Genomic DNA, 57,671 nt, shown 5'->3' with positions numbered 1-57,671 from the left:
CAAAAACAGCAGCGGCATCACGCGGTGGCATCTGTTCATAAACCCGTGCAAGACGATCCATTTCAAACTCAGCCGCTTTTCGCTTCGACTCTTCATGCGCTGAAAGCTCTGATGCACTATGGGTCAATGCTTGAATTTGCTGATCCAAATCAGCACGCTCTTTTTCTAAGGCTTTTTTTTGCTGATCCTCCTGTTTTGTCTTCGCACTGTCTTGTGCCTGATGTTCTGCCAAGTCAGTCGTCAGCTCTTTTTCCGCAGACAAAACGCGCGGATCACTCGGCGTCGTCTCTTCTCCCATCACATGGGACATATTATTTTGTTCAGCGTCGTCTTTCTCTGCAGCTTTTTTAGAAACTTCGTCATCAGAAAAGTCCTTAACCGCTTTCCAACCAAGCATCTTATTAATCTCGGCTCGCGTTTCCCGAGACACCTCAACGATATGGGCCTGCCCTTGACTCACAGATGGTGTGTTCTGTGCAATCAAAGCAGAGGTAGACGCTACCGTGGAGTGATCACTCAGCCGAGCCGCCAACGAGTGCAAATTCAACGCGAGCAAAACCGTCATCAAAACTGATGAAATGTTCATAATTTTACTCAAAGAAAAACTCGCGATGCTCACGCTTTAAACTATTCCCCAAATCGGACGCTCAAAAGTCCTTACATAAATGGCACACTCCGCCGAGCGATAGCGTTTTACTCCCCATGACACAAATAGTATGATGATCAACCCTTCATCAAATTGACCGTCCGCGTCAGCATTGAACGCGTAATCTGCATGGTATTAAGGTTCGCCTCATAAGAATGCTGGGCATCATGTGAATCCATAATTTCCATTAACGGATCCACATTGGGCATTTTAACATATCCCTTCTCGTTCGCAGCAGGATGAGAAGGATCATATTTAAGCTGAAAATCAGACTGATCACGCCCAATTTCTCGCACTTTTACCGAGGATGCACCGCTGGCATGATCAAGCTCATCGCGAAACGTGATCGTTTTACGGCGATAAGGGTCTGCCCCTGGGGAAGAACCAGTTGTCTCCGCATTCGCCAAGTTCTCAGCCGCAACCCTCAGACGGTCAGACTGCACACGCATTCCCGCAGCCGAGACACCTATCGTATCAGAAAAGTCCATCTCTCTTACTCCTGCCTCTATGACGATGAGCCTGAACCGCCACCAAGGGCCATGCTATACATCCCCATATAGCGTCCATAAACAGTCGTCGCGAAACGATGCTGATCATTCGTATCCGCAATTTTAGCAAGCTCGTCCTCAAGCACGACACGATTGCCATCAATAGAGGATACATGCCCCGTATTATGTGCGTATGTTCCACCTCCCGGCCCTGTCATATGGCCCGGTTGCGTGCGCATCAATGTGACTGCTTGAGCAGAATTGAGCACACCTTGGAACGGTGACACATCTTTAGGACTATATTTAGGCGTGTTCGCATTCGCCACATTCCCTGCCAAAACGGTCTCGCGGTTTTGCAACCACTCCATCCGCCTTTCAGCAAGGTTCAGAAGGTCAACACCACCCACAGCATGCGGGGAAAAGCCTGTTATATCTGCCATCAATTTTGCTCTGCTACGGAAGAGACGACATGGACATGACGCTTTATCATGGCGAAACGAGCAGCTTAAACATCCGCCCCGTATCACCGTCAAAAGACCGATCACCAACTTTATGAACAACCCAGCGCAATGTTTCAGCATCACCAGCACGCGAAGCATCGGATGCCAAACGCAGTGCGAGAAGCTGCTGATCCATACTAAGAGGCCCCTGATCGGGAATTAAGCTTTCCGCCATCTTGCGCACTTCTATGATGGCTGCGGCCCAATTTTCCTGACCCTCATAGATCTTAGCCTTCATATCTGAAGCTGCGGCGCTATTATCACCATTCAGAAGATAAAAAGCAACCTCTGGCTTCCCTGAAGACAAAGCAATACGCGCAACGAGACGATTTCGTTTAGCGATCTCACTTTTCGGCAAGGCTGTACTTCCCGTCGCGGCCAACGCACGCGATGCATCGGGCAGCATTCCGCGTTTTAAATACGAATCTGCTAAGGCCTCTCCAGCCATTGCCTTCTGAGTAGGGTCTTCAAACATAGGTACAGCCGACGAGAAAGCCTGCGATGCTTCATCATATAACCCAAGAGAGTTAAGCATTCTCCCATAAGACGTCAGTACATCAGCCTTTTCAGGCCCCGGTGGCAGGTCAGGAAGATGAGCGCGCACCATGGCCGCACCATGCAAGAGTGATCCCCCCGCCTTCGATGCGCCCCCCTGCTGACTTTCCTGCGCCACGCCTTTTAAAGCTTGCTGAAGCATTGGAGCCAGCTCGGGCTCCTCCCGCATGGGCGCTTTTTTGGCTTGATCCATCGCCGTCAACGCATCATTCCAGCGCTTGACCCGCATATACGCATCCGCCTGCAAAATGCGTACCCACCCATCACGACCAGACAAACGCGCGTCTGGTAGAAGAGACGAAAACTGACGCGCTGCTTCCATAGGACTCAAACGCCCTTCTCTTAACTGAAGAGCAATTCTCTCTTCCATTGCTTTTTCAGCAATCGTCGCGTCACGATCACTTTCCAGCCCCTTTAAGAGTTCCTCACCGATTTTCGATCGCCCACTACGAATATCACGGAAAGCACGCGCAAGACGGTACGGCGCTCCTTTCGGCATGTCGTCGAGAGCGCGCATATCTTCCTGCGTGCCATAGCGCGCAATATGCTCCGTCGCGAGAGGTAGCACGACATCTCGCAACGTCTCTGGGTAATTCAAAAGCCTTGGAAAGTCCGTCGCTAAATAATGCGCTGCCTCTTGGTCATGTCCACCTTTAGCCGCGTAATAAAGGCCTTTCCAAACCTGGATTGCCCGCTGCTGGCTTTCAGGCCACTCATCATCTAGAAGCTGTGCCCCCTGCGGATTACCATTAAGCAACTCTGTCGCCCCTAGGAAAAAACGCACATCAGGACGGAATGCCTCCTCAGGGTCATCCTCCAAAGCAACATTTGCAATTGAACGCGCCTCTGGGAAAGAGCCAATATTAAACGCCGCCTTAGCCGCCTCTAACCGTTTCGCAAAGCGATCTTTGGGCTCAGCATCTGCGGCATCAATCAACGCTTGGCGATAGCGCGCATTCGCTTGTTGGTAAGAAAGATGCTTCAGCCCCAACCATTTCAAATCGACATCACTAGCGTAAACAGCTTGATCCAAATCAGGCGGTTTCCCACCGCTGATGGTCATTAAGTCCCCCACCGGTGTGCGCTTAAGCTCAACTTTTGGTGGAGCGTGATCTGCAATAACAACCCCTTCAAGAGACGGCCACACATCGTACCCATTCCCTTTCCGCAATGACAAAATGCCACCGTTATCAAAGGCTGACGTCCCCACAACGAGAGTTTCTCCAGATGTCGGATCTTTCAAAGACAACACACGCCCAGGGCGCTTCATGGGGAACAAAAGCCCGGCCGGCGTTTCTTGCGGAGTAATAACCTGACGCGTGTCATATCCACCACCGGGCGGAGGTACGTCTCCTAACACCCAGCCATTACTTTGCTGCGATAAAAACAACTGGCGCGTGTCAGGCAGTGGCACAGCGATCACCGTCGTTTTAGGTAATGTTTGCACGCTAAGATTGGAGAAAATACCATCGCCACGCAGTGATGATGTATCTAGCGGCTCTTCACCATCAATAACCAGAACAAAATTCCGACCGCTTTGGTAGGCCGCAATTCCCATTTCTGTCGGGATCGGTATCAAAACGCGATTGACTGAAGCAGGATAAGAAGGAACTTTTCGGGGGGTGGTTGAATGCTCCAGAGCATCCCCCGGCTTTACCCCATTTTGTGCTGCTTCTTCTTTCGTAAAAATAGGCGATAATGCTGCTTTTGAATGACCATCTTTAGCACCAGAAGCGCTCTTAGATTCCGGATTATCGTCAGTTTTCTTTTGAGAAACACCCGCGCCAATCACATGCGCCCGCCACCCTGCTGGAACGCCCTTCAGCAACACGTCCCCACCATCGGGGGAGGTCTGGCCCTCCTGCCCTCCTGACGATGCCGCGCCACTCTGAGAGGGAGGAGCCGCGGCCGTAGCTGCGCGATGATGATGCCCTTTATGACCGTGCGTCTGGTGATGGTGTGGAGCCGTAGCATGGCTATCTCCACCCCATACAAGCCCAACCACACAGGACAAAAGAAGAACCCTTTTAAAAGAAAGGGTATCTCCATACCTACTCCACCCGCGCGCGTGGCCCATAGGGCCTGTCAAAACCTCGTGACGAGTGAGCAGCATTAAACGGTTTTCTCCAAGTCTGGTTCGGCAGCAAAGCACGCCCGTCCTCTTACAGGAGGCACCCCCTATGAGCTCAGGCACCCCCTACAATAAAGCATCGTGCAGACGGATCAGGCCAGAAGGTTAAGAATCGAGTTAGATGAAGCCCCTTTATCATCACTCTTCGCAGAAGGGGAGATCTGCCCCGTTGCATCAAAAGGTGACGTTGATTTCGCGTTCCCACCGCCTGTTGCCGAAAGCTTAAGGGAATCAGCCATACGCTCTGGCTGGACAGCCTCACGCACAGAGCGGGCTTGATGCGATGTGGCTGAGCGCATCACAGATGCGAGCTGAGAAGCAGCAGAAGCTTCTGACATGACAATCCTCTTTGCTAATGAGAGCCGAACACCGGACGTTCGATCCCTCTCGAGATACCCTATCGCTACATGTACTCCAAGAGTTTTTTAGTAATAATGTGGAAATCTACGCTTACTTGTTCTTTTGTACTATGAAAAACAGCGCTAACATGGGATAAGCCTTTCTGGACATCATGCCCTCTAGGGCTTGTCACGCTAGCTTCTCTAATACATCACACATGACATACCTTGAGAGGATTTTGGGCCATGTCGATCAGCGGAACATCTCTCGCTTCTGCTCAAAATATCGATGCCAGCACGGCTTATAGCAACGCGCAAAAACTGACCCAATCAACATCATCCAATGCTCTGGGATCGGACCAAGACAGCACCACAAATGGCGCGACTAACAATGCCGTCACGAGCTTTAGCGCTGTACTGAACAATGCTCTCCAAGGCGCTGTTGACACAGGGAAAGCAGCTGAAGTTCAAACAGCTAAGGCACTTTCTGGCAAAGGTAATATGTCTGACGTCGCAGCCTCTGTTGAAGAAGCAAAACTGACCTTACAAACCGTTACAACGTTACGAGATCGTTTTGTCAGTGCATACCAAGAAGTTATGAGAATGTCCGTTTAGGATACATTTTTCATGAACGGCACAGTCGATGTTCAAGAAATCCTTCGCCAAACTCTGATGGTCGCCGTCAAGTTGGGAGCTCCCTCCCTCTTGGCGTCTCTTTTGGCTGGGCTTATTGTGTCGCTCTTCCAAGCCATGACCCAAGTCAGCGAAGCGACTTTGTCCTTCGTTCCAAAGTTCGTCGCGACAATGGCCGTTTTAGTGCTTACGGCATCTTTTATGTATTCTACCATTCACGCCTACACCCAAATGATCTTTGATCAAATTATTCGGGTTGGAGGCTCTTGACGTGAATGGACTGGCTGGCTTCTTTGGCTCACCCAATATCGGGGACCCCAATGGGTCAATCGCCATTCTCGCTGGCACCTTTGTCATTATTTTATGCCGTGTCAGCGCAGTTATCATCGCCGCCCCCGCTCTTGGGGAAACCACCATTCCCACACGGATCCGAGCAGGGATCGCCCTCGCCGTTACCATTGCCCTTCTTCCCGTTATTCAAGACCGCCTTACCGCCGTTTCTGGTGAAGCACTCCGTATGCCGGCTATGGCGCTGCTTATCGTGGGGGAAGAACTTCTCTGCGGCTTCTTCATCGGCACGTTAGCACGTCTTATTGCTCTATCGCTCACGATTTCCGCTCAAATTATCTCTGTCTTTACAGGGATGACCAGCATCATCCAGCCTGACCCCCAATTAGGCGCGTCGAGCACAGCAATAAGCCATATGGCGAACTCTCTCATCCCGGTCATATTGATGACTACCGGGCTCTACGCCCTCCCCTTACACGCCATATCGGGTTCTTACAGTCTTTTCCCAGCTGGGCATATCACGAGCCTTCTTATGGGTGATATGACTGTCAGCGTCATACGCACGGCGTCTGAAACTATGCAAATTTCCATGCAGCTCGCCGCACCTTTTATTCTCATCGGGGCCTTATGGCCTGCAATGTTAGGGGTTCTTAACCGCCTTATGCCGTCTATTCAGGTGTATTCTACGGTTATTCCAGCCCAAATTATTGGTGGCATCCTTCTGCTGGCTATGCTTATTCAAGTCATCAGCGGGACATGGACCGAACGTGTTCAGGGGATTTTATCCAATCTCCCAGGCATCGGCTTTCCCCCTCATCCATAAAGCACAATGGTAGGAGCATATGGCTGAAGAAGGCGGTGGAGGCGGTGGCGAAAAGTCACAAGATCCGACAGATAAGCGGCTCGAAAAAGCACGCGAAGAAGGTAATGTTGCTCAATCTAAAGAGCTTCTTTTGCTGGTTTCCTTGGGCACATTTGTCTTGGTATTCTCACTCACAATCGTCAAATCTGCCTCTGTCTTTCTGACGACGATGAAAGGCATTTTCACCAATATCGGTCTTTTATCAAGCGACCCAGCTATCCTCTACACCGTCATGCAACAAGCCGCGAGAGGCGGCCTTCAACTTGCACTTCCTATTATGATTACAGGGGCTTGTGCTGTTCTTGCTTGCGGGCTGCTACAAACACGCTTTCTTTTCCGCCCGCAAGCACTCAAGCCCGACCCTAGCCGCTTGTCTCCTATAAAAGGAATCAAACGCGTTTTTGGGCTTAACAATCTGATCGAAATGCTCAAAACACTTGCAAAATTCGCTGTTTTTGGGCTTATTTTATACATCGTCGCCTGTGAAACACTCCGTATCGCTCCCCAAACTGAGCGTTGGGCTCCCCCGCACCTTATGTCGGAGCTCAAGAACTGGTTTCTCTACGCAACCCTTCTCGTTATTATCGTTCAGTGCATCATTACTGTAATGGACGAATTATGGTCACGTTACCATCGTTTTTCCAAACTAAAAATGAGCTTCCAAGACATCAAAGATGAAACGAAGCAAACGGATGGTGACCCGCAAATCAAAGCAAAAATTCGGCAAATTCGTACCAGCCGCTCCAGGCGACGCATGATGAGCTCTGTGAAAGAATCCACCGTTGTTGTTACCAACCCGACCCATTATGCTGTAGCGATTTATTACGACCAGAATGCAGGTTCTGCTCCCAAAATTGTAGCCAAAGGCGTCGATGAGCTCGCCTTCCGCATTCGCGATACAGCCCGTGGTGCAAAAGTCCCCGTTGTTTCAAATCCACCCTTGGCCCGCGCTCTCCACACACTACCCTTAGATACTGAGATCCCAGAAGAATTTTGGAAGCCAGTCGCTGCTATTATTGCCTATGTTGTTAAACTCAAAACCCCCGGCGCACGTGTTGGAGGGCGTTAGAAACAGCATGTTTATCCATTGCACTGTTGATTAATAATCTTTATCTTGAAAGAACGTATGAGAGTGGCTCACCGATAGAGAGAAGCATGAGTACGCGGTATCCTCTCTCATTATTCCGTTGCACCCGTTTTCTTGCTCGCGTAAAATAACCGAAACAGCGTGAAATTGACGCGGCACGCCTCAACAGCAGGGACTCTTATCATATGGCTGGTGTTTTTAATGCACTCACCACGGCTGTCAGTGGCATTAACGCCCAGGCAGACGCCTTCACAAACCTGAGTAACAACATCGCAAACAGCCAAACTGTTGGTTATAAAGCAAGCACAACTGCTTTCGCCGATTACGTTTCTGGCAATCTGCGACTGAATTCTGCTTCTCAGGCGGAGTCAAATACCGTCCAAGCTGTCACTGTGCAGCATGTTGATAACTCCGGAACAGCCACGAAAAGCACAAATAGCTTGGCGATGCACGTCTCTGGTGCCGGAATGTTTACGGTTTCCAAACCATCTGGGGTGAGCTCATCGGCATCAAACACCACTTCCTTCCAAGCACAGCAATATTACACACGAAACGGCGATTTTTATCAGGATAAAAAAGGCTATCTCGTGAATACGTCCGGATATTACCTCAATGGGTACATGGTGGACAATACGGGGGCTCTAAGTAACCAACTCTCGCAAGTCAATGTCGCTAATATCGGCTTTAAGCCAACGACGACGACGACATTAAAGATGAATGCGGAGATCGGAAAACTCCCCGCACAAAGCACGAATTATACTCCGCAAAGCTATACCTCTCCAACGACGACGACATATGATTCCTCGTCCAATCCTCACAAGATTGCGACACAATGGCAGGAAAGCTCAACAAACCCTCTCGTTTGGGACATGTCCGTTTATGATGCTGATGGAACAGGCACGATCGCACCAAACGACTATCAAGTCACATTTGATAATTCTGGAAACCTTGCTTCTGTCGTTGATAAATCCACAAATCAGCAAGTAGGCTCGAGTACACCGGGCTCCACAGTCAGCATCCCTATTAGCGCAAAATATGCTCAGAATGATTCACAACACATGAATTTTCTTTTGGGCACGATCGGTGGGAAGACAGGGACGACTATGGTGGCCCCTAATGCTATACCGTCCACCACAAGCCAAGCTGCCCCCCTCAGCGCATCTGGCACCACATTGACTATGGGCAAAACACTCCTCGGCACAGCCACGGGCAGTAATCAGAGTTACATGACAACCCCGATGGAGGTGAACGGCACGCAGGTCGCTGCGAAATGGACACAGAGCTCAGCGTCACCACCAACATGGACGGTGCAGGCTGTAAATCCTTATGATTCATCCTCTTCATCTTCCGTTCAGGGGGCAAGTCATACAGTCGTCTTTAATCCTGATGGCACGATGAAAACAGTCGATGGCGGTGACCCTTCAGCCGCAAAAACAGCCATTACTGCCTCCATCAAAGGTCAAAATTACACGTTAGATATGAGTGGTGGGTCGTTAACAACGAGCCCAACCCTCAATGCGGATACAAGTGCTTTGACAAATGATAGTGTGGTGAGTGGAACCTATACTGGACCAAGCATTCAAAGTGACGGCTCTATCATGGCGCAATTTGATAACGGTTACTCGCAACTTATCGGTAAGGTTTCTCTGACGAACTTTAACAACTTCAACGGACTACGTGCTGTTGATGGTCAGGCCTATCTCGCAACATCTGACTCTGGCACACCACAAACAGGTGTTGTTGGTACTAATGGTACCGGGTCACTCGCTGTTGGCTATACTGAGTCATCCACAACAGATCTGACCGGTGATTTGTCTGCACTCATCGTGGCTCAAGAAGCCTATACGGCCAATACAAAAACCGTCACAACAGCAGATCAAATGCTGCAATCAACCATCGCGATGAAGCAGTAATTCATCCATAATGTGAGGTCTTCCTTTTGGGGAACGCCTCACATGACACAAAAAGGGAGATATTTCCTTACCTGTTGGTATAATCACATAAATATCTTCCTTTTCTACCTACAGACCGAGCGAGGTAAATGTTTATGGTGTCTCCTCTTTTGTCTCCATATCGTGTAATCCGCTTGGTCTCGCTTGCTAGCCTCTGCCTGCTTCCTACAATTGGGCAAGCCCAAGTATCCTTTCATGGGGAGCGACCTTATTTCCCTCCGCCTCCACCACCCAATAGGGGGCCTATTGGGCCACCACCGCCTCCCCCTCCTCCGGCAGCACCAGGCCCTCAAGGGCCTTACTATGGTACACCATACGGGCCTAATCCGTATGGTGCAGCCCCGAACCCGGGCTATGCGCCACCACCTCCCCCTCCGCCACCTCCTCAACAACCATATTATTACGGCGATTCTTATTATAGTAATGACTATTATGGTGGAGGTGTCCCTTATGTATCCTCTCCAGGCACTGCTTATCCATCAGCGCCTCCCAGCCGCTCCTGTGTTGATAATGTTTGCACAGGGCAGTAAGTTTCCTCTTTAAAGAAAAGAGGAAATAGCTTCCTCTTCATACAATATAAAGTGTTGGGGTTTTATGAAATTTTGTATTGTCGGCGCGGGTTTTAGTGGAGCCGTCATTGCTCGGCACCTTGCAAAGCAAGGCCATACTGTCACCCTCGCTGAAGAACGCTCCCATATAGGTGGCAATTGCCATACATCGCGTGACCCCGATACACATGTGATGCTTCATCACTACGGGCCTCATATTTTCCATACAGCCCATCAACATGTATGGGAATATGTACAGAAATTCGCTACTTTTCAGCCTTATATTAACCGCGTCAAAGCCATTTCTGGTGGTCGTGTATATTCTCTGCCCATCAACCTCTTCACGATTAATCAGTTCTTTGGGAAAACATTAAGACCTGAAGAGGCCCAAGAATTTCTTAAAGAAAAATCCGACGCATCTATCAAAAACCCTCAAAACTTTGAGGAACAAGCTCTTTCCATGATTGGCCCGGAACTCTACCAAGCCTTTTTCCGCGGCTACACACTCAAACAATGGGGCGTAGACCCAACTTCATTGCCCGCATCTATTCTCAAGCGCTTACCTGTGCGTTTTAACTATGACGATAATTACTTCAATCATCCCTATCAGGGAATTCCTAAAGAGGGATATACGGCCCTTATTGAGAATATTCTTGATCATCCGAATATTCATCTCCACCTCAATACAGAATTTGAGGCTCTCACGGCTGCAGAAACTTATGATCACGTCTTTTACACAGGCCCGATTGATCGGTACTTCAAGTATTGCCATGGACGCCTTGGCTACCGCACATTAGACTTTGAGCGCTTCGATGCGGATGGAGATTATCAGGGAACGGCCGTCATGAATTACTGTGATGAAGACGTGCCCTACACGCGTATTTCAGAACATAAGCATTTCGCACCATGGGAGGCCGCTCACCTCAAGAAAACGACATGCTTCCGCGAATATAGTCGCTTAGCTACCCCAGAAGATGCACCTTACTATCCCATCCGCCTGACAACAGAAATGTCACGCTTGGAGCGCTATCTGAACCAAGCAGAAACAACAGAAGGCGTATCTTTTCTCGGACGGTTAGGGACATATCGTTATCTTGATATGGATCGCACTATCGCAGAAGCTCTTTCAGCATGCGCCGTGATTGACCAAAAACTGGCACAATCTTCTCCGATCCCATCCTTTTTTACGGACCCTCATAGCGCATAAAAAAAAGCCCGCTCTCTCAAAAAAGAAAGCGGGCTTTTATCGAACGATCACACAACACAACAACCGGTTAGGGAGTTCCGGCTCCCTCATCGGTCATCGTCTGCGTCAATCCATCTAGAACATTCTGCGCAATATCAATCAAAGGGCCAATCGGTCTTTCGGGATAGAGAAGCGCTTTAATTCCGTATTTCTGGGCTGCATCTGCCATCCGTAAAAATAGAAGCCGATCCTCATTGTCCACAACAGACAGATCAACAGCGTTTGCTTTTTGAATAAGCGACCAAAGACGCTGATTCTTGGAAATAGCTTCGTTGCGTACCAAGATATCGTCCGTATGTTCTGCCAATTTTAATTCCGTAATGAGCTTACGGAAACACATCGCATCGGCCTCTCGGTCAGACAAAGACGCACTCACCGTATTCCGATACGCCCTCATCCCATCATTCTGATACATCGTCTATGATCCCTCCTTCACAACGCTCTATACGCCTTCTTACGAAGAAATAGACTGTACATTCGACATCGGGATAACAGCACCCCCCATCTGAACACTCACGCCAGAATCACCCTTGGTAATCCCTGTGATCTTACCATTGACAGAGAATGGAACATCCGTCGTTGTCCCATTGCCATCAACCGTTTTGACCGAGACACTGTAAGGCCCGTCAGAGAGCTGCGTGCCGTCATTACTCTTACCATCCCAGCGCCATGCATTGCTGCCACCAGAGCTTTCCAATACATCACTCTTGACCACTTGCCCTGCGGCATTCGCGACTGAAATCCCGATAATCTGACCAGGTGATGTATTCCCGACAGACAGAGAAGCAGCACCGGACTGAAGAGGAAGTGTCGAGGTCTGAGCTGAAGCCGTTTGCCCCACCATTGAACGATTCTGAGTGAGCTGAGAACTCTCATTAAGAGAAATCAACGCACTCAGATTTTTATTCGTCTGCACCTGCTGTTCCACAGCGGAGAACTGAGCAAGCTGCGAAGCGAGCTGATCATTCTTCATCGGGCTCGTCGGGTCTTGGTGCTGTAGCTGCGTCGTTAACAGTTTGAGAAAATTATTCTCATTCCCTGCCATAGAGGCAAAAGCCCCCGATGCCTGATTGGATGCACCGGAAGCCGACGTCGAACCACTATTGCTTGTTGAAAGCGTTGAAGCCCCTGAGCTCGCGGCATAATCCGTCGCTTGCTTCAGCGAACTTATAGCTGATGAAACGGACACTGGCATGGATACTTCCCCTTCAGGTCAGACCGAAATGTTCAAACTACTGCTCGACGCAGCGGGTAACGTTCTACGATGAGACGCGATGTTTTCAGCCTCCGCAACAGGCCCAACATCCTCATCTCTGGATGCTAAAACAGAGCTCACACCGTCATAATTCTGGCGTTGCCCTTCTTGTGAGGCGCCTCCCCCTTGGCCAAACTGGCCACCAAAAGAAGGATTCTGTCCCAAATGATCTTGAGCTTGATCACCGTTCATACCACCTAATTCAGCCGGGAGCACCTCAATTTTCACAGAAGTTGAGTGAATTCCCGCAGCATTAAGCTGCTCAAGAAGTTCATGATGGCTTTTGGTCAACGCTTTCGTCGTCGCGTCATCCGCTCCCTGAAGCGCAACCTCCGCCACGCCATCGGGCAAACGCGTCACCTGCACCCGAACAGACGCCGCATCCGCCGTTTTTACCGTCATCTCAAGCTTAGACGACGAATGAGACACCTGCTTCTGTGCTAAAGCGGCAATCGATGAATGCGTATCAGCCCCCGTATCTCCTTCATCAGCACGGGTTGCTAAACCTGCCGTATCAGCCTTTTGGGCCGTCACGTCCCCGCTATGATGGGCATTCCCTGCATTTATCATCGTTTGGAAGGTTGTCGATATTCCTGAAGACGACGCACTATCCGCCTTAGCCTGCCCCTCTTGCTCTGCCCCACCAGACGCTAAAAGACTGTCCTGATTATTTTGACCCCCATGCCCTCCATCATCAGACAAGGCCCCTTGAGATGGCGCATTTTGCAACGCATTAACAGGATTTGAGCGTGCTGTATCAATCGTTGCAAGTCCCAGCCCTTCCTGATCCCCTTTCTCCGCGGCCCCATTCTCACTGCCTTGGCGCATCGTGTCCGACGACTTAGCAAGATTTTGTTCGGCCGTAGCAGAGGCTTGAGTAGATGGCGTTGTATAGAGCGTTTCTGCCTTCACATTGAGGTATGACTCCCCATCCACACTCATCTCTTGATGGTGTGCTGCGTCCGAGTGTTCTGACGAAGCAGAGGAGGGCCCCCGTGTCACCGAAATATCAGAAATCTGCACATTCCCAGGCAGAGCAACAGAAGAAACACTGCCAGCTTGCATCACAGAAGGCGACGAAGCTGCTATAGGATGAGCATCATTGGGTGATTGTGCCTGCGCTGCTGCTGAAACTGACTGAGATCCTGCTGCCATAGTCGCGGTAGAAACCGCAGACGCCCCCGTGCCTTTTTGCTCTTCTGGCGACGATGCTATTTTCACCATAGATGCAAGGGCTTTATCTCCCTCCATAGGTTGCTGAGGTGCTTTTCCCATCGCATCAGGAAGCTCCATCTTGCCCCCCGCCTGCATTGACGTCTTTGCCGACAACCCGGCCTCTCCATCTTGAGACGAACGTGCTTGCAGCATCTGCGCCATCTCAGGCTGATTGAGTATGGAGGATAAAAGCCCCCATGCTTGGTCGCTTTGCGCATCGTCGCCATCTTCAGCTTTTTTGGCTGTAGTATCTTTGTCCGATGTGGAAGAGGCTTTTTCTTCTTTCTTCGGCGTATTCTGTATCTCTGCTGTATCATGTGCTTCTTGCTGAGCAGCAGAAGCGTCCTTCACGCTTGCAGACATGCCATCTGACTGATCTGCGTCTTGGGCTTTATCCTGCTTCGAGTCTTGCGACGAAGATACAACCTTGGGTTTTGAGGACGTCTCGTGCTGCTGCGACGCATTGACGCGGTCAGCCCCCTCTCGAGCCTGACGCTTATACTCATCTAAGAGCACCGAAAAGGTCGATTTCGTCGGTGGGGTTACAGTTGTTGCTGAGGGGAGCCCTTTTCGGCCACGTCCCTCGACCACAGGTGCCCCCTCGCGACGACCGACCGCCTTAAGAAGAGAGATCGAGATCATTGTACCAAGTCCTTCTTGGCATAACCATCACTCTGACGTCCCATGACTACCCTCTCAGAAGTCTTAGCGCGTAAGATCTGCAACCATTGCATCCACTTCGGAAAAGCCAGGCATAAATTCTTCTGGGATTTCCTTACGGCCTAGCTCAACACAAACCTGCGGTGGCTGTCCCTGTACAAAAGCCACCAACACTGTTCGGATGATATCATAATACTTACTATCCGTTGTGACCACTGTTTTCATCTTTGCTGAAAGCGGAGCCACCACACCATAGGCAAGCAACACACCCAAGAAAGTTCCCACAAGGGCGCCACCAATCATCTCACCCAGCACAGCAGGTGGCTTGCTAATGGCAGCCATGGTTTTGATCACCCCCAACACGGCCGCAACAATTCCCAGAGCAGGAAGTGCATCGGAAAGGCTTTGCAAGCTTTCAGCCATATGAAGCTCTTCATGCAAACGCTTCTTCAACTCACGGGTCATCACCTCATCAAGTTGATAGCCTTCATCCAAATTCATACTGATAAGACGCAAATAGTCACAAATCAGATCACGCGTATGCGCGTCATTTTGAACCGTTGGGGTTTCCGCAAAGATAGTGCTTTCCATAGGGGTTTCAAAGTCATTCTCGAGCGAAACCATCCCCTTGGTATTAGCTTGCCGTAAAAGACGATAGAGTAAAGCCAGAAGATCAAGATAGTTTTGTTTACTATAGCGTGTTCCTTTTAGAACAAGCTTCAGGTTCTTAGGGAGCTCTTTTAACGCTGCAATACTATTGGACATGATGAAAACGCCAATAGCTGCCCCAAGAATGGTTAACAACTCAAATGGCATTGACGCAAACAAGGGAGCCAAGGCCCCCCCTGATGCTGCAAAGGAGCCAAAAACACATAAAAGCGCAAAAACAAGGCCACCGATAAACAGCATCTCGATACCATCCCTTTCAAAGCACGCGCTCAAGCGCTCACTCTCATTAGTGCACAACCGCGTTATGCACCGTCAATCATTTATGCGCAGCACCCTGTGTCGCTCCATCACCGCTTGGCTGTGGAGATGCTGACGCAAAGGAGGCCGGCAGCGGATAACGCCGATGAATAACCAAAACAATCCTGCGGTTTTCCGCCGCTTCAGGCTGTGATGGCACCGTTAAATTCCTATCGGCTTGCCCCGTAACACTTTCAATCTTACGGTCTGGGTAGCCTGCTCGCACGAGCACTTCCCGAGCTTTATCAGCGCGCATAGCTGATAATGTCCAGTTTGATAAGGCTCCATTGCTTGCAGATTTACGCGTATGATAGGGAACCCCATCCGTTTTGCCAATAATAGAAATATTTTCAGGCAATGTAGAAAGCCATTTCGCGATCTCTGTCAGCATCGCTACGCCGGCTTTATTAGGTGCAATGGCTCCCGTATTAAACATAGACTGATGCTCAGTATCCTGCATCTCAATACGGATTTCGTCTGACCCCACCTTAAACGATAGATTCTTTTGATGGTCAGTAAGAGAATCGTTTTTCTTCACTTCTTCTTGCAGCTGTTGAACCATCTCTTGCAGCTTACGATTTTCATCGGCCGTTTGCTCAACACGGTCTGCATTTCCCTGCCCCACTTGTCCCTCTTTCTGCGACGCTCCACTTTGCGGGCCGCCTAAAGGGATGACTGCGGGAGGCTGTGGTGGGACATCAGCTTTAATCCCTTGGGAAAAACTGTTCGTCGCCGACGGTAAAATACTCATCCCCATAGAGGTTGAGTTCTCTACACCATGTTGTTCATGCTCCGTCGCTTTGGTCTCTTCTTTCCCCTCTGCCTTGCTCTCTTCCTTGCCTTGCTCATCATTCGGCTCATGATCGGAATCCTTCACGGCAGAGGATGGCGACGATACCGGAGAGGTTTTCTGAATCGACTGTGCAAAACTGGCTGTACCGGACTTATCAGCCATCGGATTGAAGAACAGCGCAATCCCGCGCCGTTGTTCATCAGTCGTCACATTCAGAAGCCACATCAGCAAAAAGAACGCCATCATTGCCGTCATAAAGTCCGCATAAGCGACCTTCCATGCACCACCATGATGGCCACCCCCACCCCCTTCTTCCCGCTTGATAATGATTGGGGAGTTGTTTTTATCAGCCATATTTGCGGTATCGTTCCATCAACAGTCTCTGGCACATTGCCCCGAGGGCCATTAAGTCTTCAGGCGGTTATGAGCAATGCCAAGACGAACCGAAGGCGTCCCCGTAAAGGACGCACGCCCGGCATGGGTCAACTCGAGCGAAGTATCCAGCCAGACCTCACCCCCTATATCACGCCAACGCTTACAGAACGTGTAGTCCTCGCTTAAATACGTGCCTGTTTCAGGGTCAATACTCCCATCAAACAGGGCAAAACTCCGAATACCACTGCCATCATTAGGCGCATCAATACGCTTATACTCCGTTTCTGGATACGCTTTGATCATGCGTTCCACAGCTTTCCGGCTCACCATAAGAAAACCGGTTCCCGCATAGTTACTTTCTACAAGCGGGCCCTTTTCTAGGCTCGTATGCATTTGGGCTGTTTCACCCACATAGCGCAAAGACGCTGTCTGCTGCCGTTCCCCAGCAAGGATGTTCTCTTTGGTTTTGGCGTCCCAAAAACGGTCACGCAACGGGTAAAGCCCCCCGACTACGTCCTTGCCTGATTCAAAGAGCCGAGTTGGGGCATCCGCATGAAAACCAATATCGGCATCAACAAAAAGAATATGCGTACAATCTGATTTAAAGAAAAAATTCGCGAGTAATGTATTCCGTGCACGCGTGATCATCGCATCATCACCAATATGCATAATCGTCATGGGAATACTTTGCCCACCCGACGCATATCCAATAACGGAAAGCATATACTCCGTCGTGACCATACCGCCAAAGCATGGAGTAGCAAGAAGTATCTTGCCCGGAGGCGTATTGACTGTCTGTTCCATGACGTTCCTTGGCTAAAGCTGTTGTAAAAATTGATGGTAGGGACGCGCAACCATCTGCTTAATGAGCATCACGCCCTCGATACCGGTCATAGAGCGCTTTCTCAAGAGCTCACATCGAAACCTTAAGATATTATCTCTGCTCGCTCTATTAAATACCTTTAGGCGCAGAGAGGTAAAAAATCAAAAAAACGTCTGCTCCAAATGCCGTCGAATGAAGGTTGTACGCGCAATATCATCAATATCCGCTTGTTCTTTGCGTTGGCGTTCCATGTCGAGTTCTGCATTGATCTCTTTTATCAATTTTCCTGTCGCCTCAAGCGCGGTATTGGTTTTCACCATCGCTTCACGCGCCATTTCTGTGTGACGATGCGCTTCTTGTAGGGCGTTATTTTTCTCTTCAATCTGCCGACGCGCTAGCGGGAGCCACTCTCTATAAGAGCGTTGTAAGTCCAATTTTCGATTTTCATCGCTTTCTCCCTCAAAAGCGAAAAGCTTATTAGACACAATGTCTTTTTCAATCCGTTCAATAGCCGCTTCAATAAGCTCCTCATCCTGCACGCATCGCGCAAGATGGGCTCTCGCTTCATCGGCTTCTAAGTCTTGCAGCTTTTCGAGTGAATGAAGGGCCTTCAAACGTGCAGCACTCACGGTCTATTCTCCTCGCTTATGAAGCCTGCGGCACAACCTCGCCACTCTCGCCAGTTTCCAGCACATGCTTTAACGCCTGGAAGCAATCTTCCAAACCCATCGTTTCCCCTTTTCGCTGGGTGATAAGCTGCTCAATCGCAGGCCCAAGCTGCACAGCCTCATCAGCACTGGGGTCTGCTCCCTGTTTATACGCCCCTAAACGCACCAGATCTTTGACATCACCCCATGTGGCCAGAATACGCCGCGCCTTTTGAACAAGCGCATTCTCATCAGAAGATAAACATCCCGGCACAGAACGCGATAAAGATTTGAGCACATCAATCGCAGGATAACGTCCAGCTTCCGCGATATCACGCGCCATAACGATATGACCATCTAAAATGCCGCGCACCGCATCGGCCACGGGCTCATTTTGGTCATCTCCCTCCACAAGAACGGAGAACACAGCCGTGATCTGCCCAGCTTGGCCATTTTTTTGCAAAGGCCCCGGCCCCGCGCGCTCTAGCAAACGTGGCAATGTTGAAAAAACGCTAGGAGGATACCCGCGCGTCGCAGGAGGTTCCCCTGCAGAAAGACCAATCTCGCGCAAAGCTTGGCAAAAACGCGTCACACTATCCATCAGAAGCAGCACAGACTTCCCTTGGTCGCGAAAATACTCCGCAGCAGCCAAGGCCGAATAAGCCGCCTCTCGCCGCATAAGTGCCGACGTATCCGACGTTGCCACCACCACGACAGACTTCGCCATACCGTCTGGGCCCAGATCATCCTCGATGAACTCACGCACCTCACGGCCTCGTTCCCCGACCAGTGAGATCACCGCTACATCGCACTCGGTACTGCGTACCAGCATGCCCAAGAGGGTGGACTTCCCCACACCAGACCCTGCAAAAAGCCCTAATCGTTGCCCCTCACGGCATGTTGTGAAGAGATTCATCGCTTTAACACCAAGGTCAATCCGTGGGCCAAGGCGCGCCCTTGTCGCCGCTTCTGGTGGCGATGCATGCAGCTTTTGCACCTCTCCACCCGGCAAAAGAGACCCTTTCCCGTCTATCGGTCGGCCTGTTGGGTCTATAACCCGCCCCACCCAAGACGCATTAACCTGCAACACACCGCCGGATAACTTCTGGCGTTGCTGGCGGTCATAAAGTGAGAACGATACCTTGCAGCCCGCACCGATACCTTCCATCGACCCGTAGGGCATCACAATCGCGCAATGCTGCTTAAAGGCAACGACCTCAGCCATAATATCGCGACCATCAAGGGCCTTAATGACGACACGATCCCCAATACCCGTGAAGTCCCGCATCCCGCTGACAGAAGCAGAAAGCCCGGAAATATCCAACACTTCCCCTTCTAACACACCAATAGGTACGCTCTCACGGGACGGCGCTATCAAAGAAGACATGGAGCGCCACGCCTCTTGAGCACGACCACTATAGGCAGCCGCCTCCTCCCGTGCTGCCTGCACAGCGTGCTTAACCTCTTCCAGCGAAGGAGAAGGGGACGTGGGGGGAGTCTGCACCTGAACTCTTCCTTTACAATCGATCCGTTAAAAGGCCCTTGCTTGGGCCCATACCATTCTTTAACGGCTCGACGGGAGACCTCTTTTAAAAAAGACTGGCGAGCTGAGAGCCATAATCACTGTTACCGGACGTATCGCCAAAGAGCGAAAGCACGCTATCACCATCATCGCTGCCACCAAACAGATCCATCATCGTCGCAGGTTTGTCCTGTTTGTTATATTCAGGATGGATCTGAAGTTGCGCCAAGTAACGCTGCGCATAGCGATTGATCTGATCCGGCGTCTGCAGTTTGGAGAGGTCAACCTTGTTCGTGATGATACGCTTCTGCTGAGAGAAGTCGAGCGCACCGAACTGGTCTGGCTCATAACCGCTGACAACCTCAGCAACTTTTAACAAGGTTTTATCAGACATCAGCTGGTCAACAGTTTTAATCTTCCCACCCTGCATTTTGCGTGAGAAATACAGCGCATCCCCCACGCCATTCTTCTGCAGAGAATCACTCGTTTCATATTGCTGAAGCTGATAAGCCTTTGTCGTCAAATCGACCGACTCACTGGTAAAAGGCGTCGCATCAGCTGTGCCCTTCCCCTTACCAAGGGTAGAAAATGCATCAGCGAAAGAAAGCCAACTTGCATTGCCAGACTTCCCCGCAACAGATGTTTTATCCGCCGGGTCTTGAGACAGAAGATCACGCTCCAATGCCGTCTGGTTCGCCATAGAGCTTAGATTATACGCCCCAAGCACAACTTGGTTGGACGCATAGTCCCCCATAAGCTGTTTGGTCGTTGTGATGTTGGGGGCATTTTTCTGGAACGTATCAACGTTACGCTGGAGCGTTCTATTTTCTTTGAAATAGGTTTGCGCCGACGAAAGCTCGTTTTTCTGAGCATAGATAAACTGACCAACGGGAGAAAGACCACTGAGACTCATATCATTGCTCCAATACGTAACGACATATGCCGACCATCATGATGTATGGCCACCACTCAAAGCACTCTCCACCTCAACACACATCATGGGAAGAATAACCTTAGCCATTGAACATCGCTAGAGACACATAGTACACTATAAATAGTAACAAAAACATTGCAACGTCGCTTGCAAAAGTCAGTGCGGGAATGCCAATGCAGAAATATGTGATTAGCCTAGCGCGTACACCAGAACGTCTTGAACGCTTCCGCCGGGTGAATGCGCATGTACCCGACATTCTGCATGCTCCTGGCATTGATGGGTCAACATTAGACCTCACCCAGGCTGCCGAGCAAGGTTTTGTGGATCATCATTGCCAGTTCACCAAAGGCGCTATTGGCTCAGGCATGACTCATGTTTCACTATGGGGCGCCACGGCTAAATACGGCCATCCCTCTCATATTTTTGAAGATGATGCCTTCCTCTGCCATAATTTTGAGGAAGAAAGTGATCGCGTTATCCGCTCTCTTCCAGAGGATTGGGACATCATTTTATGGGGCAATAACTCCGACACCATTCTACATTACGACCTTTTGCCCGGCATTACAGATTGCGTTGCGCGTTTTTCAGAAGAAAAAGTCCGCCGCGCTATTGAGACGTTTCGCCATATGGACGTGGCCACACTGCCTTTCCGCCTGCGCCAAACCTTTGGTATTTGTGGCTACTCAGTCTCTCCCAAAGGAGCCGTAGAGCTGATTAAACGGTGCCTGCCTTTTACCTCACCGCTCGTGACCTATCCGAGCATGGGGGGCAAAGTCCTTCAGGCAAGCAGCGTGGATCATCTCATGAACCAACATTATGCTGATCTTAAAGCCTATACCTGCATGCCACCTCTCGTACTGACAGATAACGTCCAAGCACGTAGCCTCAATCTAGCCTCTGGAGCGTCTTCATGAACGCTTCACGCGTCCGGTCTTTTTGGGCAGCCATCGGGAGCCTAGGCGCAGCCACACTCGCGAGCTGCACCTCTCCTGCAGAGACTTATTTTGACAATGGGCAAGAGCTCGCCCGCGCGGGGTTCATCGCCCATGCAGCCGATACAACCGCACGCTATACGATGCTCAACCAGCTTCCACCCTCTTTATTGACGTTCCGCCCTATCCCTGACGGGGGAAAGATTTACCTCTTTGCCGACCCTATTAGCTGCACCTGCGTCTATATGGGCAATGAAAGCTCGTATCAGAGGCTCATCCATACATCAAAGCTCAACCGTCGTTTAACACGCACCATTCTCACCCCCGCTGAGATGGCGACTGAAAACCGGCAAAACAGCGCTTCATGGGACTGGACAGCGTGGGCACCCAGTGCTGATCCAGGCGCCAACCAGCCCAAACACGTTACCGGAGCTTCGTGGTAAATAACGAAGCGCCTCTTTTAACAGTGTAAAGCCGCTCCTGCCCCTCTCCGAGGCAATATGGCTTTACACTTTATTGTCGAGAGAGAAACTTGACCGAGATGAATCGCGTCCCGCTTCACCCGTTTGGCCATAGCCATGCTGGCTCTCTTCAAGAGCGCTTTCAATTAAAATACGCATGACGGTATTTTGTGTCTCTAGAGCATGACGCAACAACGCTTGGTTGCGCTCTGCAACGTCATCAAAATGCTGCTGAAGTTCCCGTAACGGCTCCGCGGCTCCTTCAGGAAGCTGCCCATTTTCTTTCACAGCCTCAATCAGCTGACCAAGCCGATTTATCGAGGCTGTTTTCTCTGGCAATAGCGCCATGGCCTCAGCCATAGCATCATCCGATAGAAGGGCATTTTCGCGCTCCATAAACGCAATAGCCTGCGAAAAAGCCTCTACAAGAGCATCACGGGAGAGCTCTTCCTCTGCCCCATCCGCACCAACAGGCATTTGAGAGGTGGCCTCCTGATGCTCTGCTGCAAAATGCTGCGTTGCACGCTTAACCACATCTCCTAAGCGAGGCATTTTCATCGCCTAATCCTATCGTGAGCCGTTGCCGGAATGGCTCTGCATCTTCTGCATGGTCTGATAGACTTGGTGGGCAATCCCCACACCGCCGTTCCGAGCGATCTGCTTCCCAAGCTCAAGCACTTGCAAAGAGCGGAATTGCTTTTCGGCTGACCCTCCCCCAAAAGGTTTGCCAGAGGTATCAACCGTTTCAAACATCGGCTGCATCATTTCCCCCAACGCCACAGCCTCAAAACCCTCCGCTCCTTGCTGGATTTTTTTATCCACTTGAGAGGCAGAAGGCGTCGTCGCACGCATTTGATGTGGAGCCGCTAAGGGAGCCGTCAGATGTGGAAACGAAACCAAAACACTACCCTATCTTGTCGAGATAATTTGGACATTACATTACCACTCAGCACCCGCACCTGTCACGCTTTATCTCTTAAGCGCACATGCCTTTACCGCACTTCAAGCTCTGCCTGAAGTGCCCCGTCCGCCTTAATCGCTTGGAGGATACTAATCATATCACGCGGCCCAACGCCCAACGCATTCATCCCCGTGACAAGGCTTGATAAAGAAGGCCCTTCTGGAAGTAGCGCCATCTTATTATTACGATCTGTGTTAACATTTACCTGCGTTTGCTGCACCACAGCTGTTTGCCCACCCGCCAACGGGTTCGGCTGTACCACTTGAGGGGTCGATGCAATCTGAATGGTCAGATTACCTTGGGCAACAGCCACGGTCGTGATCCGCACATTGTCGCCCATCACGATTGTTCCTGCCGCTTCATCCACAATGACTTTCGCCATCGTATCAGGAACCACTCTGAGATCCCCAATTTCATACAAAGCTTGCGCTGCATTACGACGGGCAAGACGCACCGTTACCGTACGTGGATCTTCCACCGTTGCTGTGCCACGACCAAGGCGGCGGTTAATTACATCTGCAATACGGTTCGCTGTCGTAAAGTTCGGGTTTTTAAGAGCGAGGTGAATAATGCCCCCCGCTCCCAATACGACTGGCACTTCTCGTTCCACAACAGCGCCGTTAGCAATATGGCCGCTCGTTGGCACGTTACGCACAGCCTCAGCAGCAGGCCCACGTGCAGAAAAGGCGTTTGTCACGAGAGAGCCCTGCGCCACCGCGTAAACTTCACCATCCGCTGCCTGCAACGGCGTTACGATCAGCGTCCCACCCGTTAAGCTTTGCGCATCACCAATCGCAGAAACCGTTACATCAATCCGGTTCCCACCATGAGCAAAAGGCGGCAACGTTGCCGTGACCATCACTGCTGCTGTATTATGTGTTTGAAGCTGAACAGCCTTGTCACGAATATTCACGCCAAGACGATTGAGCATGCCAATCAGCGTTTCTCGAGTGAACAAGGTATTTGTCAAGCGATCTCCCGTCCCGTTCAAGCCTGCAACGAGACCGTACCCGACGAGTTGGTTGTCACGAATCCCTTCGTAATCAACAATATCTTTAATACGCACCGTTTCGGCATGTGCAGGGAAAGGCCATGTCATCACAGTTAACACAAGCCCAACCAACATAAGAATCACGCTAAGCCCCCGGCCTGCGTGCTTCTTTGCCTTGTAGAAGGTCTGGTTTTGGTGCTGTGCAACCTGCATAAAATGACTTCTCCTGTCCACCGCCCTGTGCTTTAGCAAAAAAAACATAAAAAAACATCTTTTTCATGCCACTGGGTAAGCTACCTTGGTCATGCCTTCTGCTTTTCTCGCGCTTTTTTATCAAGAAAAGATTCTTATTAAGGAAAACAGAGTAATACGAATAACAACACAATCACGATAGAAAAGACGTTTAAAAATTATTGTCAGACCATGAGAAAAAAGCGTATAGGAACCCCTATGCACAGTCAGCTTTTGGTTTCCGCTTTGGCACGTACAATGTCGCGCCTTGTTGGTGCCTGCGCTTTCCTATGCGTAGGGCTCCTCTCGGGTGCGCACGCCTACGCAACAGCATCAGCGCCCTGCATGGCCGCAACCGCTCAAGTCGAGCGTGCCTTGCAGCTTCCTGATGGGTTTCTCTCCGCTATCAGCCGTGTTGAAACAGGCCGCCCCCAAGCTGACGGGCGCCTCCTCGCTTGGCCGTGGAGTGTCAATGCTGGCGGCGTTGGCTATCAATATCACTCCCTTCAGGAAGCCGTCGAAGCCGTCAAGAAATTTCACCAAGACGGGATACAGTCCATTGATGTTGGGTGCCTTCAGGTCAACATCATGCACCATCCTAATGCATTTTCATCCCTTGAAGCCGCATTTGACCCTTATACGAACGCCCTTTATGCGGGGCGTTTCCTCAAGCAAATGCATGATAAAACGGGAAGTTGGCCTCGTGCCGCAGCAGCCTATCACTCCCAAACGCCTTCAATTGGCGCTCCTTATCTTGACCATGTTCTCGCTGAATGGGCCGTCCCCCAAGACGGGCGTCCTTTAACGCCTCTCAAGACCATCCCACTCCATGCCACGTCTTTTTTCCAGAACAAAGCGCCCTCTGCGCATCCTTTAGCACCCCTTCAAGAAGTCAAAACGCCGGCGGCTCCTTCATCAACGCCTGATAAGCCACAGCGTGATTTTCATCCGTTCAAAGGGTTTCAACATTTTTCAGAACCCCCCAGCCATCCACGCATGGCGGGCTCTCAACAAAGTCGTAATCTGGCAGCATATCGCAGAAACCCCGTGCGGATCGTGAATACAATGCCTTATCCTTCTTCCTACTAAACCGCAGGATGGGGGCGGGCCTCCCATCGTCACCTATCAGCCCGCCTAAACACTCAGATTAGGACGAAGACGCAACGAGAGACCGTAGTGCCTCACCCATCTCATTAAGAACCGGCACAAAAGAACTTTCATGAGCGCGGAAAATGCGTAGAGTCGGATACCATACAGACTGCGTCCCCTCATCGCCCCAACGCCAGCAGGAATCCCACCGATTAGCCAACCATACCGGAATACCTAACGCACCCGCGAGATGTAATGGCGCTGTATCAACAGAAATGACGAGGTCAAGCGTCTTCATTAATGCCGCACAATCAGCCATATCGGTGACCTGATCCATCAGGTCATACACAGGCTGCGGTGTTCCCTCTGCAAGCTCTTGCCGAGGATCCCCATATTGCAAGGAAAAGAAGTCCACTTCCGCAGGGGCCAAAGCAGCCATCATCTCCTGAAGGTTCGTCGAACGACGACGATCAGCCGCGACATCACGTGCGAGGAAACGCTTTCCTCCAGCCCACACAAGACCCACTCTTAAACGCCGCTTCCCGTTTGTCGGTCTGCCCTCTTTTTCCAAACGCTCCGACACATGTCGCGCAAAAAGGGCTGCGTCTTGCTCTGGCACGGTCATATACGGTGCGAAGGGAGGGATATCCGCCTCCGTCTTCATCCCACAGATATAGGGGAGATCAGCAATCGGGCAGCCATAATGATACTGGCTCTGTGTTTGCGGCTCGACCTCTACCTCGTTACTTAATCGAACGTCCACCTCGGGGAAGCTCTGCCTGAGCAGCCTTACAAGCTGTGATGGAGCGGCAAGCGTAACGCGCGCACCTCGCGCTAAGATCTGTGGTAGGAAGCGAATGAACTGGATCGTATCACCTAAACCTTGCTCCTGATAAAAGAGAATGTGCTTCCCTTCCAACGCCACATCCGGTGCCAAACGGTAAAGGTCTTTCACATACCAACAAGAAGGATTGATCACAAACGGGCTACGGAGCGCGTAACGCTGGAATCCTTCCTCAAAATGGCCAGCTTTCAACAAACAAATCCCAAAACCAAACGAGATGAGCTCATGCGATGGCGCAAGATCAACGCCTTTACGGTAATAAGCGATCGCCTCTTCCGAGCGATTAAGCCGCTCAAGAGCACACCCCATATTATTATAAAGCGGTACAGATACAGGGCCATCCGCCAACCAGCTCTCTAAAACCGTCTTAGCCTCTTCGGTGCGACCAGCTTCAAGCAAGCAGGCGGATAGATGCTCCCCAACGGCAAGGCGATTTTGCTGAGGTGAGGCTTTCAAAATGTCCGCATAAAGACCCATGCTTTCATCATAATGACCCAGAGCCATGAGCTGATCGGCCAAATGCAGCATAATATCGTAACGCACGGACATTAAATGCTCGTCATTGACCTCCGGCAGCGCGAGAAGCGCCTTCCGCAGGATAGTCATCATGAGATGATGATGGGCAGTGTGTTGCACCAACACGCCATAGGCAGCCAACAACAAAATAACATCCGTCGTTTCGCAGCTCACCTGCCGGATAATATCAAGCGCATCTGCCTCTCTGCCATGAGAGTATAAAAAGCTACCCGCTTCTGTCAGATTTTCTGGGGTGAGATCATTCCACAGAGCCTTTTTCAATACATCAATGTCCAACCGACACACCCCTTCTGATCAATGAGCAAGCACACTTGTCTGATATTTCTGCCACAGCTCCTCAAGAGGTTTCAACTCAGACCTCTAAAGAAGACGTGCTGTGGGTTTTAACGCTTGATTGCCTTCTCTCCCATGCGTATTTTAAAAAGCCTATCACAGATAACAGATAATCTAAGCTAAACGCGCTCGATATGAGCATAATGGCTTTATTGAGAGGACTCTCTTGGCGACACCCAGCAGACCGACAGACCAAAAAACCTCTTCGGCCGGGGCTGGCGCTTCTCTCGTCGCCACTATCAGGGCACGCCTTAATCAAGCCGTCCACGCTTTTTCCAACCCCAAAGCTCTTTTCCAACCAGGGGGGAAAGGGCTTGCTGCTGTACGGTCAACCTTGCCAGGGACGGATATCCTCCTTGCCCTTGGCGTTATTCTCCTCATTTCTATTCTGATTGTCCCACTTCCAACATTTATCTTAGACATTGGACTTTCTCTTTCTATCACATCATCTGTTTTGATTTTGATGGTGGCTCTTTTCTTAGAGACACCACTCGACTTCACCTCATTCCCTACCTTGTTACTTCTGACAACCATGTTCAGGTTGTCTCTTGAGGTCGCCACAACACGGCTTATCCTCAGTCACGGGAATGAAGGCGCCTATGCGGCAGGACATGTCGTTGCCTCCTTTGGTGGCTTCCTTATGGGCAATGATATTGTCATTGGGGGCATTGTTTTCTCCATTTTGATGGTCGTCAATTTTATGGTGATCACCAAAGGGTCAGGCCGTATTGCAGAAGTATCAGCCCGCTTCTTCTTGGATTCCATGCCCGGGAAGCAGATGGCTATTGATGCTGACATCGCCTCCGGTGCCATGAACGAGAAAATGGCCCGTGCCAAACGTAAGGAGCTTGAAGCAGAAAGCTCTTTCTATGGCTCCATGGATGGTGCAGCTAAATTTGTGCGTAATGATGCCATCGCAGGCATTATCATCACCGTCATCAATATCCTTGGGGGGCTAACGATTGGCGTACTACGCCATGACATGCCTATTTCTGAGGCGGCGCAAACCTTTACCACCCTCACGATTGGTGACGGGCTTGTTTCCCAAATCCCGGCTCTTTTGGTGTCCTTAGCGGCTGGTATCGTCGTCACCAAAGGCGGCACAGATGGATCGGCGGACGTTACCCTGTTTCGCCAACTTGGCGGGAGCTCCAAACCACTCGCCATTGCCTCTATTCTTTCTGCAGGCTTTGCGTTTATGCCGGGTCTGCCTGCTTTCCCATTTTTGCTTATTGCGGCCGTCGCTGGAGGAGGCGCTTGGTGGCGTCATAAGCAACCTCTCCGCGACGAAAATGCAGAAGACGCCACGCAAATTGAGCCTGCGCCTTCAGTTCAACCTATTTCCGACTTGCTCCATGTTGATCTCCTCCGCCTAGAAATCGGTTACGGCTTATTACCCCTTGCCAGTGGAGAACATGCGCAAATTACAGAGCAAATCCGAGCACTTCGGCGTAAAATGGCCTCTGAGATGGGTTTCATCACACCATCCGTGCGTATTCAGGACAATATTCAACTTCCGACAGACAAATATGTTATCAAGCTCAAGGAAATTGAAATTGCTTCCGGCGAAGTGCGCCCTAACCGCCTTCTCGCTATTTGCCCATCGGGGATCGACCCTCATAATGCGCTTCCGGGCGAAGTCACCACAGAACCTTCCTTTGGTCTGCCCGCTATTTGGACGGAACCGACGTTAAAAATTCAAGCAACGAATGAAGGCTATACGGTGGTTGATCCCACCACGGTCATCATCACTCATTTAACAGAGTCCATTAATCAAAATCTCGGTGAACTCCTCACCTACGCCGCCACGCAGCAACTTTTGGATGATCTCCCGAACGATCAACAACGTCTTGTCAGCGACCTGATCCCCTCGCAGGCATCACTCAGCACCATACAGCGCGTGTTGCAATCTTTGCTGCAAGAGCGGATTTCCATTCGCGATCTCCCCACCATTCTGGAGAGTATTCAAGAAGGAAGTGCCCTAATTTCCAAGGGAATCAAGGCTCTGACCGCCCATGTGCGCGTTCGTCTTTCTCGGCAAATTTGCAGTAATTATGTCGGGCCGTCAGGGTGTATTTCCATGATTACACTCTCGCCAGAATGGGAAACCAAGCTGCTCAATAATATTGTTGGTCAAGGGGACGATCAAACGCTTGCTATGCCACCTAATATGCTGGATGAGTTTGTAAAATCTCTCCGTCGTGCCTTTGATCAAACAGCGAATATTGGTGAAACTCCGGTTATTGTTACCACATCAGGCACGCGTGATTCTGTGAGGATGATCATTGACCGTATTCGTCCATCTATGGCCGTGATGGCACAAGCAGAAATTTACCCCCGCACGCGTATTCGAACCGTTGCTACAGTGACGTAACATCCCTCGCGTTCTTGTCGTCATAGCTCCTTATGACGTTCTCCTCCCTTATTTCTTAAACGCCCATCTTCTCTTGAGAGCGGACGATACGTTATGATTGACAGAGCGAGACAGTTAAACCACACCGTGACCACGCACCGTCAGACATTCATGCAACAGGATACGACCATGCCCTCATCGCCCGGTGCATCTCTGCCCCTCCCCAGCTTGAGCGTGGAAGATATCCTTCTGTGGCATTCAATCCCACGTCCCCTCGTTGCAGCAATGTCGGGCGGCACTCTAGAAGAAGGGCTCTGCAAAGCCATCGCTTTTGAGCGCCTTCCTATGGCTCCCGGTCGCATCGTTGCTCTTGGTGGGGCGCCTGGGTCTGGCAAGAGCCTGACCTTGGCCAAGCTCGCCGCTCGTTACGCTCTTAAAGCTCAAAAATCAGAGGGGCACCTCAAGAAACCGCTCGTCCTTGCATGCGACCACAACCCGGGAAGCTACGCCAAACTCGCCTCGGTTTTAACAGGGTATGATGTCGAGCTTGTCAAAGCATATCATGGGATCGTCCCAACCGGCCTTGACCGTCAAGATCGCATGACCTTAGTGGATTTACCGGGTGTCTGTATCTATTCCCGCAGCGGCATGGCGGAAATGCAAGAGATTGTGGAACGCACAAGCGCTACCCTTTCCCTCGTCATTCCAGCGGGTATGGACCCAGAAGAAACAGCCGATATTGCTGACGCTTTCTATAAAAAGGGAGCACGCACCCTCATTGCCAGCCGTCTTGAACAATCGGGACGTATTGGCGGCATCGTAACAGCTGCCGCCTGTGGCCTTACCCTCACTTATGGAAGTTTTTCATCCAGTATCACGGCGGGCTTTACCCATCTCACACCGCAAATTTTAGCCAAACGACTACTTATTCTGCCCACCTAAACGGTAAGAAAGGTAAAAGAGCAGCGCTACCCCCCACCAAAACTCCGTACCAGCCCACCAGAGACCATCTGGAACCCATCAACCAACACAAAGAAAATAAGCTTAAAAGGCAGAGAGATTGTTGCTGGCGGCAACATCATCATCCCTAAGCTCATCAACACACTTGCGGTGACCAAGTCGATGACAAGAAACGGAAGATACACGAGAAAGCCGATCTCAAAACCGCGGCTTAACTCCCCCACCATAAAGGCAGGAACCAGCACACGCCACGGCGTTTCCGATGCTGTAGCCACGGGCTTCACATTCGCCAAATGATAGAATGTTCCCAAATCATTCGGCCGTACATTTTTAAGCATAAACGTGCGAAAAGGCTCAGCAGATGCTTGGAGCCCTGCAAGCTCCTCAACCTGCCCATCCATCAACGGTACAATCCCCTTATCCCATGACTGCTCCAATGTTGGCTGCATCACGAAAAAAGTCAGGATAAGCGAAAGCGCGATCAACACTGTATTCGGTGGTGTACCTTGCGCCCCAATCGCGCTACGTAACAGAGAAAATGAAATGATAATACGCGTAAAGGCCGTCACCATGACCATTAAGCTCGGTGCGAGCGACAATAGCGTAATAAGAGCCACCATCTGCACAAGACGGCTGGTTGTGCCGGCTTCACCAATTCCACCGCCCTTACCCATGTCAAACGTGACAGATTGAGCCGCTGCTGGATCTACCGCGACACAACAGGCCAGCACAGCCACAGCGAGTAAAGCCAAGCCCCATATGACAGACCGCATGCGCACAGGGCGCGCAATGTTACACATGTGATGGATCCTTCTCCGGCACGCGCTCTGGCTCATCGTCATACCCTTGTTTACCTGAAGACGCCTGTTCCTCGTCTTCATGGTCTAGCCATCCAATACATACATCCGATGGCCCGCCTGTCAGTATGACAGCCAAGGCCTTCTTCCCGCTTGGCGCGTGCACAACCACAGACGTGAGACGACGTTTTGGGTCAAGCGCCACAACATCCAACACGGCGAGAGAACGGGGCGTCTCAGGCTGCTTCTGAAGCCAACGGGGCATCGCCCTTTTGAGACGCTCAGCCACCACCAGACACACGACCAACAAACAAACCACCAGTAACAAGGCAGCCAATGCGTTCATATGCAGCCCCATCACGCCTTTTAAAAAGCCTAGTGAGCCCCCATGTCCGTCTGTTGCCATCTCCCCCACCGAGCTGACCATCAAGGATTCGCAGAAGAGGCCATAATTTCCGTCATCGTCACGGCAATATTTTCATCTTCAATAATCGTGATTTCACCACGCGCGATTAAACGATCATTCGCGTAAATATCAATGGCTGACCCGAGCTTCTTATTTAACGATACGACAGCGCCACGCCCTAAACGTACCAAATCACGCACAGGCATCTTCACGTCGCCTACAACGGCTGTAATCTTAACGGGAACGTCAAAGATCGCTTCCCGTTCAGCCTCTTTGCTTTGTCCATTCGTTGCAGGAGAAGCAGGCGTTTGAGCGGCGGTATCTTCCGCTTCTGACGTAAAATCCGAAAGGTCAACGCCTGACGGCTTTTCTGTCTCTGGCATTCTTTAAGTCCTCGTACGTGAGTTTTGTTGGCTCGTTTGGATAATCGTCCTGACAGATGAGAGAATTCTGTCACGTACAGCATTCACCCAGTCATTCTTATCCACCATGATCTGTGCGTCTTTTGCGGAAAGCGTCGCCCGCCCCGTTGATAACTCTGGATTAATCGCCATAGACACCCCCCGCACATCTTTCAAGACTGTTTTAAGGGACGCGGCATCTTCTTTAGAACACGAAAGTTTAACATCGCCCTCACATTCCTGTGCAAAAGACTCAATATCTTTCACCATATCACGCCGTATGACATCACGCTTCAACTCACCAGAAACGAGCTCTTTAACAACGGCATAAAGAGCTTCCGTGAAATAATCCGCCATGTGATGCAGGAGCTCTGAACGATGTTCTCCTTCTTCTTGCACAACCGTCAATATTTGAGCGATTGATTGGGCCATCTTTTCCGAAAGTTCAGCTTGAGCTTTTTCTTCGCCCGCTTGTTGACCCGCCCTATAAGCCTCCGCTTTTAGCGCTTCAATCTCCTCCGGCTGCAAGCGCACAGAATGATCAATCTCAGGCTCTTCCTCAGGGGCATCAACCTGCTCCTCTTCAGCAGAAGCATCCTCCTCCTGAGTAAGCTGTGAGCCGAAATCTTCAAGGCGGTCTGCAAATGATGTCATGCCCCGTCACATCCTCATCGGAGCGCATGCAGTGCACACGCTTTATTCAATAATTTCATCATCACCAGAGCTCGGTGATAGATCAATTTCCCCATCATTTGCCAAGTCTTTAATGAAGGTAATGAGAGACATCTGAGCCGTTTCTGCATCACGCATACGCACAGACCCCAAGCCCGAAATTTCATCCGCAAGAATACCAGATGAGCGTTTGGACATGCAGTCAAAAAAGAGCTTCCGAATATTTGGGTTTGCCCCTTTAAGCGCCAGCGGCATCTTAGACTTCGCTTCACCATCACGATTAATCGCAGCCACAACGGTCATCATATCATCTGGTGTAAGCCGCTTAATATCATCAAAGGTGAATTTCAGCTTATTCACCTTCTCCATATCATCAACATTACGCTCACCCAGACGCTCTGTAAGGCTTGCCTCCGTTTTGCGGTCAAAGTTATTATACACTTCCGCCACAAAAGCGTAGCTGTCCCGTTTGGTCGAACGCCCAAAAGCGCTAATGAGCTCACGCCTCAATGTCGTTTCCAGACTTTCTAAGACATCGCGGCTAACCGGCGTCATATGCAACATACGGACAATAATATCCGTCGCGAAATCCTCAGGGAAAAGCGTTAAAACACGCGCCACGTGAGATGGGGCAATATAGCTGAGAATAACGGCCACTGTCTGCGGCTGTTCTCCACGGAGATAATTCGCCAAAGCCGTTTCGGGCATATTGCCCATCTTCGTCCACACATTGCGCCCTGAAGGACCACGGATGTCCTCCATGATCTTCTCTACTTCTTCAGCTGGCAGAGCGCGCCGTAGATATTCTTCGGTTGTCTCAAGCCCTCCTACCAGACCATCAGACACATTAGAGCTGCGTGAGAACTCATGGCATACTGCTTCAACGGTTTCGGCCTTCACCACACCCAAAGAAGACATCGCTATCGAAATATCGCGTACTTCATCTTCCTGAAGCGCTTTCAAAATAGCCGATGAGCGTTCCTGCCCAATCGCCAGCATCAAAATAGCGGCTTTCTGCTTCCCCGTTAACGAATCTGCCGCACGAGCTTCCTCTGCCGCAACAGCTGGAGGCACCGGGACTGGATCAGACGGAGGCACGGCTCCTTCAGTATTTTCAGCCATCATCTCCTCCCTTCTTAACCCGCAGACATTTTCTTAGAGGTCGGATCCGGTTGTGCAAGCCAGTTCCTCACAATCATGATTGTTTCTTCAGGGCTCTCTTCAACCTTCTGGGCGACTTTGTTGAGTGCCTCACGGCGCATCTCACCCTCAACTCCATCAACAGAGACTTTCTCAGGCCCACCAACACCCGTCATGGACGCCACAGCAGCCCCGGCACGTGCGGCCATATCCCCTGCGGTTGAACTTTCCCCTTCGTTCCCTTCTTTACCACGCCGCAAAATTGGACGTAGCAGCATAAAGGCCGCCCCAACAATCAGCAGGATCGGGATAACCCACTTTGCCACATAAATGGCCATATCTTTACTAAAGAACGACGTAGAATCCTGCGGGAAATCAGCACCAGAACCAAGCTTAAAGGGCATCGACACGATATTAACCGCATCTCCACGCTCTTTGTCATACCCAACAACGGTCTGCACAAGGCCTGTTAAACGCTTGATTTGGGCATCATCCAGCGGCTGCCACACAGGCTTTCCGTCTTTACCCATCGTAGATGTGCCATCCACCATCACCGCTAGGCTGATACGTGACACACGCGGACGGGTTTGGTTGACAATACGCGTTCTTTTACCGATCTCGTAATTATTCGTCTCTTCAACGCGATCATCACTAGAGCCGCTTTTATTATTTTGCCCTGCATTAGCATTAGGCAAATTGTTCGATGTAGTTGAGTTTTGACCGGATTCTGTATTAACGCTCTTATCAGTATTGGACGTTTGTGACCGCAACACTTGCTGATTAGGATCGTACGATTCCTCTGTTTCACGGACAACATCGCTATTCATCGTAACAGCGGCACGCGCACGCACATGCCCCATCCCCAAAGTAGAAGATAGAAGATCTTCCACAGCTTGCGAAAGACGCTGCTCTTCTGAATGGCGTTGTTTTTCAAGCGATGATTCTTGCTCAGCTAAACTATCCGGGTCACTCGGCTTAGCGAGCACATCACCACGTGTATCAACGATAGAAATACTCCGTGGCTGCAAGCCAGGGACAGCGGCAGCCACCAAGTTCTGGATCGCCATAATCGCATCGGGAGACACAATCCCAACACGGCCTACATCTAAGATCACACTCGCCTGAGAAGGGTTCGTCTGTGTAGAAAATAGATCGCGATGGGGCAAAACCAAATGCACACGAACATTACGCACCCCATGAACGAGACGGATAGAACGCTCTAGCTCACCTTCCATCGCGCGCGTTTCATCAATTCCTTGCTCAAATTGAGTGCTTGTGAGTGTACCGCTTTTATCAAACAGCTCATACCCAACAGCTCCGCCACTGGGTAAACCAGATTTAGCCAGCAGCAGGCGAGCATTTGCCACACTATCTTTAGGCACATAGATACTACGACCATCAGGGCCCATACTGGTTGAAATATGCGCTTTATTAAGATCATCGACCATCTGAGCCGCTTCATTCAGCTCTAGGTCGCCATAAAGCAGCGCCTTCTGCTCAAATCCACCACGAAAGACCAGTACGCCAAGAGCACCCAGAAGAAGCGCAGCAACCACGCCCAATGCAATAAGTCTTGTGCGTCCAAGACCTTTAAGGCCTGCTAAAATCTTCTGCATACAGAGGCTGTCTATCCACTCAATCTCAATTACAGAAACGCCACTAATAATCGCATCGTTCGACCGTTGCGATGGCACTCACTTGCACAACAAAGCGACTTACGTTCAGCCCCTCATAGCATAGAAACAATGATGCTGAGAAAAAAAGTCACTTCCCATTTAACAAACGCCTGTGCGGCGGATGGGTTTATACTAAAACCATACTTTCTTAAAGCCTTAAGGCGGTAGATATTGGCTTGTTGGAGGAACCTTGCCTCTAGGGGCATCCAATCTATTCGCATTTTGATCCTGCGTCAGTCCCCTTGGGCCTTCGTATGTCTCTGCAGCCATATTCGGTGTTAAATCTGGTCGAGCCCAGCAATCTACCCCGTTCCAACTTTTGGTACAATAAGGCTGTGGCGGTGTCGTCCTTTCAACAGGAGCGCACCAATCATCACCCTCAGCCAAATAACCAGCACTGCATTCACGCCCCGATAGCTTTCGCGCAATATAATCGGGAGCACATGCAGACAGCAGCATTCCTCCCCCAATCAATACAACACCAAGCCGTACCATGCGCGACACTATCTCAGATTGCCTCATATTGCTCATCCTATTGCCGCGACGGCAGGAAAGGGGTGCTTCCAGACGAAGACCTCTGCTGGGCGCTATAAGAAGTCCCCGGCGGGAGAGTGATCAGCACTCCTCCGGGCCCATTTTCCTCCACAACACCCGCCCCTTTCTGGTGGAAACGGCGCACTCCCACCAAATACTGCGAAACCATATTAACACGATCACGTGACATCTGCGCCATAATCGCTGAAAGCTTACGCGTATTCATCGTAGCAGAAATGGCCACAAGAACGTGTGGGTCCATCACGTTAAACACAGCAGCCGCATCACGCGGACGCATATTCTCGTAAATGCCAACTAAACGCTGTGTCGCATCCCGGTTTAAAAGCTGCTTATTATCCAGATCATTCGACGAGAGCGACATCGACTCATGCACAGTTCGTGCATGAAGTGCGAGTGCCTTCCGGGCTGCATCCAAAATCCGCTTCTGGTCTTCTATATCCTGGAAAGACCCAACGTCACCGTCATCTTGATGCGTTTGCTGCCCATCAGGCTTCGGAACCTCCGACGCTGGCTTTACAGGAGACGCAAGCTCAGCCTTCGCTCTATCAGCCTCTTGCCCAGATTCAGCCCAAGCATGATGAAAAAAGCAAAGAGTAGCGCCTATCATGCAGGTCATCATGACGCCTAACCGGCGATTCATGCGGCAATAGTGCCTTATGAAGACCTTATTTGTTATCACGCTACTCTCACCTCTTGCGCTTGCTTTGCTAAATAATCAATGAGCACAACCCTCAAAGAGGTCTTAGTCACCTAACGGGATATCAACATCGGCTGAATCATCAATGTCATACCCTCCCTTGGCGTTCGCCTCATGGGACGCACTGCCATAGGACGTACCACCAGAGCCATGCGTGCCGCCCGAAGAGCCATTATTGTGAGACGTTCCCTCATGCTCAGAAGAGCCCCCTGAAGAGAACGACTTGGAGGAGGAATCCTGCCCCTCATGCTCTGTCTTCCCAGAAGCAGAACCGGCACTGGAGGCAGAATGAGAAGTGCCCTGAGACCGCACAACAGCAATCCTCACATCACCCTCAAAATGAGCATTTTCGTCAATCGCACAGCCTGTTGGATTGCTCATTTCAATCATGCAGTCTGAAATGCGTGCGCCCGCCCCTGCAGACAAACGACCAGCCCGGAACGTCATCTGAGAGGCCTGACCTTCAATGATAATGGTCTCAGCCTCAGCCACACCGTCTGTGATGCGTCCTGTTTCTGCCACGACAAGCTGCTCGGTTTTAATATCAGAGCGTTCAACAACACCAGCAATCGTGAGAGAACCAGCGGCTGTCCCGTGCAAGTCCCCAGCAACCAGACCCTGTGGGATAAACCCTTCGGCATTTTTATCGTCACTCATCAAAGCTTCCAATCCTTTAAAAGGCCGCGCACAACACCCAACGGCCTGGCCACTATTTAACACTCTTCACAGGCATATATCCTAAATGGATGCCCTCGCTCAATGCCACGATGAACGCTTAAAAAACGTTGTAAAACAGAATCGACCTCTTGCGCCACCATCCGTCATCAGAATGGCAACACATTATCCATTATCTGCTGTCCCAAACGTGGTTGCTGGCGCTGCATTAATTGGCCACGACCGCCATAAGAAATACGTGCTTCTGCAATTCGATCATGCGTGACAACATTATCCTCAGAAATATCCTGTGGCCGGACAACACCACTCAGAACGAGCTGCCGTAATTCGCCATTCACACGCACCTCTTGCCGCGCAACGATCACAAAATTACCGTTTGGCAGAACCTGCGTAATCACACCAGCAAGCGTCATAGTGACAGTATCAACACGACGGATCGTCCCGGCGCCATTCACAGCATTAGAGCTGCTCGTGTTAAGCGCATCAGCTTGGGTAATATGTGACATGAACTTGCCTTTAAAGCCAAAAAAGCTCGGCACGCCAAAATCTTCAGACCCGCTTCCAGAGGCTGTTAAGTTGTTCGTCACATTTGCGTTATCAGCCACTTCAACCTTCACAGTCAGAAGATCACCGGCCTGAGCTGCACGTTGGTCTTTAAAGAAGGCTCGGCTCCCCGGGCGCCACAAGCTTCCTGCCTCTGTCGGTGGAGCCTGAAGAGGCGGCATTGGCATCGTAACAGGGCGATAATCTGGCGCAAGCGTCGGGTCTGCCGTTTTAGTCATACGGGGTGGATGGCCCATCTCACTCAATGAACCAACCCCCATGCATCCCCCTACACTGACCAGCGTAAGAAGTGATATCCATCGCACCGCTTGGAAAAATATGTTCATTCTCTTCTGCCGCCGTTGGTCGTCATAATTGCCATACCAAAACGCTTCACTTCTGGCGAGTTTGCAGGCAGCGCTGTCGAGGTTGCATCCACATTAACCTCTCCAGCTGCATTGACCTTACCGGAAACCACCATCTGACTGCCAAGATTCAGCGCATGGACATACTGCCCGCTTCCCCCTTCTTCCAAAGCACGCCCTGTAGCGGTTAAGCGGATGCCTGGCACCGTGTATGTAATCAAGACAGGGTCACCCTGATGCACCAAAATAGCACGACGTAGATCCATCGTCTTCACTGCTTGCCCCGCGGCTACAGCATGAGAAAGGGCCATCCCTACAATCGTATTCGGATCCGGCAAAGCTTGTGGAGACGCCGGGAGCTCCCCTGAATAAGACGGGTCTAGGTGCATATCACTATCTTGCATGATATGACCCGCTGGCAGAGAATCATTATATACAACGACCGATTGCGTTATTCGAATAGTTCCACGCACAGGAAAAGAATCAACCAACGGATCTCCCGTCTGGTGCGAAAGATAGGCGGTCGTCGTAAAACGACCAGAACGCTTATCCCAACTAATTTCTGAAAGCGTTACAGGGTCTTTGTCATCAAACGCAACCGTGACAGAGTGGAAGTTGGAAATGTTCACCACAAATCCACCCGCATTCTCATTGAGGGCAATACTGCGCTTCACCAAATGAGCAAAATAATCCCGCCCTAGCACGCGCCCTGCCCGTGTCACGAGAACATTGACAGACGACGATTGATCTTCCCACTCAACTCCATATTGATCAGCAATCGCGATGAGCTGATAGCCTCCGATCTGAATGGTCTTACCGGGTGCAGGCGCTGGCCCCAAGACACGATCTTGCCCGGGCTCAAGCCCATCAAAAAGGTCTGACAAAGAAACCACATCACCCGATATTTTTACCGAAGGGCGCACAGTAGCGGCCTGTGCAACATCTGCACAAAAGCAGGACAAAACCCACATGCCGAACGCTATAAAAGCGTATGTAACCCCTCGGTAAGGCATCAACTCTCTTATCTCTTTACTTCAAGTTCGTCAGTGTCTGTAGCATTTCATCTGACGCGGTAATGGCCTTACTGTTCATCTCATAAGCACGCTGCGCTGTAATCAGGTTCGTAATCTCATTAACAGCATTCACAGCTGATTCTTCTACAAAACCTTGGCGAATATCACCAAACCCCGTACTCGTTGGATTTCCGTTAATCGGATCACCAGACGACGTTGTTTCAGTAAACAAGTTTTGCCCCATTGCAGCCAACCCATTTTCGTTCTGGAAGTTTGTCAGCTGTAGCTGACCTGCAACCTGCGCATTCGCCTGACCAGACAATGTGTACTGCACCTGTCCAGTCTGATCGACCGTAATATTTTCCGCATTATTGGGAACCGAAATATTCGGCGTTACGGGATACCCATCCGCCGTGACGATCGTCCCATCTTGGGAAAGAGAAAAAGTCCCATCACGCGTGTAGGCATATTGCCCTGATGGCAAAAGAATACGAAAATATCCCCGTCCCTCGACCGCTAGATCCAGTGCATTTCCCGTCTGACGTAACGACCCCTGCTCATTAATTCGGTAGATCGCCGCTGTACGAACACCCAACCCAACCTGCGCCCCTGCTGGCACACGATAGCCTGTATCGGAGCTCATCGTACCAACGCGCCGCAAGTCTTGATACATTAAGTCCTGAAACTCAGCACGACGCCTTTTATACCCTGTCGTCGTCATATTCGCGATATTGTGCGAAATCGTGTCAACATTTGTCGACTGGGCTTGCATACCTGTGGAAGCGATATCGAGAGATCGCAGCATGGACGTGGACTTCCTTCAGTTTGGAACATCAACCAACAGGCCACCCTATCGTATTGATACAGTGAGAAGGCTTTGCCCGCCGGCACGCTTTATTAAGGTGATTTATACTTTCGTGAGAGATACGGACTAGAACAGCATTATGCAAGATATTTCTTATCACGTTGACAAACATAGCCAGTCACCTCATTTCACCGCCGCGCTAACAGTGCCCCTGCTGCAAATTTTTGTGGGAGATAAACGTCTCTCTATATTTTTTTATATCAAAAGATTTTTTCTTCCGTTATTCTGCGACGAACGCTTTCATCTTCATTCTTATTCATCCTATGTCCTCAACGGAGGGGTCGTGGACAGCACGAGTTACTTAGCGCTCTCACGCGTCGATGCGCTTACGCGCTCACTTGAGGTAACGGCTAACAACTTAGCCAATAGCAACACAGACGGGTTTAAGAGCTCGCGCGTTCTCTTTTCCGACTATCTGTCCAAGCAACGCAATGCTCATGGGCTCGGTTCGGAAAAGACGCTGGACTACAACCAAGACAAAGCCACCTACCGTGAAACATCACAAGGAACTCTTCGCCAAACGGGCAATCCTTTGGATATCGGGATCAATGGTGAAGGCTTCTTCAATATTAGAACCAAAGACGGCGTCAAGCTGACAAGGAACGGCCAATTTAGCCGAACTTCTGATGGAACGATTGTCGATCTTTCAGGCAATGCTTTGCTGGATGACCAAAACCGTCCCATCACTCTTGATCCTAATGACGATGTCTATCCGCTTTCTATTGCCTCTGATGGGACAATCTCCACGCAACGGCAGCAAGCTATTGCGAAGATTGGCATCTCAACGGTTGATGACCTCAATACACTCCATGCTGAAGGCAACCATCTCTTTCGCCCAACGACACGGCTCCATCAAGTGGATAACACCGAAATGCGCCAAGGCATGCTGGAATCTAGTAACGTCAATGCTATTCAAGAAACAACGGATCTCATGCGCACTCAGCGTGAGTATGACCTGAACTTTCAGCTCATCCAGACCGAATCCACCCGCCTGCAGAACGCCATTGATAAGATTACCACTGAACCATCCTCCTAACCTCTGACCACATCACGCCTCCGTTCATTGCTAAGAGAACAAAAAATTACTGTGCGCAATCTCTTTGTAACCTTTTTGCGCTATTTACTCCCCTAAGGAGCCTGTCTAACGCGAGCTGGCCTTAATTGTGTGAGTTTGCCCGTGGAGAAAAATGATGAGCCTTGGTCTGTCCCTTAATATCGCGTCTAGCGGTCTTCAGAATGTTGAAGCCGGGCTTGCGACCACCTCAAAAAATGTCACCAATGCTTCCACAGAAGGCTATGTGTCAGAGAATGCCGTCTCCACCTCCGCCGTTATTTCCGGCAAAGGCACAGGCGTTACCACTGGCAATAATACACTCCACATCTCTCCCCCGCTTCAAGCAGCCTTATATCGCCAGAACGCTAATGTTTCTGGTCTGACGACGATGAGCAACTCCCTCTCCAGCCTCTCTGCTGTGCAGGGGACAACCTCATCCTCATCAGGTGATACAAATACAATCGGCACGCTCACCAATACCCTCCAAAACGTAACGAGCAGCTTGACAACATTGACCAACAACCCCCGCAGCAGTGCAGCTCACTCAACGGTTATCGGCAATGCTCAGACATTAGTGAGCAATATTAGCACGCTGTCCTCGGTCTATCAGTCGCAACGTCAAGGGGCTCAAGACGGGATCGTGAGCACGGTTGCTGGGATCAACTCCGACGTCACAACGATTGGGCAGGTTTCTAAGCAGATTATGCTCATGCAAGGCACAGGAAAAGACACATCAGACCTCGAGAATAAACGCTTCGAGTCTATGAGCCGCCTTTCCAGCAAGCTCGGCGTTTCTTTCTCCGAGCAACCCAACGGGGATATGATCGTTAACACACAAGACGGTATGCAGATCCCTACGCGCCCTGACCAAATCAATCAGTCAGATAGCAGCCAATCTCTTCCCTCTTCTGGTTGGCCACTGACAACGTCAAACGCCACTCTATCCCCCGGAATGTACTATAAGCAGGGCGATACGAACGGCGGGGTTCCAGCCATTTCAATCAATGGGCGTGATGCCACAAACCACCTCACAGGGGGGACATTAGGGGCCAACCTCACCCTGCGTGACAACACCTATCCGGGCATGCAGGCACAGCTGGATTCCTTTTCCTACACGATGGTCAACCGGTTTAATGCTGCTGGTTTGCCGCTCTTTAGTAACGGAACGTCCCAACCGCTATCGTCTGACCCGACGAAGACGGCCCCTAATGGCACAGTTGGCCTGTCGTCCTCTCTCGCCGTTAACCAGCAATATGTAGACAAGCCGTCTTTGCTGACTACAAACAAAAATGGTGACACGGCTGATACAACCGCTGTCACCAATGCACTCGGCCAAGCTTTAGGCACGACCTCCAGCGCGGTAACGGGAAAGTTGGCAGCTCCGACTGATTCTTTAGGGCCGACAGGATCGTTCTCAACAGGATATTCCGGGGAGCAAGGACTCAGCCAGCTTGCATCTTCGTTGACATCCAACCAAGCGCTCACAATCAGTAACACATCATCCAACCTTTCCACCGCGTCCTCTGTGAAGACATCCCTGTCAACGCAGGTTTCTAACGTGTCAGGCGTGAATGTTGATAACCAGATGGCCAATGTCATCACCCTCCAAAATGCCTATAGTGCCAATGCGAAGGTCATTTCGGCGGTTCAATCCATGTTCTCCGCACTCATCAACGCGGTGCAATAAGGTAACAGCGGAAGGTCATTGTTATGAGTCTCTCAGTTGGCCAATATGGCGCAAGTGGAATGAGCCAAATCCTTTCTGATGGGATCCAGCAAATCCGCGACCAACAGCAGCTTAACTCTTGGCAAGCCACCCAGGGGACGATCTCGAGCAGCATCGCCGGCTTGGGTGATAATCGGGGGGCAACCCTTGCCCTCAGCCCCAAGCTCGCACAGCTTGCGGACTACCAGACGAATATGAGCTCTGTTCAGAGCCGTCTTTCGATCAGCTCAAAAGCCATTGAGCAAGTGACCAATATTGCCCAAAGCTTCTCCTCTCAAATGCTTGGGCTGCAATCGACCCTAGGCTCCAAAGCACAGCCGCTTGATGCCACTATTTCAAATGCAAATTCTTCCTTAAGCACGATTGGGAACATCCTCAACACGTCTGACGGAATGGGCTACATTTTCTCTGGTACAGCAGAAAATGAACCAACCGTCCCCTCCCCTAATCAGCTGTCAGATTCACCATTAGCGAAATCCATTTCTAAAATTGTCTCCGGTCTTTCTGGCAACAATGTTGATGATATTTTTAAGCAGGCTACCGCAGCGGCAGCAGACAACAGCAACTCCATGTCGGTTTTCTCACCGTCGATCTCAACATCAGCTGAGAATGCTACAGCAATGCGACGGCAGGTTGTAACAGGGCCAACGAGTGCCTCAACCTCCGCTAATGGCGTTGTTGCGACAGAAGGCGGTCAGGCGTCTGATACCTCTACCGGTTCTCCAATCCGCGATATGATGCGTGATATGATGATCGTCTCTTCTATGAAGGGAATGAGCTCTACGACACCGGGGTTTACTGAGCTGGCTAAAAAACTCCAAGCTTCTTTCACGGATAGCTCTAGTCGCTTGATCGACATGAACACCTCTATTGGTGTGGAACAAAACAACATTAAAAGTCAGCAAAAGACCTTCACTTCTGTTCAAACATCGCTACAGACGCAAATGTCAACAAATGTAGATGCTGACATGGCCGTTGTGGCGACGCAGGCCTCCGACCTGAGCACCCGCCTTAAAGCCTCCTACTCACTCATCGCAAAAACGAAGGGCATGACTCTCGCTGATTATATGTGATTTTTGAAGAGACAAGACCTTATCCTCCCACCCTTAGGGAGGGCCATAATGAGTGTTATGGTTCGATAAAATACCGTCGGGCTTTGCGACTATTACCGAAGGGGCCGTCGCCAAACAGCTAGACGGCCTCCTTCTCCTCAGTCTTTTATTTTTGGACGTCGTGTTCTTTTGCGTCCTGCATCACTCTTAGGTCGCGCTTAACATCTTCAAAAGCTTCAGACCAATCAAGCGGACGCTTTTGCTGGTAGATCGTTAAGCTATCATACCATGGTGAGTCAGAGCGCTTTGCCAACCAGCGCCAACATTGATCAAAGCGTGACAACATCATAACGGGCTTGCCAAGTCCTGCCGCTACGTGTGCTGTGGAAGTATCCACAGCCACCACGACATCCAGCTGAGTGATCAATGCAGCTGTATCTGAAAAATCATGAATATGGTCTGTATAATCAATCAACGTCATAGGGGCTGGCGGATGCGCGGCCTGCTCTTTCTTATCACCAATTTGTAAACTGTAAAAAATTGCTTCCGGCACCGCTTCTGCTAACGGCGCCAACGTCTTCAGGTCAAGAGAACGCCGTCTATTGGCAAACTCAATAAATTTTATATGTTTATGAGGTGCTCCCGCCCACACTAAGCCAACACGCAATGGTGATGAAGCTGCTGTCGACCCTTGATCATGCCGTAAACGTTCTCTCCACTCAGCCATTTTCTCAGGCTGCACTTTCAAAAAGCCTTCTGAGAACGGAAGTGTTTCCAACGTCACACCCGTAAAATAGGCCAAGCTCATAATGGGTGTTTGAACATCATGAGGCGGCGGTGCTTCCGCATCATCCACAAATGTTATTGTCGGGAATGAATAACGCAGAAGCGATAATAAGGGCTTACGTGTCGAAACAATAATCTTCCCATTCAGCGTCTCAAGCTGAGGCAGAAAGCGGCTAAACTGTACAGCATCACCAAAGCCTCCTACAAAATAGACAAGAAGCGTTCTGCCATTAAGAGGCGTTCCATCCCATTGGATATCAGCCCTCCCCACACGTTTTGCGCATTCTCTCCAATGCCATTCATATTCACGAAACCCCTCTTTGTAGCGACCCGTCGCAAGGAGGAAGAGAGCATAGTTCGTATGTGTTTCCACATGGGTGGGATCCACCTCCAAAGCCGCTTTATGGAAACGCTCCGCCAGCGTGAACTCTCCGATTGGTTTCAGGGCTGATGCCAAATTCCCCAAAGCAGGTGCATGAGTAGGCTTGATCGTTAAAGCTTTTTGATAACAATTGATCGCTGCGAGATAATCCTGCAAAAGCTGGCAGGCATCCCCGAGATTACTCCACGCATCATACGCGTTAGGGTCGATCTCAACAGCCTGACGCAAAACAGTCAGGGCGCCATTTAAGTCATTTTCTTTGAGCAGCAACGCGCCGTAGTTATTAAGAGCAATGACATTGCGTGGATCAAGCGCTATGACTTCTTTATATAAAGCCATTGCCTGATGAATTCGCCCATTACGATGCTGTTCAATCGCTGTTTCTAACTTACGAAATAGTGGCGTCTTCTCATCAGGTGACACGCTGCTTACTCCCCACATCTACGTTACACATCACGCTGCATTTAGCGCCATCATGATGTCATAAAACCATAAAAAAACGCCACCACAGAAATGTGGTGGCGCTTCTCTGCTCTCTTACTCAGCCTAAGCTGAGAGAAATCACTCTTATTGGAAGAGCTGCAGAATGTTCTGAGACTGGCTGTTGGAAATGGACAGAGACTTAATGCCCAAGGACTGCTTCGTCTGCAGAGATGTCTGCTTTGCACTCTCAGAAGCCATGTCAGCATCTGTCAATGCACCGCCAGCCGCTGTCAGAGAGTCGGACGTCACCTGACCAAAGGAGCTCATCGTATCAATGGTCTGCTGGTTTGCACCGAGCTTACCGGCCACATTGGAGATTGAATCCTTCGCCTTGCTCACGATCTCAATCAAGCTAGCGAGTGTCTTCGTGCCATCATTAAGGCCAGAACCAGAAACCTGCGTACCAGCTGTTGCAAGCGCAATGGAGTTGCCAGAACCCGTCACGAAGACGTTTGCTGTTGCATCACCACCCATGGTCGTGGTTTTAGACAGACCCAACAGATCACTCAAAGAACCTGCCTTGCTTGCATCCGCGCCAGAAGATGCTGCAAAGACGCTTGCAAAACCGGAAGTCGTCTGTGTTTCACCACGCAGACCTGTCACGAAGCTCAGGTTGTTTGTCGTAATACCCAGACCATCTCCCGTACCAGCGGTCAGCAGGTTCACACCCTGAAGTGTGGAGTTACGAGCGATCGTGTTGATCTGGTTAATATCACCTGTAATGGTATCGTTCAGGCTTGACAGGGAAGAAGGGTCACCAACGTGCTGACCAAGGCTGGTCACAGAACCACGCAAGTTATCCAGAACGGAACCAATGCTGGCAAGAGCAGAGCTTGCTGTTGTGTTAATACGTGACGCATAGCTCAGACCGTCATTCACGGTGTTCTGACCGGAAATGTCGTTGTTGATCTGAGATGCAATACCGTAAGAAGCTGGGTTATCAGAAGCGCTAGAAACCTTCTTACCGGTAGAAATCGCGTTCTGGGTCTGGGACAGCTGGCTCTGCGTGCTGCTCAGATTTTCCAGAGCGATCATTGAGTTGACGTTTGTGTTAATCGATAGTGACATTTATCTATTCTCCGAGATCGCCTGGCCCATCGCCAAGCCGTTTGGATTACATAAGAGAATAAAACATCAAATGGCTACAAGAAGATTAACAGAGAGCCGAAATTCTTCATGATGACAACAAAAGTTATTATAAAACAAAGAGTTACACTCTTTTAATTTCATTCTTCTCTTATTTTTTCTCGTCCACAGCCTTCATATAAGGTCGCGGAGAGCGCATGGAATGCGGCATAGGACGTTCAAAATTATCGTAAAAATTGGAGGAATAGACAGATGGCTCCTCTTTTAAAGAGGGCGATGTATCCTGCTTAGGGTCAAAAATCTCAGGATGGAACGATACAGTCAGCGAATCACCTCCAACTTGAGGTGACATAGGCATAAATGCCTTTTTCATCGTTTCTTCCACCTCTTTCATCTTCTGCTCGTACTGAGCTTTAAGCGTCTCCGCTGAAGGAATATCACGGTAGGAAGCAAGGCGTTTTTCTAACAAATCTGCCGCTCTTTGCGCTTTAAGAATCGCCTCCTCAAGAGCCGCTTGCCGCTTATCTGCTTTAGTGACATCCTGCTCAAGCTGAGCAGAAACCTCACTCACCATCTTCTGAAGATCTGTTAAATCTTCTCCCGCATTCCGCGCATGCTCAACAAGGGTGTTGAGCCTCTTCCCTCCCTTGTTGGCCTCCATCTTCATGGCATCAAACAAACGCCCGACATGCTCTGTTGAGGTATCAAGATTAGCCACCATCTCATTGAGTGCAGCATAGGTTTCACGAATCACGCCAAGACGCTTAACGATTCGCCGTGAGCTGATAATCCCCGCCACAATGACGAGAGTTAAGATCACCTCAATGATGGTCTGGCTATTTTCTAAAAGCATGACGTCCTGCGTGATTATCTCTTAGGAAGGGCCACGATAATACCCTCCCTACACTATGGCCTATTGCTGCTGATCGGCACTTTTATGCGTAGAATCTCGGAAAATCCCGAGATCAGCCGCCGTGTGAATCTCATCTTCTGGTGGAATAAGACGCTGATCAATACGTACCACTTGCATATTATTGGCCTTACCCAATGTGCCAATAAACATAGGTGTATCGTCACATTCCATCTGTACTTGATAAGGGGCACCCCTTTTATGAGGGAGATGCAAAACAGAGCCTTTCTTCAGATCCAAGATCTGCGACAAGGGAAGATATGTTTCCTCAAACACCGTCGACATCGTGATGCTAGTCTCCATGATCTCAGAAATGAGATAATCCTCCCACGCTGAGTCACTCCCGAAATTTTCCCCCATAAACTGTTGGGACAATTTCTCGCGCACGGGTTCCAGCGTTGCATAAGGGAGAATAAGATCCATATTGCCGCTACGATCTCCCATATCCACATGGAAGCGCGCTGTTACCGCAGCATTTGAAGGACGGACAATCGTCGCAAAACTTGAGCTAATCTCCAAACGCTCAAAATGAAGATTAATATCACCCACGGGCACAAAAGCTTCGGAAAGCTCTGTCAAACTGATCGTCGCCAATTTTTCGATCAAAGCACGTTCAAGAGCCGTCGGAGGGCGATTTTCAATGATTTTGAGCTTTGACCCTCTTTGTCCACCCATCAGAATATCAACAATAGAATAGGACAAAGACGCGTCAAAAATCAGAAGGCCATAATTCTTCCATTGCTCCGCCTTAAAGACGTTGAACACTGAAGAAGAAGGCACCTCTTGCATATAGTCCCCAAAACGAAGGGAACGCATGCTTTCAAGCGTGATATCCACCGTATCATTGGTAAAACCAAGAAGTTTGGACGACAAAAAACGCACAAACCGATCGAACACATTCTCGAGCATCGGCATGCGTTCGTACGCAACAAAACCTGTCTTGATGACACGTTCAATGCCGCTTTCTTCACGCACTGAAGAACCAGCAAAAGTATCGCCCAGCATGGCATCAATGGCTGATTGATCAAGCGCCTCTTGGCTGTCGTCTTCTCCTTGGGCAGCCCCTGCCTCCTTGGAAGGCTCCTCGGCAGTTTCCTCCTGTGTGGCGCCCTCATTCCCCTCAGATGGCTGCTCCTCAGTTTTAGAGGCGCCTTCCGTCGAAGGCTCTTCTGAAATGTTCTGCTCTTCTTCGTCGGCCATAACGTCACGTGGTCCAGTGTTATTGGGTCAATAATTCGGTGATATAAATATTGCTCACTTTTAGTGGGGCAAGATCTGCACGGAGCCGCCGCAATAACGCCTCTCTCAACCGATAAAAACCACTCCCATGAAGGTCTTCTGGCCGTGTCTCATGAAGATAAGTTTGGAAAATATCTTGGATTTCAGGCACGCGTCCTTGCAGAGAGGTTGCATCTTTTGCGCCCTCAATTTCGACACGCGCGGTCATCTTAACGTAAATGGTTCGCCCGTTACCGGTATCAAGGTTAGCTGTTGCCGCGGGAATACCCAGCTGTAACGACCGTTCAAGAAAGCCGCCCGCGCTCTGCCCCTTCCCATCATGAGCTGCTTGAGTTTTAGCAGCAGGCAGGAATGGAAGAAAATTCTTCTCCCATGCGAAGAAACCACCTGCTGCCAAAAGAACGACAGCACCGATGATCGCAAAAAGGGTCTTTTTAGATTTCCCCTTTGCCTCACGGGCAGGCTGTTCATTTTCTACTTCTTCAGCAGAAGGGTTGGAAGGCGTTTCACTCATCTATATGCAGCTCCAGGTCATCACAGCGCGACTATCTCAGCCGCTTTTACTGTCTTGGCCACCCCTTCTCAATGGGGAATAGTGCCTCTATCAAACGTCTTTTGCCCTTCATGCCACATCAGAAGGTACTTTGGCTATTTTTGATCGCACTTGTCAGTGCAATTAGTACCCTTCCATGAGGCTTTTTTCAAAACGGAGGAACTATTGATGCCGCTCGGGTAAACCCGCCGTGATGTTCCCTCCCGCTGTGATTGGCATACTCGTTTCCCGCGCTGGAGAAGGCGTAAACTCCATATCATCTTCACGACGAGCCCCAATCGGCAGAAAGGCTTCTTCATTCAGGCGATATCCCATCCCCCAACTCGTTTTAAAAGGGGTTTGTATACCTCTTTTTTTAAGCTTTTGGCGGATACGACACACCATGACATCCACCGTTTTACTCGCTGGTTTTTCTCGGTCTGCATAAAGCGCAGCTAGAATGGCCGATTTATTAAGAAGATTGCCACGCCTGCGTACCATCAAAGACATAATATCATATTCATTATGTGTTAACGGCACCATATCATCATCAACCAGCACCTCTCGCGTGTCTTCCCGCAACATAAGGCGACCAATGGTAATCGTTTGGCTGGTTACCCCGACGCCAGAAACACGACGCACAATAGCGCGCAGCCTCGCTAACAGCTCAACAGGATCCATCGTTAGCGAAACACAATCATCAGCTCCCGCAGCTAACACAGCGGCGACACTCTCAGCCGTGCTCTCGCGCGTAATGATAAGAATTGGGATACTAAAACGATTATTACGGATCATCTGAACCAACATCGGGTTTGGTTGAGTTTGCTGGATAACCGCAATATCGGAAGGGAAATGCCGCAACGCACTCAATACCCCTTCTTTCCCTGTAATACGGAGGGAAATATGCCCCTTAGAAATCGCCTCTGACAAAGTTGAGCATGGTCGGCCATCAGCGTTTTTCTGACTGTCACCAATACATATCAGCCGCATAACTGCTCTCCTACAAGGGGTATCATCCCCCATTCTTTATAAGTCGCTAGATAACAATAGCGCTTGAGTAGAATCAACTTAGCTCTAGAGTATAAGCGACTGGGACAATATACCCTATTTTTATTTATCAATCAAAAATGAAGGATAGACCTGTTATCCAGAGCTTTCCTTCCTCACGTTTTCTTATTCTCTTGCCTATTATTGCCGATTACAAGCGTTCGATATGTGGTATTTATAGCACACTCAATAATTAATAAACATTTCATTTCCTCATCACAAGAAAAATTTATATACTCAAATAGATAGTTCACAATGGAAGAATAAATGTAATGAAGACCTCCTCTTTTGGCTATTTTTTACTCGCCTCTATGACATTGACAGCTGGTTGTGCAACAGAATCATCGCACACACTTCCAGTGGAACATGTCACCTCCACGAACCAACCCTATCAAGGCCCTCGCCCTGCTATTGCGATTGGACAGTTCCAAAACCGTTCTCATTACATGAATGGATTATTCTCTAGCGGAACGGACTATCTCGGCAACCAAGCGAAAACGATCCTCGCAAGCCATTTACAAGAATCTAATCATTTCAATTTGATGGATCGCAGCAATCTCGATGCTATGGCCCAAGAAGGGCACTTCTCCGGCACGCAGCTCCATATCAAAGGCGCCCGCTTTCTCGTAACGGGTGACGTGACAGAATTCGGCCGTAAAGAAACAGGTGATCAGGCATTATTTGGTATGCTGGGACAAGGACGTAAGCAGATCGCTTACGCTAAAGTCGCCCTCAATATCGTCAATGTTGATACCTCTGAGGTGGTGTACACGGTTCAGGGAGCCGGGGATTACCAGCTTTCCAACCGTGAAATTGTCGGGTTCGGTGGCTCTTCAAGCTATGATTCCACTTTGAACGACAAGGTGCTTGACCTTGCCATCCGTGAGGCCGTCAACCGTTTGGTTGAAGCTCTTGACCGTGGCGCATGGCCTTTCCCTTCTAAATAAAGGTATCTCCCATAGATGTTTCATCTCTCCCCATGGCGGACAGGGCTCGCCACAGTCACACTTCTACTCGCCCCTGCTTTAAGTGCCTGCTCTTCCCACCGGCCACCGCTTTACTATTGGAAAGGCTATCAGGATCAAGTGTACAATACACTGAGCCAAAAGGCAGACCCCGCAACAGGCATTGCTGTGCTTGAACGCGGGATCGCACAAGCACAGAGCAAAAATCGTATTCCAGCACCGGGTTACTACGCTGAACTGGGCTATCTTTACGCTCAAATTGGCAGAGCTAACCAAGCCCGCGATGCCTTTGAGAAAGAAAAATCACTCTTCCCCGAAAGCACGCCCTATATGGACAGGCTGCTCCATACAATGACCGGTGAAAGCGCCGCCCCTGCTCCGACAGCTCCTGCACCATCATCTTCTTCCAACCCGGCAGCTCGGAGCTAACACCTCATGCGTATCACGTCTTTTAAAACGCTTCTTTCTGCCGTCGGTATGACCGTACTGTTATCGGGCTGCGCTCATAAGAGCGTACCCTATGATTATACAGCCTTTCGCGCGAGCAATCCGGCCTCCATATTGGTTTTACCGCCAATCAATCATAGCGTGGATATTCAAGCGTCTAACAGTGTTCTCTCCCAAGTCACGCACCCATTGGGTGAAGCGGGATATTACGTGTTGCCTGTCGCCCTCACGAATGAAACCTTCCGCAGCAGTGGCGTTATGACGTCGGAAGATGCTCAAAATATTCCACCGACTAAACTGCATGAGATCTTCGGAGCAGACACGGGGCTTTATCTGACAGTAGAACGCTACGGGAATTCCTATCAGGTTTTTAATAGCGTCACAGTCGTCAGCATTAAGGCGCGCCTTATTGACCTCCGCAACGGTCTGTCCATTTGGGAAGGTTCCGCCATTAGTCGCCACAACACGAATGATAATGGCGGCTCAAGCCCTCTAGGCTCTCTCGTATCAGCGGCCGTTGGGCAGATCATGAACTCCCAACTCGACTATGCCCATGAAGTTGCGGGTGAAGCCTCCGAATATCTTTTGTCTCCATCTTCTATAAACGGCATTCTGCCAGGCCCTCGCTCTCCTGCTTACACAGCAGCACGCGGCCAGCTTGATAAAAGCACCCAGCCTCACAAGTAAGTCGTTTTTATACCCTTCGATATAATAATGGCGTTCCATAACCTCTATGGAACGCCATTATTATATTCGATCTATTCCGCACGAGCGGAGCCTCTTAGAAGGCCAAGCTCACATGTCCTTCAGCGCCGCTATCGACAGAATGTGTTCCATACTGACCGATATAAGACAGGCCAACATCAACACGATCCGTTAGCTTCGCCGTCATCCCGAGCTTCAGCACAGCTGAATTGCTTGACAGTGGCGCGCCTACTGTCTCCATAGACCCTGCACTCGAACCAGCGAACATAGCGCGTGCCGACGGTGTTCTCAGCCCAAAGCTATGACGATAGGCGAACATCGCTTGCGGTGTGACCAGTGTTTTGCCCACCATAAAGGAGGTTGAAGCACGGACACCAAAGGTAGAGAACGTCACGCCTGTATCCATCCCACGGCCACGCAATGCCCCATCACCACCATGTTCGTGATAGCCATTCATATGGAGATTGACGTAGGCCACATTGGCGAAAGGCTCAATCATTGCATGACGCATGTGGAATTTATAACCAAGCTCAGCAAAAGCTTGCGCTGTTCCCCCAAGGTAGCCGCTCGTCATACGAGCATTATAGGCCCCAACAGCAACAGAACGACGGGTGTTCATGATGTTCCATGTATAGGCCGCACCCAGACGGAGATGGAGGTTGCCCCAATGGTTTCCTGCATAGCCACCAATCGTAATGTTATTACTATGGCCGGAAGCGTTTGAATCACCCTTAAGGTTGAACATCGAACGACCGTAGCTGACCAAGCCACCAACACGCCATGTTGCCAATACCGGCGCATCAGCCCCCATCACGAAGCCTGTGGTAGAATGATGCATAGCACTTGCGCCGCCATTGCCACCATTATTACCAAGACTTCCATAAGACTGGCCCCAAAGAACTGGACGGTTCGACAGGCAAGCATTGACTTTGCGACCCGTCTTCAGGTCAGCCACACCCATACCGCCACTCGTTGGGCTGCCATCGCAATCAGCACTATCAAGACGGTCAAAGACAGCTTGACGCGCATAATAACTATCTTGGATCAAGGCCGTCCGCGCAGAAGCATGAACCTCACCAGATAAAGACTTCATCGCATGGCGGGCATCAGCCGCATTCAAAGCCTCCATTTCCTGCACGAGCTGACTGTTTTCTGGCATATGCTGCAAAGCATTACCGATCATCGCCTGCTGCGGTGTTTGAGCAATACTTGCGAAGGTCGTGCCATTATTTTTCATGATCACGTCTACATCATCAGCCGTATAGGCCAACTCAGGAGCTAAGAAGGCAGACGTGCCAAGGAGGTTCGTATTGAGGCTGTCATAGTGCCCTGTCACGCCCTTGCTGGCTGTCAGCAGAGTATAACCCTGACGCGCTGAGATCTTCGTTCCTTCAGGAACATTGAAGTCAACTGCTCCGCCCTTGAGGTCTGCTGCTCCCATGACTTTAATCAAACTGCTCTGCAGCTGTTGATAAGACCGGCCACCTACCTCCATCGTCTGGCCCGTTGCCGTCGTCGTGCCTTGGGCCGCAAGGTGAGCGTCATGATCCATCCCTAGATCACCATGCACCGACAGAACCCCCACAGGGCTACTTTCTTCCTGCGAGACACTCTGCGCAACGGGTGCGACAGACGCGGCAGGAAGGGCTACAGCCTCAACAAAGAGACTTCTCTGCAACAAGGACATAGGGCTCCGCTGCACGGGCTGAACATCGTCCTTCTTGTCCACCACCGTAGCTTCTAACGTACCACCTTGTCCGACATGGGTTTGTCCAACAGACCCGCCCCCTGACAGGGTCGCCCCTTGTGTGACGTCCATTTTGGCATTTTGAAAATTACCATCGATTTTCATTGTGCCTTTCTGGACAAGAGTCTGACCCGTAAAGTGGGAATCATCACGGTTACTTGGCAGATGAAGAACACCATCTCCCCCGGCAACAAACGTCCCGGTGCCGCGCAGCTCATCTTTCATGACACCTGGTTTGTTCATAATGAGCATGGAATCATCAATGACCGCACCAGTTCCAAAGCTACGTGGAGACCCAACAATCGTCCCACTCATTAAGTGGAAGTCACCCGTATAGGTGTTGTTCTCCGTCATCATGGTCATATGGCCCTGACCATTCGCGATGATATTCCCCGATCCTGAAATCGTTTGCGCCATCAGCACGCTATCACTGCGGTTGATATAAAGCGTTCCGTCATTAATCAGGTTACTTGCACTGATAGACCCACTCGTCGCGCCATTCCCAATCTCTAGTGCAGATCCCGGCTCGACGATCGTATCACCCGTATAAGTATTGTCCGCCCTCAAGATCGTTCGACCCGACCCTGCTTGGATAAAGTCCCCACTTCCTGAAATGACGTGGTCGAACTGAACATTATCACTATGATTAATAATCAGCTGGCCATTATTGACGATCTTTTTACTTTGGACGGCCCCGGTCTCACCACCATCACCAAGCTGCAAAATACCGCTATTGATGGTTGTGTCCCCTTGATACGTATTGTCGGCCACCATCGTCGTCATGCCCGAACCATCTTGATGGAAGGATCCCGAACCAGAAATCTTCTGGCCTAACGTCACATCATCACTCCGGTTAACAGACAACACCCCGTTATTGATGATGTTCTTGCTCGCAACAGAGCCCGCTTCCCCACCATTACCAAGCTGAAGCGTGCCATGATTAATCGTGGTATCGCCCGTATAGCTATTGTCATTGGTTAGAATGGTGCGACCCGTTCCATCTTGGTGGAAGGCACCAGAACCAGAAATTTGCTGGCCTAACGTCACATCATTGCTGTGATTAACCGCAAGCGTGCCATTATTGACGATATTCTGGCTGGCAACAGAGCCCGTTTCCCCGCCATTACCGAGCTGGAGCGTGCCACGATTGATCGTCGTATCGCCTTGATACGTATTATCATTGGTTAAGATCGTCGTGCCCGTGCCATCCTGACTGAAGGAACCCGTGCCAGAGATATTCTGACCAAAGACAGCATCATTGCTCCGATTAACCACAAGAGCACCATTGTTAACAATGGCACCCGACTGGACAGAGCCCGTTGTGCCGCCATCACCAAACTGTAAAGCCCCTTGATCAATAAAGGTCGCCCCTTGATAGCTATTGTCATTCGTCAGGGTTGTTTTGCCCGTGCCTGCCTGATGGAAGTCACCAGAGCCAGAAACCTGCTGACCTAACGTCACATCATTGCTGTGATTAACCGCAAGCGTGCCGTTATTGAGGATGTGCTGACCTTCGATCGACCCTGTTTTACCGCCATCGCCTAGCTGCAACGTGCCATGCTCAACCGTCGTATCACCTTGATACGTATTGTCATTGGTCAAAGTCGTCTGGCCAGTGCCAACTTGGTGGAACGCCCCTGCACCAGAGATCAACTGATTGAGCGCGACGTCGTTGCTACGATTGACTGCAAACACACCATTATTGACGATCTTCTTGCTAGCAAGCGACCCTGTCTTCCCGCCATTGCCTAATTGCAGCGTGCCGTGACCAATCGTCGTATCACCTTGATACGTATTGTCATTGGTCAACACTGTTTTGCCAGTGCCAATCTGCTGGAACGATCCCGTGCCAGAAATCTTCTGGTCTAACGTCAGATCATTACTTCGATTAACCGCAAGAGCACCATTATTGAGAATGTTCTTGCTGGCAATCGACCCGGCCGTGCCGCCATTACCAAGCTGTAACGTACCATGATCAATCGTCGTATCGCCCGTATAGCTATTGTCATTGGTCAGCGTCGTTGTGCCTGTGCCAATCTGATGGAACGTCCCCGTGCCAGAAATCCTCTGGCCTAACGTCACATCATTACTGTGGTTAACCGTAAGAGCGCTGTTGTTAACAATAGCCTGACCCGCAATTGACCCAGCCGTGCCACCATTGCCAAGCTGCAACGTTCCATGATCAATCGTCGTATCGCCCGTATAGCTATTGTCATTAATCAGCGTCGTTGTGCCTGTGCCAATCTGATGGAACGTCCCTGTGCCAGAAATCTGCTGGCCTAAGGTCACATCATTACTGTGGTTAATCGCAAGATCACCATTATCAAGGATATTCTTGCTGGCAACCGACCCTGTTGTGCCACCATTGCCAAGCTGTAACGTCCCACCATTGATACGCGTATCACCATGATACTGGTTATCACCCGATAAGATTAACGTGCCGGAATCCGTTTTGGTTAATGTTGTTCCACCAGCGACTGACCCATCATCAATAACAGAAGCAACTTCTGCTGTGATACCGGCTCCTTCAGATGTGCCATCACCGACACGAATAATCGTGTTTGCCGTGGCCGCATGGAGCGCATCCCCTGAAATCAGGTAACTTTTACCATCAAGGTTCGCAAACTGCATACCACTCAGCAGCACAGGGGAATTTTTCCCTCTAACATCCTGATCTTTTACCGTGACATGACCAGCATTTCCCTGGAAAATGGCCATAGAACCCGTTGCCCATGGCGCATTGCGTGAACCATTGGCATTCGTCCAGTTATAATCTCCCGTTCCATTCATCGCCGTCCAGACACCATCACCACCATCAACAGAGTTATTCCCGTCGCGGTTATTGGCGCCATGCTGTGCGACATCACTTCCATCCCAGAAGCTCAACTCACCACCATGGGAGGAAATCAGGTTCACTTGCTTATCCACTGATGTCTGAATCCCTAAGTGAGGATCAAGAACACCATTGGACATCACACCATTCAGGCTGTCCTGACCAGAAAGCTTACCCCCGTAGGAATACATCCGGTAAACACCGCCCCCTAGAGAATTATCTTGAACATCTGGTCCACCACGTGCGGTGGAAATATTAATCGTTCCACCGAGCTGCAAATTACCCTTCACATTCACGAAGTCATTATACTGGCCGCCCTCTTTACCAGCCTGACCCATATTCCAATCTTGCCGAGCATTTGGATCAAATGAAAGCCCGCCATTAATGTTCATTGTTCCTGCGCTATCTAAGCTCCCCCCGGGAGAGAGGGTGCCACCATTATGCACAGCAACATCACCACCAATGGTGCCACTCCCCGCCAACGTCGCTCCCGAAGCAACGGAGGTCAGACCATGCGATCCACTTTGGTTCCCATCAACCTGCAAGGTTCCCGCATTCACATTGGTTGGGCCCGCATAGCTGTTATCACTGCTTAGGATGGTCTTGCCGGTACCATTCTGATTCAGACCGCCTGTCCCAGAGATATGCTGATCAAGCTTCACATCATCGCTACGGTTAACCGTCAACGTGCCGTTATTGTTGATGTTCTTGCTCTT

Annotated in this window: 55 protein-coding genes (1 of these 55 running past the window's edge); 18 read left to right on the top strand and 37 right to left on the bottom strand. The window is 50.2% G+C overall.

Annotated elements, in window-relative coordinates; genetic code table 11:
* The 5 genes from F457_RS0109730 to F457_RS0109710 all read right to left on the bottom strand — a co-directional run.
* Nucleotides 1–586, bottom strand: the 5' portion of a protein-coding gene (locus tag F457_RS0109730; RefSeq protein WP_040921056.1) for a MotE family protein. 155 nt of this gene lie to the left of the window's left edge; 586 of the gene's 741 nt are visible here — the first part of the coding sequence; it begins with the start codon at nucleotides 584–586; its stop codon lies off the left edge, out of view.
* Between the two features lie 137 nt (nucleotides 587–723).
* Complete coding sequence (flgC, locus tag F457_RS0109725) at nucleotides 724–1,134, bottom strand: flagellar basal body rod protein FlgC (protein WP_018980954.1); 411 nt, start codon at nucleotides 1,132–1,134, stop codon at nucleotides 724–726.
* Between the two features lie 17 nt (nucleotides 1,135–1,151).
* On the bottom strand, nucleotides 1,152–1,574 hold the full coding sequence (locus F457_RS0109720) for a flagellar basal body rod protein FlgB (protein WP_018980953.1): 423 nt from the start codon (nucleotides 1,572–1,574) through the stop codon (nucleotides 1,152–1,154).
* 46 nt (nucleotides 1,575–1,620) lie between these two features.
* Complete coding sequence (locus F457_RS12820; protein ID WP_156809424.1) at nucleotides 1,621–4,203, bottom strand: tetratricopeptide repeat protein; 2,583 nt, start codon at nucleotides 4,201–4,203, stop codon at nucleotides 1,621–1,623.
* Nucleotides 4,204–4,412: 209 nt separating this feature from the next.
* The gene (locus tag F457_RS0109710; RefSeq protein WP_018980951.1) at nucleotides 4,413–4,658 is read right to left on the bottom strand and encodes a hypothetical protein; all 246 of its coding nucleotides are present in this window, start codon (nucleotides 4,656–4,658) and stop codon (nucleotides 4,413–4,415) included.
* A gap of 246 nt (nucleotides 4,659–4,904) precedes the next feature.
* Between F457_RS0109710 and F457_RS0109705 the strand changes: the two genes are divergently transcribed.
* The 7 genes from F457_RS0109705 to glf all read left to right on the top strand — a co-directional run bounded on the left by F457_RS0109705 (nucleotide 4,905) and on the right by glf (nucleotide 11,235).
* A complete protein-coding gene (locus F457_RS0109705; RefSeq protein ID WP_018980950.1) occupies nucleotides 4,905–5,273 on the top strand; it encodes a flagellar hook-basal body complex protein FliE in 369 nt (122 codons plus the stop codon).
* 12 nt (nucleotides 5,274–5,285) lie between these two features.
* A complete protein-coding gene (locus F457_RS0109700) occupies nucleotides 5,286–5,561 on the top strand; it encodes a flagellar biosynthetic protein FliQ (protein ID WP_018980949.1) in 276 nt (91 codons plus the stop codon).
* A 1-nt stretch (nucleotide 5,562) separates the two neighbouring features.
* Nucleotides 5,563–6,402, top strand: a complete 840-nt coding sequence (locus F457_RS0109695) for a flagellar biosynthetic protein FliR (RefSeq protein ID WP_245539144.1) — start codon at nucleotides 5,563–5,565, stop codon at nucleotides 6,400–6,402.
* 19 nt (nucleotides 6,403–6,421) lie between these two features.
* Entirely contained in the window at nucleotides 6,422–7,510 is a 1,089-nt protein-coding gene (locus tag F457_RS0109690) for an EscU/YscU/HrcU family type III secretion system export apparatus switch protein (RefSeq protein WP_018980947.1), read from the top strand.
* 203 nt (nucleotides 7,511–7,713) lie between these two features.
* Nucleotides 7,714–9,441: a flagellar hook-basal body complex protein gene (locus F457_RS0109685; RefSeq protein WP_018980946.1), complete on the top strand. Its 1,728-nt coding sequence runs from the start codon at nucleotides 7,714–7,716 to the stop codon at nucleotides 9,439–9,441.
* Nucleotides 9,442–9,575: 134 nt separating this feature from the next.
* A complete protein-coding gene (locus F457_RS0109680; RefSeq protein WP_156809423.1) occupies nucleotides 9,576–10,010 on the top strand; it encodes a hypothetical protein in 435 nt (144 codons plus the stop codon).
* Between the two features lie 64 nt (nucleotides 10,011–10,074).
* Nucleotides 10,075–11,235 (top strand): UDP-galactopyranose mutase, encoded by a 1,161-nt coding sequence (gene glf / locus F457_RS0109675; protein WP_018980944.1) that lies wholly within the window; start codon nucleotides 10,075–10,077, stop codon nucleotides 11,233–11,235.
* A gap of 67 nt (nucleotides 11,236–11,302) precedes the next feature.
* Here the strand turns inward: glf and F457_RS12815 are convergent, their stop codons facing one another.
* From F457_RS12815 to F457_RS0109630, 9 genes are all read right to left on the bottom strand, one after another.
* Nucleotides 11,303–11,689, bottom strand: a complete 387-nt coding sequence (locus F457_RS12815) for a flagellar biosynthesis regulator FlaF (protein ID WP_018980943.1) — start codon at nucleotides 11,687–11,689, stop codon at nucleotides 11,303–11,305.
* A 39-nt stretch (nucleotides 11,690–11,728) separates the two neighbouring features.
* Complete coding sequence (locus tag F457_RS0109665) at nucleotides 11,729–12,469, bottom strand: flagellar hook assembly protein FlgD (protein ID WP_018980942.1); 741 nt, start codon at nucleotides 12,467–12,469, stop codon at nucleotides 11,729–11,731.
* A gap of 18 nt (nucleotides 12,470–12,487) precedes the next feature.
* Entirely contained in the window at nucleotides 12,488–14,386 is a 1,899-nt protein-coding gene (locus tag F457_RS0109660) for a hypothetical protein (RefSeq protein ID WP_018980941.1), read from the bottom strand.
* A gap of 63 nt (nucleotides 14,387–14,449) precedes the next feature.
* On the bottom strand, nucleotides 14,450–15,313 hold the full coding sequence (motA, locus tag F457_RS0109655) for a flagellar motor stator protein MotA (RefSeq protein ID WP_018980940.1): 864 nt from the start codon (nucleotides 15,311–15,313) through the stop codon (nucleotides 14,450–14,452).
* A 76-nt stretch (nucleotides 15,314–15,389) separates the two neighbouring features.
* On the bottom strand, nucleotides 15,390–16,517 hold the full coding sequence (locus tag F457_RS13970) for a flagellar motor protein MotB (protein ID WP_018980939.1): 1,128 nt from the start codon (nucleotides 16,515–16,517) through the stop codon (nucleotides 15,390–15,392).
* Between the two features lie 51 nt (nucleotides 16,518–16,568).
* Complete coding sequence (locus tag F457_RS0109645; RefSeq protein ID WP_026294337.1) at nucleotides 16,569–17,342, bottom strand: hypothetical protein; 774 nt, start codon at nucleotides 17,340–17,342, stop codon at nucleotides 16,569–16,571.
* A 180-nt stretch (nucleotides 17,343–17,522) separates the two neighbouring features.
* Nucleotides 17,523–17,990 carry a flagellar FliJ family protein gene (locus F457_RS0109640; protein WP_018980937.1) on the bottom strand — a complete coding sequence of 156 codons (468 nt, stop codon included), beginning with the start codon at nucleotides 17,988–17,990 and terminating at the stop codon, nucleotides 17,523–17,525.
* A 16-nt stretch (nucleotides 17,991–18,006) separates the two neighbouring features.
* A complete protein-coding gene (fliI, locus tag F457_RS0109635; RefSeq protein WP_051081344.1) occupies nucleotides 18,007–19,395 on the bottom strand; it encodes a flagellar protein export ATPase FliI in 1,389 nt (462 codons plus the stop codon).
* 202 nt (nucleotides 19,396–19,597) lie between these two features.
* The gene (locus F457_RS0109630; protein WP_018980935.1) at nucleotides 19,598–20,443 is read right to left on the bottom strand and encodes a DUF1217 domain-containing protein; all 846 of its coding nucleotides are present in this window, start codon (nucleotides 20,441–20,443) and stop codon (nucleotides 19,598–19,600) included.
* Nucleotides 20,444–20,637: 194 nt separating this feature from the next.
* Here F457_RS0109630 and F457_RS0109625 point away from each other — a divergent pair, with 194 nt between their 5' ends.
* Both F457_RS0109625 and F457_RS0109620 read left to right on the top strand, forming a co-directional pair.
* Entirely contained in the window at nucleotides 20,638–21,378 is a 741-nt protein-coding gene (locus tag F457_RS0109625; RefSeq protein WP_018980934.1) for a glycosyltransferase family 25 protein, read from the top strand.
* Complete coding sequence (locus tag F457_RS0109620) at nucleotides 21,375–21,839, top strand: hypothetical protein (RefSeq protein WP_018980933.1); 465 nt, start codon at nucleotides 21,375–21,377, stop codon at nucleotides 21,837–21,839. Before F457_RS0109625 ends, F457_RS0109620 begins: the two co-directional genes overlap by 4 nt.
* A 63-nt stretch (nucleotides 21,840–21,902) precedes the next feature.
* On the opposite strand, the gene F457_RS0109615 is transcribed toward F457_RS0109620, so the two are convergent.
* The 3 genes from F457_RS0109615 to F457_RS0109605 all read right to left on the bottom strand — a co-directional run bounded on the left by F457_RS0109615 (nucleotide 21,903) and on the right by F457_RS0109605 (nucleotide 23,944).
* Nucleotides 21,903–22,415: a hypothetical protein gene (locus F457_RS0109615; RefSeq protein WP_018980932.1), complete on the bottom strand. Its 513-nt coding sequence runs from the start codon at nucleotides 22,413–22,415 to the stop codon at nucleotides 21,903–21,905.
* A 9-nt stretch (nucleotides 22,416–22,424) separates the two neighbouring features.
* Entirely contained in the window at nucleotides 22,425–22,757 is a 333-nt protein-coding gene (locus F457_RS0109610) for a rod-binding protein (RefSeq protein WP_018980931.1), read from the bottom strand.
* A gap of 92 nt (nucleotides 22,758–22,849) precedes the next feature.
* Nucleotides 22,850–23,944, bottom strand: a complete 1,095-nt coding sequence (locus F457_RS0109605) for a flagellar basal body P-ring protein FlgI (protein WP_051081343.1) — start codon at nucleotides 23,942–23,944, stop codon at nucleotides 22,850–22,852.
* Between the two features lie 315 nt (nucleotides 23,945–24,259).
* Between F457_RS0109605 and F457_RS12805 the strand changes: the two genes are divergently transcribed.
* Complete coding sequence (locus F457_RS12805) at nucleotides 24,260–25,129, top strand: transglycosylase SLT domain-containing protein (RefSeq protein ID WP_018980929.1); 870 nt, start codon at nucleotides 24,260–24,262, stop codon at nucleotides 25,127–25,129.
* 58 nt (nucleotides 25,130–25,187) lie between these two features.
* On the opposite strand, the gene F457_RS12800 is transcribed toward F457_RS12805, so the two are convergent.
* Nucleotides 25,188–26,786, bottom strand: coding sequence for a tetratricopeptide repeat protein (locus tag F457_RS12800; protein WP_018980928.1), 1,599 nt, complete (start codon nucleotides 26,784–26,786; stop codon nucleotides 25,188–25,190).
* 223 nt (nucleotides 26,787–27,009) lie between these two features.
* Here F457_RS12800 and flhA point away from each other — a divergent pair, with 223 nt between their 5' ends.
* Both flhA and F457_RS0109580 read left to right on the top strand, forming a co-directional pair.
* Nucleotides 27,010–29,217 (top strand): flagellar biosynthesis protein FlhA, encoded by a 2,208-nt coding sequence (flhA, locus tag F457_RS0109585; protein ID WP_018980926.1) that lies wholly within the window; start codon nucleotides 27,010–27,012, stop codon nucleotides 29,215–29,217.
* Nucleotides 29,218–29,385: 168 nt separating this feature from the next.
* A complete protein-coding gene (locus tag F457_RS0109580) occupies nucleotides 29,386–30,138 on the top strand; it encodes a P-loop NTPase family protein (protein ID WP_018980925.1) in 753 nt (250 codons plus the stop codon).
* 26 nt (nucleotides 30,139–30,164) lie between these two features.
* On the opposite strand, the gene fliP is transcribed toward F457_RS0109580, so the two are convergent.
* From fliP to flgG, 12 genes are all read right to left on the bottom strand, one after another.
* Complete coding sequence (gene fliP, locus F457_RS0109575; RefSeq protein ID WP_018980924.1) at nucleotides 30,165–30,956, bottom strand: flagellar type III secretion system pore protein FliP; 792 nt, start codon at nucleotides 30,954–30,956, stop codon at nucleotides 30,165–30,167.
* Nucleotides 30,949–31,359, bottom strand: a complete 411-nt coding sequence (locus tag F457_RS0109570) for a hypothetical protein (protein WP_156809422.1) — start codon at nucleotides 31,357–31,359, stop codon at nucleotides 30,949–30,951. The genes fliP and F457_RS0109570 overlap by 8 nt, the downstream gene beginning before the upstream one ends.
* 20 nt (nucleotides 31,360–31,379) lie before the next feature.
* A complete protein-coding gene (gene fliN, locus F457_RS12795) occupies nucleotides 31,380–31,742 on the bottom strand; it encodes a flagellar motor switch protein FliN (RefSeq protein WP_018980922.1) in 363 nt (120 codons plus the stop codon).
* A gap of 3 nt (nucleotides 31,743–31,745) precedes the next feature.
* Nucleotides 31,746–32,414, bottom strand: coding sequence for a FliH/SctL family protein (locus F457_RS0109560; protein ID WP_018980921.1), 669 nt, complete (start codon nucleotides 32,412–32,414; stop codon nucleotides 31,746–31,748).
* Nucleotides 32,415–32,456: 42 nt separating this feature from the next.
* Nucleotides 32,457–33,557, bottom strand: coding sequence for a flagellar motor switch protein FliG (locus F457_RS0109555; RefSeq protein ID WP_018980920.1), 1,101 nt, complete (start codon nucleotides 33,555–33,557; stop codon nucleotides 32,457–32,459).
* Between the two features lie 11 nt (nucleotides 33,558–33,568).
* Nucleotides 33,569–35,188, bottom strand: a complete 1,620-nt coding sequence (fliF, locus tag F457_RS0109550; protein WP_026294334.1) for a flagellar basal-body MS-ring/collar protein FliF — start codon at nucleotides 35,186–35,188, stop codon at nucleotides 33,569–33,571.
* A gap of 216 nt (nucleotides 35,189–35,404) precedes the next feature.
* Nucleotides 35,405–35,770, bottom strand: a complete 366-nt coding sequence (locus F457_RS13630) for a hypothetical protein (RefSeq protein ID WP_245539143.1) — start codon at nucleotides 35,768–35,770, stop codon at nucleotides 35,405–35,407.
* A gap of 10 nt (nucleotides 35,771–35,780) precedes the next feature.
* Nucleotides 35,781–36,443 (bottom strand): MotE family protein, encoded by a 663-nt coding sequence (locus F457_RS13380; RefSeq protein WP_018980917.1) that lies wholly within the window; start codon nucleotides 36,441–36,443, stop codon nucleotides 35,781–35,783.
* A gap of 102 nt (nucleotides 36,444–36,545) precedes the next feature.
* Nucleotides 36,546–37,157, bottom strand: coding sequence for a bactofilin family protein (locus F457_RS13375; RefSeq protein ID WP_018980916.1), 612 nt, complete (start codon nucleotides 37,155–37,157; stop codon nucleotides 36,546–36,548).
* A 167-nt stretch (nucleotides 37,158–37,324) separates the two neighbouring features.
* Nucleotides 37,325–38,065 carry a flagellar basal body L-ring protein FlgH gene (gene flgH / locus F457_RS0109530; RefSeq protein ID WP_026294333.1) on the bottom strand — a complete coding sequence of 247 codons (741 nt, stop codon included), beginning with the start codon at nucleotides 38,063–38,065 and terminating at the stop codon, nucleotides 37,325–37,327.
* A complete protein-coding gene (flgA, locus tag F457_RS0109525; protein ID WP_018980914.1) occupies nucleotides 38,062–39,096 on the bottom strand; it encodes a flagellar basal body P-ring formation chaperone FlgA in 1,035 nt (344 codons plus the stop codon). The genes flgH and flgA overlap by 4 nt, the downstream gene beginning before the upstream one ends.
* 16 nt (nucleotides 39,097–39,112) lie before the next feature.
* Nucleotides 39,113–39,901: a flagellar basal-body rod protein FlgG gene (gene flgG / locus F457_RS0109520; RefSeq protein WP_018980913.1), complete on the bottom strand. Its 789-nt coding sequence runs from the start codon at nucleotides 39,899–39,901 to the stop codon at nucleotides 39,113–39,115.
* 343 nt (nucleotides 39,902–40,244) lie between these two features.
* Between flgG and flgF the strand changes: the two genes are divergently transcribed.
* The 3 genes from flgF (at nucleotide 40,245) to F457_RS0109505 (ending at nucleotide 43,814) form a co-directional block, all read left to right on the top strand.
* Nucleotides 40,245–40,997 carry a flagellar basal-body rod protein FlgF gene (gene flgF, locus F457_RS0109515; RefSeq protein ID WP_026294331.1) on the top strand — a complete coding sequence of 251 codons (753 nt, stop codon included), beginning with the start codon at nucleotides 40,245–40,247 and terminating at the stop codon, nucleotides 40,995–40,997.
* Nucleotides 40,998–41,148: 151 nt separating this feature from the next.
* Entirely contained in the window at nucleotides 41,149–42,702 is a 1,554-nt protein-coding gene (gene flgK, locus F457_RS0109510) for a flagellar hook-associated protein FlgK (RefSeq protein ID WP_245539142.1), read from the top strand.
* Between the two features lie 23 nt (nucleotides 42,703–42,725).
* Nucleotides 42,726–43,814 (top strand): hypothetical protein, encoded by a 1,089-nt coding sequence (locus F457_RS0109505; protein ID WP_018980910.1) that lies wholly within the window; start codon nucleotides 42,726–42,728, stop codon nucleotides 43,812–43,814.
* A 145-nt stretch (nucleotides 43,815–43,959) separates the two neighbouring features.
* Here the strand turns inward: F457_RS0109505 and F457_RS0109500 are convergent, their stop codons facing one another.
* From F457_RS0109500 to F457_RS0109475, 6 genes are all read right to left on the bottom strand, one after another.
* A complete protein-coding gene (locus F457_RS0109500) occupies nucleotides 43,960–45,384 on the bottom strand; it encodes a tetratricopeptide repeat protein (RefSeq protein WP_018980909.1) in 1,425 nt (474 codons plus the stop codon).
* 144 nt (nucleotides 45,385–45,528) lie between these two features.
* Nucleotides 45,529–46,512, bottom strand: a complete 984-nt coding sequence (locus F457_RS0109495; protein WP_026294330.1) for a flagellin — start codon at nucleotides 46,510–46,512, stop codon at nucleotides 45,529–45,531.
* Nucleotides 46,513–46,681: 169 nt separating this feature from the next.
* Nucleotides 46,682–47,383 (bottom strand): hypothetical protein, encoded by a 702-nt coding sequence (locus F457_RS0109490; RefSeq protein WP_018980907.1) that lies wholly within the window; start codon nucleotides 47,381–47,383, stop codon nucleotides 46,682–46,684.
* Nucleotides 47,384–47,443: 60 nt separating this feature from the next.
* Nucleotides 47,444–48,640, bottom strand: a complete 1,197-nt coding sequence (fliM, locus tag F457_RS12780; protein ID WP_018980906.1) for a flagellar motor switch protein FliM — start codon at nucleotides 48,638–48,640, stop codon at nucleotides 47,444–47,446.
* Between the two features lie 19 nt (nucleotides 48,641–48,659).
* On the bottom strand, nucleotides 48,660–49,193 hold the full coding sequence (locus tag F457_RS0109480; RefSeq protein ID WP_018980905.1) for a flagellar basal body-associated FliL family protein: 534 nt from the start codon (nucleotides 49,191–49,193) through the stop codon (nucleotides 48,660–48,662).
* 201 nt (nucleotides 49,194–49,394) lie between these two features.
* Nucleotides 49,395–50,201 (bottom strand): response regulator transcription factor, encoded by an 807-nt coding sequence (locus tag F457_RS0109475; RefSeq protein ID WP_018980904.1) that lies wholly within the window; start codon nucleotides 50,199–50,201, stop codon nucleotides 49,395–49,397.
* 329 nt (nucleotides 50,202–50,530) lie between these two features.
* On the opposite strand from F457_RS0109475, the gene F457_RS0109470 reads away from it, so the two are divergent.
* From F457_RS0109470 to F457_RS0109460, 3 genes are read left to right on the top strand one after another with little or no spacing between them, the layout of a single operon-like run.
* Nucleotides 50,531–51,205: a CsgG/HfaB family protein gene (locus tag F457_RS0109470; RefSeq protein WP_018980903.1), complete on the top strand. Its 675-nt coding sequence runs from the start codon at nucleotides 50,531–50,533 to the stop codon at nucleotides 51,203–51,205.
* Nucleotides 51,206–51,220: 15 nt separating this feature from the next.
* A complete protein-coding gene (locus tag F457_RS12775) occupies nucleotides 51,221–51,652 on the top strand; it encodes a DUF4810 domain-containing protein (RefSeq protein WP_018980902.1) in 432 nt (143 codons plus the stop codon).
* Between the two features lie 6 nt (nucleotides 51,653–51,658).
* Entirely contained in the window at nucleotides 51,659–52,357 is a 699-nt protein-coding gene (locus F457_RS0109460) for a DUF799 domain-containing protein (RefSeq protein ID WP_018980901.1), read from the top strand.
* 94 nt (nucleotides 52,358–52,451) lie between these two features.
* Here the strand turns inward: F457_RS0109460 and F457_RS0109455 are convergent.
* Nucleotides 52,452–57,671 (bottom strand): autotransporter-associated beta strand repeat-containing protein (locus F457_RS0109455; RefSeq protein ID WP_018980900.1); only part of this gene is annotated, 5,220 nt, incomplete at its 5' end.

It is taken from the genome of Saccharibacter floricola DSM 15669 (assembly GCF_000378165.1).
GTDB classification, from domain to species: Bacteria; Pseudomonadota; Alphaproteobacteria; order Acetobacterales; family Acetobacteraceae; genus Saccharibacter; species Saccharibacter floricola.
The sequence above is the reverse complement of the archived record's forward strand: the minus strand, read 5'-3'. Positions and strand labels throughout refer to the sequence as shown.

Bases quoted from the DNA above. Each gene is read 5' to 3' on its own strand.
- F457_RS13970 (WP_018980939.1), bottom strand. From the start codon at position 16,517: ATGGCTGATAAAAACAACTCCCCAATCATTATCAAGCGGGAAGAAGGG.
- F457_RS0109560 (WP_018980921.1), bottom strand. From the start codon at position 32,414: ATGACATCATTTGCAGACCGCCTTGAAGATTTCGGCTCACAGCTTACT.
- F457_RS0109645 (WP_026294337.1), bottom strand. From the start codon at position 17,342: ATGGAACAGACAGTCAATACGCCTCCGGGCAAGATACTTCTTGCTACT.
- F457_RS0109605 (WP_051081343.1), bottom strand. From the start codon at position 23,944: ATGTTGGTTGGGCTTGTGTTAACTGTGATGACATGGCCTTTCCCTGCA.
- glf (WP_018980944.1), top strand. From the start codon at position 10,075: ATGAAATTTTGTATTGTCGGCGCGGGTTTTAGTGGAGCCGTCATTGCT.
- fliM (WP_018980906.1), bottom strand. From the start codon at position 48,640: ATGGCCGACGAAGAAGAGCAGAACATTTCAGAAGAGCCTTCGACGGAA.
- F457_RS0109580 (WP_018980925.1), top strand. From the start codon at position 29,386: ATGCCCTCATCGCCCGGTGCATCTCTGCCCCTCCCCAGCTTGAGCGTG.
- fliF (WP_026294334.1), bottom strand. From the start codon at position 35,188: ATGCAGAAGATTTTAGCAGGCCTTAAAGGTCTTGGACGCACAAGACTT.
- F457_RS0109495 (WP_026294330.1), bottom strand. From the start codon at position 46,512: ATGTCACTATCGATTAACACAAACGTCAACTCAATGATCGCTCTGGAA.
- fliI (WP_051081344.1), bottom strand. From the start codon at position 19,395: ATGTCTTCTTTGATAGCGCCGTCCCGTGAGAGCGTACCTATTGGTGTG.
- F457_RS12815 (WP_018980943.1), bottom strand. From the start codon at position 11,689: ATGTATCAGAATGATGGGATGAGGGCGTATCGGAATACGGTGAGTGCG.
- F457_RS0109620 (WP_018980933.1), top strand. From the start codon at position 21,375: ATGAACGCTTCACGCGTCCGGTCTTTTTGGGCAGCCATCGGGAGCCTA.
- F457_RS0109720 (WP_018980953.1), bottom strand. From the start codon at position 1,574: ATGGCAGATATAACAGGCTTTTCCCCGCATGCTGTGGGTGGTGTTGAC.
- motA (WP_018980940.1), bottom strand. From the start codon at position 15,313: ATGCTGTTTATCGGTGGCCTTGTTTTTGCGCTTTTATGTGTTTTTGGC.
- flgC (WP_018980954.1), bottom strand. From the start codon at position 1,134: ATGGACTTTTCTGATACGATAGGTGTCTCGGCTGCGGGAATGCGTGTG.
- F457_RS0109555 (WP_018980920.1), bottom strand. From the start codon at position 33,557: ATGATGGCTGAAAATACTGAAGGAGCCGTGCCTCCGTCTGATCCAGTC.
- F457_RS0109625 (WP_018980934.1), top strand. From the start codon at position 20,638: ATGCAGAAATATGTGATTAGCCTAGCGCGTACACCAGAACGTCTTGAA.
- F457_RS0109480 (WP_018980905.1), bottom strand. From the start codon at position 49,193: ATGAGTGAAACGCCTTCCAACCCTTCTGCTGAAGAAGTAGAAAATGAA.
- F457_RS0109665 (WP_018980942.1), bottom strand. From the start codon at position 12,469: ATGCCAGTGTCCGTTTCATCAGCTATAAGTTCGCTGAAGCAAGCGACG.
- fliP (WP_018980924.1), bottom strand. From the start codon at position 30,956: ATGTGTAACATTGCGCGCCCTGTGCGCATGCGGTCTGTCATATGGGGC.
- F457_RS0109460 (WP_018980901.1), top strand. From the start codon at position 51,659: ATGCGTATCACGTCTTTTAAAACGCTTCTTTCTGCCGTCGGTATGACC.
- F457_RS0109470 (WP_018980903.1), top strand. From the start codon at position 50,531: ATGAAGACCTCCTCTTTTGGCTATTTTTTACTCGCCTCTATGACATTG.
- flgK (WP_245539142.1), top strand. From the start codon at position 41,149: ATGATGAGCCTTGGTCTGTCCCTTAATATCGCGTCTAGCGGTCTTCAG.
- F457_RS0109630 (WP_018980935.1), bottom strand. From the start codon at position 20,443: ATGAGTCTCAGTGGTCTTTCTCCCGTTGGTCAGTTTATCTATGCTCAG.
- F457_RS13380 (WP_018980917.1), bottom strand. From the start codon at position 36,443: ATGAATCGCCGGTTAGGCGTCATGATGACCTGCATGATAGGCGCTACT.
- F457_RS0109690 (WP_018980947.1), top strand. From the start codon at position 6,422: ATGGCTGAAGAAGGCGGTGGAGGCGGTGGCGAAAAGTCACAAGATCCG.
- fliN (WP_018980922.1), bottom strand. From the start codon at position 31,742: ATGCCAGAGACAGAAAAGCCGTCAGGCGTTGACCTTTCGGATTTTACG.
- flgH (WP_026294333.1), bottom strand. From the start codon at position 38,065: ATGAACATATTTTTCCAAGCGGTGCGATGGATATCACTTCTTACGCTG.
- F457_RS12805 (WP_018980929.1), top strand. From the start codon at position 24,260: ATGCACAGTCAGCTTTTGGTTTCCGCTTTGGCACGTACAATGTCGCGC.
- F457_RS13630 (WP_245539143.1), bottom strand. From the start codon at position 35,770: ATGAGGCAATCTGAGATAGTGTCGCGCATGGTACGGCTTGGTGTTGTA.
- F457_RS12775 (WP_018980902.1), top strand. From the start codon at position 51,221: ATGTTTCATCTCTCCCCATGGCGGACAGGGCTCGCCACAGTCACACTT.
- F457_RS0109490 (WP_018980907.1), bottom strand. From the start codon at position 47,383: ATGCTTTTAGAAAATAGCCAGACCATCATTGAGGTGATCTTAACTCTC.
- flgG (WP_018980913.1), bottom strand. From the start codon at position 39,901: ATGCTGCGATCTCTCGATATCGCTTCCACAGGTATGCAAGCCCAGTCG.
- F457_RS0109710 (WP_018980951.1), bottom strand. From the start codon at position 4,658: ATGTCAGAAGCTTCTGCTGCTTCTCAGCTCGCATCTGTGATGCGCTCA.
- F457_RS0109505 (WP_018980910.1), top strand. From the start codon at position 42,726: ATGAGTCTCTCAGTTGGCCAATATGGCGCAAGTGGAATGAGCCAAATC.
- F457_RS0109700 (WP_018980949.1), top strand. From the start codon at position 5,286: ATGAACGGCACAGTCGATGTTCAAGAAATCCTTCGCCAAACTCTGATG.
- F457_RS0109705 (WP_018980950.1), top strand. From the start codon at position 4,905: ATGTCGATCAGCGGAACATCTCTCGCTTCTGCTCAAAATATCGATGCC.
- F457_RS13375 (WP_018980916.1), bottom strand. From the start codon at position 37,157: ATGAGTGACGATAAAAATGCCGAAGGGTTTATCCCACAGGGTCTGGTT.
- F457_RS0109570 (WP_156809422.1), bottom strand. From the start codon at position 31,359: ATGGCAACAGACGGACATGGGGGCTCACTAGGCTTTTTAAAAGGCGTG.
- F457_RS0109615 (WP_018980932.1), bottom strand. From the start codon at position 22,415: ATGAAAATGCCTCGCTTAGGAGATGTGGTTAAGCGTGCAACGCAGCAT.
- F457_RS0109475 (WP_018980904.1), bottom strand. From the start codon at position 50,201: ATGCGGCTGATATGTATTGGTGACAGTCAGAAAAACGCTGATGGCCGA.
- flgA (WP_018980914.1), bottom strand. From the start codon at position 39,096: ATGCCTTACCGAGGGGTTACATACGCTTTTATAGCGTTCGGCATGTGG.
- F457_RS0109660 (WP_018980941.1), bottom strand. From the start codon at position 14,386: ATGATCTCGATCTCTCTTCTTAAGGCGGTCGGTCGTCGCGAGGGGGCA.
- F457_RS0109680 (WP_156809423.1), top strand. From the start codon at position 9,576: ATGGTGTCTCCTCTTTTGTCTCCATATCGTGTAATCCGCTTGGTCTCG.
- F457_RS0109685 (WP_018980946.1), top strand. From the start codon at position 7,714: ATGGCTGGTGTTTTTAATGCACTCACCACGGCTGTCAGTGGCATTAAC.